The sequence below is a fragment of the Streptomyces showdoensis genome, from assembly GCF_039535475.1.
In the GTDB taxonomy this organism is placed as follows: Bacteria; Actinomycetota; Actinomycetes; order Streptomycetales; family Streptomycetaceae; genus Streptomyces; species Streptomyces showdoensis.
In genome coordinates this window covers 1-56,012 of record NZ_BAAAXG010000023.1, presented here as the reverse complement: position 1 = coordinate 56,012, position 56,012 = coordinate 1, and the positions used below count along the sequence as shown (strand labels likewise).

General features: G+C 73.2%; 44 protein-coding genes and 3 pseudogenes. 13 read left to right on the top strand and 34 right to left on the bottom strand.

The genetic code is table 11. The features are described 5' to 3' along the window. From ABD981_RS11915 to ABD981_RS11880, 9 genes and pseudogenes are all read right to left on the bottom strand, one after another. Positions 1–730: pseudogene (locus tag ABD981_RS11915) on the bottom strand (amidohydrolase family protein); the annotation flags it as partial. Positions 731–867: 137 nt separating this feature from the next. Further along, positions 868–1,824: pseudogene (locus ABD981_RS11910) on the bottom strand (alpha/beta hydrolase). Between the two features lie 82 nt (positions 1,825–1,906). After that, the gene (locus tag ABD981_RS11905) at positions 1,907–2,512 is read right to left on the bottom strand and encodes a Dps family protein (RefSeq protein ID WP_046906143.1); all 606 of its coding nucleotides are present in this window, start codon (positions 2,510–2,512) and stop codon (positions 1,907–1,909) included. Positions 2,513–2,831: 319 nt separating this feature from the next. Beyond that, complete coding sequence (locus tag ABD981_RS11900; protein WP_046906144.1) at positions 2,832–3,365, bottom strand: DoxX family membrane protein; 534 nt, start codon at positions 3,363–3,365, stop codon at positions 2,832–2,834. A gap of 5 nt (positions 3,366–3,370) precedes the next feature. Beyond that, positions 3,371–4,033: a hydrolase gene (locus ABD981_RS11895; RefSeq protein ID WP_046906145.1), complete on the bottom strand. Its 663-nt coding sequence runs from the start codon at positions 4,031–4,033 to the stop codon at positions 3,371–3,373. A 162-nt stretch (positions 4,034–4,195) separates the two neighbouring features. Continuing rightward, positions 4,196–5,101, bottom strand: coding sequence for a tetratricopeptide repeat protein (locus ABD981_RS11890; protein ID WP_345529044.1), 906 nt, complete (start codon positions 5,099–5,101; stop codon positions 4,196–4,198). Positions 5,102–5,813: 712 nt separating this feature from the next. Further along, a pseudogene (locus tag ABD981_RS38885) lies at positions 5,814–6,539 on the bottom strand (helix-turn-helix domain-containing protein); the annotation flags it as partial. A gap of 61 nt (positions 6,540–6,600) precedes the next feature. Continuing rightward, positions 6,601–7,023, bottom strand: a complete 423-nt coding sequence (locus ABD981_RS11885; RefSeq protein ID WP_046906147.1) for an NUDIX domain-containing protein — start codon at positions 7,021–7,023, stop codon at positions 6,601–6,603. Between the two features lie 99 nt (positions 7,024–7,122). Beyond that, a complete protein-coding gene (locus ABD981_RS11880; RefSeq protein ID WP_046906148.1) occupies positions 7,123–7,656 on the bottom strand; it encodes a hypothetical protein in 534 nt (177 codons plus the stop codon). A 150-nt stretch (positions 7,657–7,806) separates the two neighbouring features. Here ABD981_RS11880 and ABD981_RS11875 point away from each other — a divergent pair, with 150 nt between their 5' ends. From ABD981_RS11875 to ABD981_RS11865, 3 genes are all read left to right on the top strand, one after another. After that, positions 7,807–8,277, top strand: coding sequence for a DIP1984 family protein (locus tag ABD981_RS11875; RefSeq protein WP_046906149.1), 471 nt, complete (start codon positions 7,807–7,809; stop codon positions 8,275–8,277). A gap of 311 nt (positions 8,278–8,588) precedes the next feature. After that, positions 8,589–9,143, top strand: a complete 555-nt coding sequence (locus tag ABD981_RS11870; protein ID WP_046906254.1) for a hypothetical protein — start codon at positions 8,589–8,591, stop codon at positions 9,141–9,143. A 97-nt stretch (positions 9,144–9,240) separates the two neighbouring features. Next, entirely contained in the window at positions 9,241–10,098 is an 858-nt protein-coding gene (locus tag ABD981_RS11865) for a hypothetical protein (protein ID WP_046906255.1), read from the top strand. Between the two features lie 21 nt (positions 10,099–10,119). Here the strand turns inward: ABD981_RS11865 and ABD981_RS11860 are convergent, their stop codons facing one another. Continuing rightward, positions 10,120–11,025: an arginase family protein gene (locus ABD981_RS11860; protein ID WP_046906150.1), complete on the bottom strand. Its 906-nt coding sequence runs from the start codon at positions 11,023–11,025 to the stop codon at positions 10,120–10,122. A 169-nt stretch (positions 11,026–11,194) separates the two neighbouring features. On the opposite strand from ABD981_RS11860, the gene ABD981_RS11855 reads away from it, so the two are divergent. Then, positions 11,195–12,082 (top strand): ATP-grasp domain-containing protein, encoded by an 888-nt coding sequence (locus ABD981_RS11855; protein WP_338058626.1) that lies wholly within the window; start codon positions 11,195–11,197, stop codon positions 12,080–12,082. Between the two features lie 193 nt (positions 12,083–12,275). Here ABD981_RS11855 and ABD981_RS11850 read toward each other — a convergent pair whose 3' ends face one another. Both ABD981_RS11850 and ABD981_RS11845 read right to left on the bottom strand, forming a co-directional pair. Then, a complete protein-coding gene (locus tag ABD981_RS11850; protein ID WP_046906151.1) occupies positions 12,276–12,788 on the bottom strand; it encodes a protein-tyrosine phosphatase family protein in 513 nt (170 codons plus the stop codon). Positions 12,789–13,011: 223 nt separating this feature from the next. Then, positions 13,012–13,788 carry a VOC family protein gene (locus ABD981_RS11845; protein WP_240495110.1) on the bottom strand — a complete coding sequence of 259 codons (777 nt, stop codon included), beginning with the start codon at positions 13,786–13,788 and terminating at the stop codon, positions 13,012–13,014. Positions 13,789–14,588: 800 nt separating this feature from the next. On the opposite strand from ABD981_RS11845, the gene ABD981_RS11840 reads away from it, so the two are divergent. Further along, positions 14,589–15,185, top strand: a complete 597-nt coding sequence (locus tag ABD981_RS11840) for a HEAT repeat domain-containing protein (protein WP_046906153.1) — start codon at positions 14,589–14,591, stop codon at positions 15,183–15,185. A 150-nt stretch (positions 15,186–15,335) separates the two neighbouring features. On the opposite strand, the gene ABD981_RS11835 is transcribed toward ABD981_RS11840, so the two are convergent. Next, on the bottom strand, positions 15,336–16,088 hold the full coding sequence (locus tag ABD981_RS11835) for a GNAT family N-acetyltransferase (protein WP_345529039.1): 753 nt from the start codon (positions 16,086–16,088) through the stop codon (positions 15,336–15,338). A gap of 483 nt (positions 16,089–16,571) precedes the next feature. On the opposite strand from ABD981_RS11835, the gene ABD981_RS11830 reads away from it, so the two are divergent. After that, on the top strand, positions 16,572–18,638 hold the full coding sequence (locus tag ABD981_RS11830; RefSeq protein ID WP_131723830.1) for a hypothetical protein: 2,067 nt from the start codon (positions 16,572–16,574) through the stop codon (positions 18,636–18,638). Positions 18,639–18,681: 43 nt separating this feature from the next. On the opposite strand, the gene ABD981_RS11825 is transcribed toward ABD981_RS11830, so the two are convergent. After that, entirely contained in the window at positions 18,682–18,924 is a 243-nt protein-coding gene (locus ABD981_RS11825; protein WP_123954217.1) for a hypothetical protein, read from the bottom strand. Positions 18,925–19,042: 118 nt separating this feature from the next. On the opposite strand from ABD981_RS11825, the gene ABD981_RS11820 reads away from it, so the two are divergent. Next, positions 19,043–19,513, top strand: a complete 471-nt coding sequence (locus tag ABD981_RS11820; RefSeq protein ID WP_046906155.1) for an HIT family protein — start codon at positions 19,043–19,045, stop codon at positions 19,511–19,513. Between the two features lie 139 nt (positions 19,514–19,652). Here ABD981_RS11820 and ABD981_RS11815 read toward each other — a convergent pair whose 3' ends face one another. Together ABD981_RS11815 and ABD981_RS11810 are read right to left on the bottom strand one after the other, a co-directional pair. Continuing rightward, positions 19,653–19,955 carry a hypothetical protein gene (locus tag ABD981_RS11815; RefSeq protein WP_046906156.1) on the bottom strand — a complete coding sequence of 101 codons (303 nt, stop codon included), beginning with the start codon at positions 19,953–19,955 and terminating at the stop codon, positions 19,653–19,655. Positions 19,956–19,963: 8 nt separating this feature from the next. Beyond that, entirely contained in the window at positions 19,964–20,755 is a 792-nt protein-coding gene (locus ABD981_RS11810; protein ID WP_046906157.1) for a hypothetical protein, read from the bottom strand. 120 nt (positions 20,756–20,875) lie between these two features. On the opposite strand from ABD981_RS11810, the gene ABD981_RS11805 reads away from it, so the two are divergent. After that, a complete protein-coding gene (locus ABD981_RS11805; RefSeq protein WP_123954218.1) occupies positions 20,876–21,304 on the top strand; it encodes a DUF4240 domain-containing protein in 429 nt (142 codons plus the stop codon). A 33-nt stretch (positions 21,305–21,337) separates the two neighbouring features. Here ABD981_RS11805 and ABD981_RS11800 read toward each other — a convergent pair whose 3' ends face one another. From ABD981_RS11800 to ABD981_RS11770, 7 genes are all read right to left on the bottom strand, one after another. Continuing rightward, positions 21,338–21,802, bottom strand: coding sequence for a DoxX family protein (locus tag ABD981_RS11800; protein WP_205628111.1), 465 nt, complete (start codon positions 21,800–21,802; stop codon positions 21,338–21,340). 88 nt (positions 21,803–21,890) lie between these two features. Beyond that, complete coding sequence (locus ABD981_RS11795; RefSeq protein ID WP_046906158.1) at positions 21,891–22,325, bottom strand: YdeI/OmpD-associated family protein; 435 nt, start codon at positions 22,323–22,325, stop codon at positions 21,891–21,893. Positions 22,326–22,422: 97 nt separating this feature from the next. Next, positions 22,423–22,836 carry a VOC family protein gene (locus ABD981_RS11790; RefSeq protein WP_046906159.1) on the bottom strand — a complete coding sequence of 138 codons (414 nt, stop codon included), beginning with the start codon at positions 22,834–22,836 and terminating at the stop codon, positions 22,423–22,425. Positions 22,837–22,959: 123 nt separating this feature from the next. Further along, positions 22,960–23,619 carry a VOC family protein gene (locus ABD981_RS11785; protein ID WP_123954234.1) on the bottom strand — a complete coding sequence of 220 codons (660 nt, stop codon included), beginning with the start codon at positions 23,617–23,619 and terminating at the stop codon, positions 22,960–22,962. 5 nt (positions 23,620–23,624) lie between these two features. Then, on the bottom strand, positions 23,625–24,098 hold the full coding sequence (locus tag ABD981_RS11780) for a helix-turn-helix transcriptional regulator (RefSeq protein ID WP_046906161.1): 474 nt from the start codon (positions 24,096–24,098) through the stop codon (positions 23,625–23,627). A gap of 168 nt (positions 24,099–24,266) precedes the next feature. Beyond that, positions 24,267–24,677 (bottom strand): VOC family protein, encoded by a 411-nt coding sequence (locus tag ABD981_RS11775; protein WP_046906162.1) that lies wholly within the window; start codon positions 24,675–24,677, stop codon positions 24,267–24,269. 161 nt (positions 24,678–24,838) lie between these two features. Then, on the bottom strand, positions 24,839–25,420 hold the full coding sequence (locus ABD981_RS11770) for a TetR/AcrR family transcriptional regulator (RefSeq protein WP_046906261.1): 582 nt from the start codon (positions 25,418–25,420) through the stop codon (positions 24,839–24,841). A 97-nt stretch (positions 25,421–25,517) separates the two neighbouring features. Between ABD981_RS11770 and ABD981_RS11765 the strand changes: the two genes are divergently transcribed. The 4 genes from ABD981_RS11765 to ABD981_RS11750 all read left to right on the top strand — a co-directional run bounded on the left by ABD981_RS11765 (position 25,518) and on the right by ABD981_RS11750 (position 28,506). Beyond that, a complete protein-coding gene (locus ABD981_RS11765; protein WP_046906163.1) occupies positions 25,518–25,967 on the top strand; it encodes a VOC family protein in 450 nt (149 codons plus the stop codon). Positions 25,968–26,088: 121 nt separating this feature from the next. Continuing rightward, positions 26,089–26,796 carry an AAA family ATPase gene (locus ABD981_RS11760; protein WP_046906164.1) on the top strand — a complete coding sequence of 236 codons (708 nt, stop codon included), beginning with the start codon at positions 26,089–26,091 and terminating at the stop codon, positions 26,794–26,796. 319 nt (positions 26,797–27,115) lie between these two features. Continuing rightward, complete coding sequence (locus ABD981_RS11755) at positions 27,116–27,928, top strand: thioredoxin family protein (protein ID WP_123954219.1); 813 nt, start codon at positions 27,116–27,118, stop codon at positions 27,926–27,928. Continuing rightward, positions 27,928–28,506, top strand: a complete 579-nt coding sequence (locus ABD981_RS11750) for a protein-disulfide reductase DsbD domain-containing protein (RefSeq protein WP_131723831.1) — start codon at positions 27,928–27,930, stop codon at positions 28,504–28,506. Before ABD981_RS11755 ends, ABD981_RS11750 begins: the two co-directional genes overlap by 1 nt. A 32-nt stretch (positions 28,507–28,538) precedes the next feature. On the opposite strand, the gene ABD981_RS11745 is transcribed toward ABD981_RS11750, so the two are convergent. The 5 genes from ABD981_RS11745 to ABD981_RS11725 form a co-directional block, all read right to left on the bottom strand. Continuing rightward, positions 28,539–30,413 (bottom strand): SWIM zinc finger family protein, encoded by a 1,875-nt coding sequence (locus tag ABD981_RS11745; RefSeq protein WP_046906166.1) that lies wholly within the window; start codon positions 30,411–30,413, stop codon positions 28,539–28,541. Then, positions 30,410–34,411, bottom strand: coding sequence for a vWA domain-containing protein (locus ABD981_RS11740; protein ID WP_046906167.1), 4,002 nt, complete (start codon positions 34,409–34,411; stop codon positions 30,410–30,412). The genes ABD981_RS11745 and ABD981_RS11740 overlap by 4 nt, the downstream gene beginning before the upstream one ends. After that, on the bottom strand, positions 34,408–35,562 hold the full coding sequence (locus tag ABD981_RS11735) for an ATP-binding protein (protein ID WP_046906168.1): 1,155 nt from the start codon (positions 35,560–35,562) through the stop codon (positions 34,408–34,410). The genes ABD981_RS11740 and ABD981_RS11735 overlap by 4 nt, the downstream gene beginning before the upstream one ends. A gap of 189 nt (positions 35,563–35,751) precedes the next feature. Then, positions 35,752–40,668: a hypothetical protein gene (locus ABD981_RS11730; RefSeq protein WP_046906169.1), complete on the bottom strand. Its 4,917-nt coding sequence runs from the start codon at positions 40,666–40,668 to the stop codon at positions 35,752–35,754. Next, a complete protein-coding gene (locus tag ABD981_RS11725) occupies positions 40,665–41,531 on the bottom strand; it encodes a DUF4132 domain-containing protein (protein WP_046906170.1) in 867 nt (288 codons plus the stop codon). Before ABD981_RS11725 ends, ABD981_RS11730 begins: the two co-directional genes overlap by 4 nt. A gap of 261 nt (positions 41,532–41,792) precedes the next feature. Here ABD981_RS11725 and ABD981_RS11720 point away from each other — a divergent pair, with 261 nt between their 5' ends. Beyond that, positions 41,793–43,139 carry a hypothetical protein gene (locus tag ABD981_RS11720; protein ID WP_240495112.1) on the top strand — a complete coding sequence of 449 codons (1,347 nt, stop codon included), beginning with the start codon at positions 41,793–41,795 and terminating at the stop codon, positions 43,137–43,139. Positions 43,140–43,307: 168 nt separating this feature from the next. Here ABD981_RS11720 and ABD981_RS11715 read toward each other — a convergent pair whose 3' ends face one another. From ABD981_RS11715 to ABD981_RS11690, 6 genes are all read right to left on the bottom strand, one after another. Continuing rightward, a complete protein-coding gene (locus ABD981_RS11715; RefSeq protein ID WP_046906171.1) occupies positions 43,308–44,594 on the bottom strand; it encodes an MFS transporter in 1,287 nt (428 codons plus the stop codon). Continuing rightward, positions 44,591–45,130 (bottom strand): ArsR/SmtB family transcription factor, encoded by a 540-nt coding sequence (locus tag ABD981_RS11710; protein WP_046906172.1) that lies wholly within the window; start codon positions 45,128–45,130, stop codon positions 44,591–44,593. The genes ABD981_RS11715 and ABD981_RS11710 overlap by 4 nt, the downstream gene beginning before the upstream one ends. Before the next feature lie 295 nt (positions 45,131–45,425). Then, positions 45,426–47,384, bottom strand: a complete 1,959-nt coding sequence (locus ABD981_RS11705) for a S53 family peptidase (RefSeq protein ID WP_046906173.1) — start codon at positions 47,382–47,384, stop codon at positions 45,426–45,428. A gap of 401 nt (positions 47,385–47,785) precedes the next feature. Next, positions 47,786–48,892, bottom strand: a complete 1,107-nt coding sequence (locus ABD981_RS11700) for an ABC transporter permease (protein WP_382747451.1) — start codon at positions 48,890–48,892, stop codon at positions 47,786–47,788. 251 nt (positions 48,893–49,143) lie between these two features. Continuing rightward, positions 49,144–49,836 carry an ABC transporter ATP-binding protein gene (locus ABD981_RS11695; protein WP_046906265.1) on the bottom strand — a complete coding sequence of 231 codons (693 nt, stop codon included), beginning with the start codon at positions 49,834–49,836 and terminating at the stop codon, positions 49,144–49,146. A gap of 182 nt (positions 49,837–50,018) precedes the next feature. Beyond that, the gene (locus tag ABD981_RS11690; RefSeq protein WP_345529022.1) at positions 50,019–51,365 is read right to left on the bottom strand and encodes a peptidoglycan-binding protein; all 1,347 of its coding nucleotides are present in this window, start codon (positions 51,363–51,365) and stop codon (positions 50,019–50,021) included. Between the last annotated feature and the right edge of the window lie 4,647 nt (positions 51,366–56,012).

The following is a 56,012-nucleotide window of genomic DNA, read 5'->3' as shown; positions in this document are numbered from 1 at the left end:
GACCGCGGAGGTCAGTCCGAAGCGGTTGAGCTCGCGCAGGAAGTGCCGGGTCGACGTGCGCTTGTCGGCCTCGTCGAGGGTCGGCGCCTTGGCGAGGGTCGAGTAGAGGACGAGGGCGCCGGGCGCCGCCAGGAGCACGCCGTTCGGTTCGCCGTCGCGGCCCCGGACGATCTGTCCGCCCGGCGGGTCGGGCGTCTCGCGGGTGAATCCGGCGGCCCGCACGGCGGCCCGGTTCATCAGGGCCGACTGGTAGAGGTGGAGGACGAAGACGGGGGTGTCGGGGGCGGCGGCGTTGAGCTCGGCGACCGTCGGCATCCGGCGCTCGGCGAACTGCTCGGCCGTCCACCCCGCCGACCACGCGGATCCACTGGCCCCTGGGCGTGCGGCCGGCCTGTTCGCGCAGCATGGCCAGGGCGTGGCGGAGGCTGCGCACGCCGTCCCAGCGCAGCTCCAGGACGTAGTTGAGGCCGCCCCGGATGACGTGCAGGTGAGAGTCGTTCAGGCCGGGGACGACCCGGCGGCCCAGCGCGTCGACGACCCTGGTCCGCGGCCCGACGAGCGGGGCGAGGTCGTGGTCGTCGCCGAGGGCCGTGATCCGGCCGTCCCGGATGGCCACGGCGCGGGCCTCGGGACGGGCCGGGTCGCCCGTGAACACCTTCGCGTTGCGGACGATCAGGTCGGCCTGGCCGGGGTCCTGGCGCGGGGCGGGGACGAGGCCGGCGACCGGCATGCTCGGGTACGGGCCCGTGGGGACGGAGACGGGGACGGGTGCGGAGACGGGTGCGGAGACGGGGACGGGTGCGGGCCTCGGCGTGGTCGCGGGAGTGGGAGCCGCCCCGTCCACGGGCACGGGCCTGGACGCCCCGGTCACGCCAGGGCCTTGCGGAGGGCGTCGGCGGCGAGGCCGATGGCGAGTTCCGCGGCGCGCGTCCCGCGCAGCGCGTCGAGCATGACGAAGTCGTGGAGGGTGCCCTGGACGCGCAGCGCCGTGACGGGCACCCCGGCGGCGCGCAGCTTGTCCGCGTACGCCTCGCCCTCGTCCCGCAGGACGTCCGCCTCGGCCGTGATCACCAGCGCCGGCGGCAGCCCGGTGAGCTGGTCGGTGGTGGCGCGCAACGGGGAGGCGGTGATCTGGGCGCGCTCGGCCTCGTCGGTCGTGTACTGGTCCCAGAACCACTTCATGGCGTCGCGGCGCAGGAAGTAGCCCTCGGCGAAGAGGGCGTACGACTCGGTGTCGAAGCGCGCGTCGGTCACCGGGTAGAACAGCACCTGGTGGACGAGGCGGACGTCGCCGCGCTGCTTGGCCATGAGGGTGAGGGCGGCCGTCATGTTCCCGCCGACCCGAGTCGCCCGCGACGGCGATGCGGGTGCCGTCGAGGTCCTTGTGGTGGCCCTCGCGGGCGACCCACTGGGCGACGCTGTAGTTCTGCTCGATGGCGACGGGGTACCGGGCCTCGGGCGACAGGTCGTACTCGGGGAAGACGACCGCCGCCCCCGCGCCGACCGCGAGCTCGCGGACGAGCCGGTCGTGGGTGTGGGCGTTGCCGAAGACCCAGCCGGCGCCGTGGAGGTAGAGGACGACGGGAAGCGGCCCGGTGACCCCCGCGCGGACGGACGATCCGGACGCGTACGTCTCCGGTGGGACCGCCGTGGACGGTGACCCATTCCTCGTCGACGGCGGGCAGGGGCACGCCGTCACCGCTCTGGACGCCGTCGACCGCCTTGCGGCCGTCGGCGACGGGGAGCTGGTAGAGGAACGGCGGCCTGGGCGGTGGCGTCGGCGAAGGCCTGGGCGGCCGGTTCGAGGACCGGAGGGTGCGGCATGAGGGGTTCTCCTTCGTGGGGACGGTACGTACGGGGCGGGGGCTTGGCAGGGAGGGGCCGGGAGGCGGGCGGGCGATGTGCGTCAGCCGCGGACCAGCGGGGTGTCCACGAGGTGCTCGGCCAGGAACCACACCTGGGCCTCGCCGGTGCGGACGACCTGCGAGACGAGCAGGTCGTTGCTGCCCTCGTCGCCCTCGGCGGAGATGCGGGCGGCGGCGTCGCGCGCGTCGACGAGGATCCGCTCGTGGGCGTCGAGGAGCCGCGACAGCATGACGGGGACCGGCTCGACGCCGTTCGGCGGCCGGGGGATGGCGGTCAGCTCGGCGGCGTGGCGGGGGTCGCCGACGGCGACGCCGCCGAGGCTCTGGACCCGCTCGGCCAGCGCGTCGACGAGGGCGAGCTGCGCCTCCGCGTGCTGGTCGAGCATGAGGTGGAGGGAGTGGAAGGTGGCTCCGCGCATGAGCCAGTGGTGCTTCTTGTAGAGGCCGTACAGCATCTGGGTGTCGGCGAGTACGCGGTTGAGCCGCTGGCAGGCGTACATGCGGGTGTCGTGGCCGAGGCCGATCGGCAGCTGCTTGAGCGTGCCGAACGCCTGGACCTCGGCACCCTTCTGGTGCAGCAGCGGCTGACCGCCGCTGGGCGCGTGGCCGGGTCGGGCGGGCGCCGATCCGGTGATCGTGGATTCCATGAGGGGCTCCTGGTCGGGGGCGGTTCGAGGGGACGAAGAGACGTGATCGGTGACGGGGTGCTGGGGTGGCGGAGTGACGGGGTGGCGGAGTGACGGAGTGACGGGGTGGCGGAGTGACGGAGTGACGGGGTGGCGGAGTGACGGAGTGACGGGGTGGCGGAGTGACGGGGTGGCAGGGCGCCGGAGGAACTGCTCACAAGAGGGCCCGGCCCGGCCGTCAGGCCGGGGTCTTCGGGCGGCCGGGGCCGAGGCCCGGAACCAGGGCGCCACGCCCACGCCCACGCCCACGTCCCGGGTCCCGGCGGCCCCGGCCCGGCCCTCACCGTCCGCCGGAAGGTGCCGTCCGAGGCTCCGCGCGCCGCTCCGGCGGGGGCGTCCGGTGCAGGACGAGCCGGGTGAGCAGGCCGCTGCCGATGCCGGCGGCGAGGGCGAGGGCGGCGTACCCGAGCGGGTACGGCGTGAGGCCGAGGACGGCGTCGACGGACCAGGCCCCGGGGCCGGTGGCGGCGAGGGCGGCGGCCGTTCCGATGAGGACGAGGGGGTATTCGTAACCGTCGTTCTGCACCCACAGGCCGTTGTGCCGCTTCACGGTGAGGGCGACGGTCATGACGCCGACGGCCCCGGTCGCGGCGAGCGGGGTCAGCAGTCCGGCCGCGAGCAGCAGGCCGGAGCCGATCTGGCCCCCGCCGGCCGCCAGGGCGGTGAGCGCACCGCCCCGGAAGCCGTCGGCGCGGAACTCCGCCGCGCCGCCTTCGAGGCCCTTGCCGCCGAGGCGTCGGCTGACCTTCTGCACGCCGTGGCCGGCGATGAGCAGCCCCACCAGCAGCCGCAGGATCAGGATGCCGGTGTCCACGGCGGTCAGCCGGCCGCGTGCGCGCCGATGACGCTCTGGGCGTAGACGACCCCGAGGCCGTACGCGCCGGCGTGGGCCTTGACGACCTCGGTGACGGGTCCGTACGTCTCCTGGCGGGCCCAGTCGCGCTGCAGTTCCAGGAGGACCTGGACCCAGGTCACGGGGACGGCGCCGGCGGCGATCATGCGCTGGAGCGCGTGCTCGTGGGCGGCCGGGGTGACGCCGCCGGAGGCGTCGGCGACGACGTACACCTCGTAGCCCTGCTCCAGCGCGGAGAGGGCGGGGAGCACCAGGCAGACCTCGGTCCACAGGCCGGACAGGATGATCTTCTTGCGGCCGGTCGCCTTGACCGCCGCGACGAGCGCCTCGTCCTCCCAGGCGTTCATGGTCGTGCGGTCGATGATCTCGTGCTTGGGGAAGACCGCGGCCAGCTGGGGCAGCAGGGGGCCGGAGAAGGTGTCGGCGGCGACGGTCGTCAGGACGACGGGCACGTCGAAGACCTCCGCCGCCTTGGCGAGCCCGACGGTGCTGTTGATGATGGCGGCCCGGTCGCCGCTGCCGGTGCCGAAGAACATCTGGGGCTGGTGGTCCACGAAGAGCATGACCGCGTTGTCGGGCGTGAGGAGGTCCGCGCTCGGGGCGGCCTGCACCTGGGTGACGTCGAACATGAGGGGTGGTCCCTTCGGAAGGATCGGGGTGTTCCGTTCGGTGCCCGCCGCTCTCGCGGCCGGCACGTCCCGAAGCTACGGCCGGTCCGATCACCCGACTTTCCTCCCCGTGCCCTGGAGTTGGCACGACAGCGCACCGGTGTGCGCTGCCGTGCCGGCCGCTCAGCGGGCGGGCAGGGCGTCCAGCCGTTTCCGTGCGCCGGCGACGATCTCGGCGTCGGCCGCGTCGGCGAGTTCGAGGACCTCGGCGAGGTGGCGGCGGGCCTCCGCGACCTCGCCCAGCTCGATCAGGGCCTCGCCCGTGCCCAGGAGGGCGCTCGCCTGCATGTGCGTCATCCCGAGGGTCCGGAAGCGGTCCAGCGCCTCGCGGTGACGGTCCAGCGCCTCGCTCCACTCACCCGTCTCGGCGTGGTCGAGGCCGAGCGCGTACGTGGTGTGGGCCCGGACCATGTCCGCCAGGTGGGCGCCGACCTCCTTGTCGGGCGCGTCGAGGAACGCGATGACGCGCAGGTTCTCCGTGTGCGCCGCCGCGCCGAGGCCCAGGGCGCGCAGGCAGGACCCGAGGTTGACCATGGCCCCGAGCCAGCCCTCGCGGTCGCCGACTCCCTCGTACAGCTCGACGGAGGCGCGGGCCTTGTCGACGGCTTCCTGGAGTTCGCCCAGCTTCCGGTGGGCGACGGCCGCGTGCGAGAGTGCGGAGGCCTGCTGCGGGACGTCGCCGGCGAGACGCGCGCAGGCGAACCCGTTCCCGGCCTGTTCGATGGCCTCCCGGTAGCGGTGGTCGCACACGATGAGGGCCCAGGCGTGCATGTTGTGGCTGTAGGCGCGCATGCCGGGGTCGTCGAGCGCCGCGGCCGAGCGGCCCGCGAGCTCGTACAGTTCGGACCAGTGGCCCCAGAAGACCCAGAGGTTGCAGAACCACTCCATGGCGTCGCCCGTCTCCACGACGCGCCGGTGCTCGCCCTTCCGCGCGGCGGCGCGCAGGGCCGCGAGCCAGGACGGAGCCTCGCCCTGCAGCCAGGTCCTGGCCTCCTCGGCGTTCTCCAGGGGGGACGAACTCCCGCCCACGCCAGGAGGCCGGGGGCGCACCGTACTTGGGCTTGTACCAGCGTCCGGCGACCACGGCCGTCTCCAGCAGCCAGCCGCGCAGCCGGTCCTCCGCCGCGTCCCGCTCCTCGGGCGTCTCCTCGCGTCCGAGGCGTCCGCGGGCGAACAGCCTGAGCAGGTCGTGGAGTTGGTAGCGACCGCCGGAGGTGGCCTGGAGCAGCCCGGCCTCGACCAGCTCCTCCATCACGTCCTCGGCGTCGAAGACGTCGGCTTCGGCCAGACAGGCGCCGTACGCGGCGGTCATGTCGGGCCCCGGAACCAGGCTCAGCAGGCGCATCATCCGGGCGGCCGCGCCCGTCAGCTCCCGGTAGGACAGCTCGAACGCAGCCTCCACCCGTACGTCGTCGGTGGTGAGGGCGCCCAGCCGGCGTTCCTCGTCGGACAGGCGGCGGGCGAGCCGGTCGACGGTCCAGGCCGATCTGATGTCCAGCCAGTTGCCGGCCACGCGGAGGGCGAGCGGCAGGCGTCCGCACATCTCCGCGACCCTCGCCACGGCCTCGGGTTCCGCGTCGGCCCGCTCCTCGCCGAGGATGCGGCGGAGCAGCTCGACCGACTCGTCCCGGGCCATCTCCTCCAACGGCAGCCGGGCGACGTCCTCCAGCCCCGTCAGCGGGCGCCGGCTGGTCACGAGGACGAGGCTGCTCCCGCCGGAGGGCAGCAACGGGCGCACCTGTCCCTCGTCGCGCGCGTTGTCCAGGACGACGAGATGGCGCCCTTCGCTCAGCAGCGCCCGCAGCAGTCCCGCGTGGCCGGCGGCGCCCTCCTGGCTCAGCCGGCGGTCCGACACCCCGAGGGCCTTGAGCAGCTTGAGCAGGGCCTCCCCCGGGTCGACGGGGCCGTCGACGCCGTGCAGGTCCACCATGAAGCGGCCCTGCGGGAAGTCCTCGGCCAGCTCCTCGACCGCCTGGAGCGCCAGGGTCGTCTTGCCGCACCCGGGCGGACCGGAGATCACCGCCACCGACGCACCGGTGCCGGTGCCTGTGCCGGGGCCGGCGCCTGTCCCGGTGCCAGTACTGGGGGCGGATCCGCTGCCAGATCCGGGTCCGGTGCCTGTGCCGGTCCGCCCGGCGATCGCCTTCAGGCGGGCCAGCTGCGGGGCCCGCCCGGTGAAGTCGCGTACGGGCCGGGGCGGCTCAGCGGCGCCCGCGGCCGCCACCGTACGCGTGGGCCGCCCGGCCCGTCCCGCCGCCAGCAGGACCTCCCGCTCGGCCTCCGCGAGCCCGAGCCCGTCCGCCAGCGCCACGACGGTACGCCGCTGCGGTACGCGACTGCGGCCCCGCTCCATGTCGCCGATGGCCCGGACGCTGACCCCCGACGCCTCGGACAACTCCTCCAGCGTCAGACGGGCCCGCTGTCGCAGCGCACGCAGGACTGCCCCGTAGGGCTCTTCTCCGGACATGACTCCCCTTGATCGTCTCGAACCCGAGGGTATGCCGTGCCTGCGCGTGCCCTGCGGAGAGTCAGGAAGGCATCGAGTCCCGGACCGCGTCGAGGATCGCACCGTGGTCGAAGGCCAGCGGCGGCAGGCTGTCGTACGGCCACCAGACGGCCTTGGCCGCGTCGTCGCCCGCTACGACCTCGGTGTCGGCCGGGACGACGGCCAGGTAGACCACGGTGACGTACCGGCCGCGCGGGTCGCGACCGGGCTCGTCCCACGCGCCGACCTGGAACAGGGCGGCAGGGTCCACCAGGACGCCCGTCTCCTCCCCGAGCTCCCGGGCCGCCGCCTCCTGGCTGCTCTCTCCGGCGTCCACGTGACCACCGGGCAGCGCCCAGAGCCCCTTGAAGGGATCCCGGCCCCGCTCGACGAGCAGGACACGGCCGTCCTCGGTGACGGTCACCACGTCGGCCGTCAGGCGGACGCTCTCGTAGCTCTCGGTCATGTCGTTCCTCTCGAAGGCGTTCGGACGGAGCGGCCGTGCGGGTCGGCCCGCGCGGGGATGGGATCGGGATCGTCCTCGCCGGCCCGGGCCGACCGGGGGTCACCGGCCACTCGCCCCGGCCCTCTCCAGCTCATCGAGCCGGGCGAGGATGCGCCTGGGGAGCTCGGCGGCCGTCAGCCGGAAGGGGGTCCAGCGGTCCCTGGACTCCGGCTTCATCGACGCCGAGAACCGGTACCGTCCCTTGCTGTTCGGCTCCGCCACCATCTCCCCGAAGGCTGTGCTCGGTATCAGCCAGGCCGTCATGATCGCCCCTCGCTCGACGTCCACCGCGACGAACAACACGTCCAGGTCCGCCCGCGGTTGGAACGTCTGCGAGCGCACGAAGGCCATCAGCCTGCCCTGCCGGACCTGCGTTCCGGTGGACATCCTCGCCTTCACCTGCACCGCCAGGGTCGCGGAGCTCCCGCGCCTGTGGAAGACGAGGTCCACGCCCTCGTCGTCCACGAGCGAGGTGGAGACGTTCAGTTCGCCGCCCGTGGCGAGGATGGACGAGGCCGCGACCAGGTACTCGGCGGCCTTCCCCATGCGTGCGGCCGCCGGGCTCTTTTCCAGGTAGTCCTCGTCGTCACTCATGACGGGAATCTACCGAGCGCGGATCCGGGCGACCATCCGTACCCGGGGATCTCACCGAGGCTCCCAGCGGATCGGAATGCCTTGGTGGAAGGCCCCCTTTGCGCCCGTATGCTTGTGCGAGCTCAAGGAGGAAGGCAGGAGGCGACGGCGGTGAAGCTTGCCGAGGCGCTGGCAGAACGTGCGGAGGCGACGCGACGCGTGGAGCAGTTGCGCACACGTGTCGTCGGCAACGCGCGGTACCAGGAGGGGGAGACGCCCTCCGAGGACGCGGCACAGCTGCTGGCCGAGACCGGTGAGGTGCTCGACACCCTCGAAGCCCTGATCCGGCGGATCAACCGGACCAACGCCACGGTGGAGATGGGCCCGGACGGTACGCTCACCGACGCGCTCGCGCGGCGGGACGTCCTGCGGCTGCGCCATTCGGTGGTCACCGCGGCGGCGGACGCGGCAGCGGGCACGGGAGACCGCGGCCACGGCCGTCAGCTCCGGTCCGAGCTGCTGATGCTCTCCGCGCTACCGGTCCCGGAACTCCGAGCGCGGGCGGACGCCCTGGCCAAGGAGATCCGCGAGGTCGACGTACGGATCCAGCGGAAGAACTGGGAAGTCGACCTGCTGGAGTGACCGGACCGACCGGACGGACCGGACCGACCGGTCCGGCAGAGCAGGACGGTGTGGAGCAGGTAGTTGCTCCGGAGGCGTGCACACCCCGAGGGCCGGCGGGTTCTCCGGCCCACCTGTGGTGCGTGAAGAGCAACGCGGGGTTCGATTCCCCATCGACGGTGCAGCTCAGCACGGCGTACAGGTAACGGTGCACAGCGCACGGCACATCACCACGTGCAGATCCGGAGCGGCGAGGGCGGGTTCGGGGTTTTCCACACCACGGACGAGAATGGTCAGGGCCGGCGGCAGTGCGCGAGATCGGGGGGAAGACCGTGAGCCGACCAGTGCTGTTCCTCGACGTAGACGGGCCGCTCAATCCTTATGCGGCCAAGCCGGAGCGGCGTCCCGACGGCTACACCACGATCCGCGTGCCCCGTGACGGCGGGGCTGGGACGGAGGAGGTGAGCCTGTCGTCCCGGCGGCGTCCCCTGCGGGTCTGGCTCCATCCGGAGCACGGGCGAACCCTGCTCGGGCTCGGATACGAGCTGTGCTGGGCCACCACGTGGATGGGCAAGGCCAACCGGTGGATCGCACCGGTCCTCGGCCTTCCGGAGCTTCCCTTCGTGGACTTCGGCGACGCCCTGCTGCGAGAACGCCCTGATGGCGTGCACTGGAAGACCGGTCCGCTGGTCGACCACGCGCGCGGCCGCCCCTTCGCCTGGGTGGACGACGAGCTGAGCGGGCTGGATCAGGCGTACGTGACCGCACATCACCGCGGCCCCGGGCTCCTGCACCACGTCGATCCGCGGATCGGCCTGCGGGAGGACGACTTCCGCACGCTCGCCGGGTTCGCCCGGTCGCCGGCCGCTCCGCGTCCCCCCGCGTGAGCCGCGGGCCCCGGCGTTCCGGAGACCGGGCCGCTGCCCTCGGCTCGCAGCGGCGTTGCGCTCCGCCGACGACCGGCGGGCCGTCTACTGTCGGCGTGTGGACCACCCCGACCAGCGCGCCGAAGGCGCGGGACCGTTCACCACCCGCCTCACCTGGCATCCGCCCGAAGGCGGCACCGCCGTCTGGGATTCCAGGACCGCCCGGCGCCGAGGCCTGATCACCGTCCGTCCACCGGGTGCGCCCGGCCCCCGGCACGCCGGCGCCGACGACACCGTCCTCGCCCGGCTGCGCAGGCTCAACGCGATCGCGGCCACCGCCTTCGTCATCGGCAGAGCCCTCTTCGCCGCCGGCGCGTCCATCGCGCAGTTCGGCTCCGGCGACGCCACCGTCTGTGCTTCGGTCTACTTCGCCGGCGGTCTGTGCTTCAACACGGGCGGCTACATCTCGCTGCTCCAGGTCGTCAACGCCCCGCGCCACGTGCCCGGCGGGCAGGCCGCCCTGGTCGCGCGACGGTGGCGGTGGTGGAGCTACGAGCCGATGCGGGTCGACTGGCTGAGCGCGTTCGTCCTGTTCGCCGGCACGCTGGTGTTCGCCGTCGACCTGCTCGACTCGTTCCTCCAGGGCCTGACCGTCCAGCAGGTCAACCGGCTGATCTGGGCCCCGGACGTGATCGGCTGCATCCTCTTCCTGATCTCCGGCCACCTCGCGTTCGTGGAGATCTGCCACGGCCGGCCGTGCGTCGGACGGCGGAGCCTCGGATGGTGGAGCCTCGGGTGGTGGATCGTCGCCGTGAACCAGCTGGGCTCGGTCCTGTTCATGGTCTCGGCCCTCGCCGCCTACACACGCCCCGCCACCGGCAGCCTGGTCAACGCGGACATCGCCAACTGGGGAACGCTGACCGGCGCCCTCTGCTTCTCCGTGGGCGGCGTCCTCCAGCACGGTGAACGCCCTTGAGCCCGGCCCCTCGTCGTGACGTCAGCCGTCGGCGAGCGCCGTCACGACGAGGTCGGTGAGCAGGGCGCCGGCCGTGCCCTCGGGGTCGAGGTCGGGGTCGTAGATCGTGACGTTGAGCCCGACGCAGCGCGGCGAGCGGACGAGCGGCCGGAGCAGCGCCACCAGCTCGTCCGGCAGCAGGCCGTCGGGGTCGGGGCTGTCGACGGCCGGCATGACGGTGGGGTCGAGCACGTCGGCGTCGAGGTGTACCCAGAAACCGGCCAGGGCGGTGTTCTCCAGACTGACGGCGGTCGCGGACCCGAGCTCGCCGGCGCCCCGTGCGCGGAGTTCGGACACGGTCACGACGGGGACCCTCAGTTCGCGGAGCTGGGTGATCTCGGGGTCGTCCGCGTAGGCGTCCCGGGTGCCGAGCGCGCGTACGTCCTCGTCCCGGAGGTAGGGGCGCAGCCCCTCCAGGTCGGTCAGATCGCTCTGCCCCCGACCCGTCGCCAGCGCCAGCTCCTCACCGCCGGCCGCACCGATCCGGTCCGAGTTGCCGGGGTTGCGGAAGTCGGGAGAGGCGTCGACGGAGGCGAGACCGTAGCGGCCCAGCCGGCGCAGGGCGAGCGCGGCACCCAGCTGGATGGAGCAGTCGCCGCCGAGGACGAGTGTGAAGTCCCCGGCCGAGACATGGCGTTCGATCCGGTCGGCCAGGCGGATCGTGTACGCGGCGAGGGCGGCCGCGTTGAAGACGCCGTCGCCCTCCTGCCAGTCGCCGCGGTCGTACCTGGGCGGTACGACCACCCCGCCCTCGAACGCCCCGAGCCGTCTCATGATGCCGTTCTCGCGCAGCGCCCCGGCCAGTTTGTAGCAGCCGGGAACGGTGCCGGGGGCGGGTGGGCGCAGGCCGAGGTTGGACGGGGCATCGATGATCACGGTGTTCCGCATGCGGTCATCCTCACCACGCCGGCGAGCCGACGCAACGGCCGCACGGACCGCCGCCCCGCACCCGGCCGAACCCTCCGCAGCCGTAGCACCCTTGCCCGCGAGGTCACCGGACGGGATCCCGTCTTAGGCTGCAAGGGTTGAACGAGGGACGACAGGGAGAGTGAGTCGCGTGGCAGCTGCCAGGATCGCGATCGTGACCAGCGAGGCCGGCATGGAATGGGACACCGATCTCCCGTTGCTCGTGGAGGCGTTGCGCGCGAACGGTGTGACGACCTCCGCGGTGGCCTGGGACGCACAGGCCGTGGCCTGGGACGGCTTCGACCTGGCGGTCATCCGGTCGACCTGGGACTACGCGGAACGCGTCGACGAGTACCTGGCCTGGGCCGACCGGACGGACCGCCTCACGAGCCTGTGGAACCCCGCTCCGGTGGTGCGCTGGAGCAGCGACAAGCGCTATCTGTCGGACCTTGCCGAGCAGGGGGTGGCCGTCGTTCCCACCCGCTTCGTCGAACCGGGCACGCCGTACGACGAAGCCGAACTCCTCGGCACCGGAGCGGTGGTGGTCAAGCCCGTGGTATCCGCGGGTGCGCTCGACACCGCACGCTACGAGCCCGACCAGCACGCCGCCGCCAAGCGGCACGTCCGGACGCTTCTGGACCAGGGCCGGGCCGTGATGGTCCAGCCGTACCTGCGACTCGTGGAGGAAGGCGAACGGGCACTGGTCTTCATCTCGGGCACGTTCAGCCACGCCATCCGCAAGGGCCCCGTACTGACCGAGTCCGGAGTGATCGACAACGACCGCGTGCCGCACCCCGACGTCATCCCCTACCAGCCGACCGACGAAGAGATCTCGGCGGCGCTGGCCGCGCTGGCGGCCGTCCCGACTCCGGAGTCACCGCTGTTCGCCCGGGTGGACCTGGTTCTGGACGAGACCAGGAAGCCCGTGGTGATGGAGCTGGAACTGATCGAGCCGAACCTGTTCCTCGGCCTCCAGCCGGACGGCCTGAAGCGCCTCGTCGACGCCATGACGGCCAAGGTCCGGCCGACCGGGTCCTGAGAGCGCACGACACGCACGGGCGGGGCCGAGGACGGTTGAGGTTCTGGCCCTGTCCACCACACCGATCGGCCGGTTCGTGAGGGTGTGAGCGTGGAGTCGGCACTCAGGGCCGACTGCCGGGCTCGTCACGGAAGGGGCTCGACTCCGCGTGATGAGCCCGGATCGCGACTCCGGGTCCGGGTCCGGGTCCGGGTCAGGTGAGTGGGTCGAGGTCGGCGAGGAGCCGGGCGACACCGAGACCGGTGGTGAGGTACTGCTCGAAGACCGGATTGTTCAGAGCCCAAGGAGATCGCTTCCGCCGGATGACCCCGATCGCCGCTTCCGCCTCCTGCCCCAGCTCGATCAGTGCCTGCCCCACGACCAGCCCGGATCGGTTGTAGCCGGCGTTGCACCGGACCAGCACGGAGCGGCCGTCGCGGACCGCCTGGGCGGCGACGAGGGCGAGGTCCTGGACCTTGTGGATCTGCGCGGCGGTGAGCGGGCCGTCGGGGGTGTCGGCGACGTGGTGCTCGACGGCTGGGTCAGGGCCGTGACCGGGTCGGGTGAACAGGCTGATGACCAGGTCGAACTCGCTCCCGACGACTGCGGGCCGGCTCACACCGCTGACATCCCTCCAGTGGTGGCCGCCCATCCACAGTCCTGGTGCCACCTCGTTCCACGGCGCGCCCGGATCGGGCAGGCCCCTGTCCTTCTGTCGTGCCTTCATGTGTACCCCTCCGGGTCCCGGACATCAGCGTCATCCGTCGTTCCACCGGGCCTCGTGCTCGTCGACCGGTGGCGCCGCGACGCCGAGGTGCGGGCTGGAGAACCCATACGATCCCGCCCGCAGCTCCGTCAGCAACCCGACGGCAGGCTCGCCCACGCGGCACGGGGCGGACGGCGAGGGCGGTTCCGCGGCCGTGGCGGGCCGCGGAACCGCCGGTCGACCGTCAGGACGTCGGCGTCTCCCCCGGCCCTGTCTTCGGGGCCGGTTCGGTGCGCCACAGGTGAAGCGCGTCGGCCTCGCCGAGCCCCTCGGTGGCCTGGTGGCGTTGCGCGTCGGTGAGCTCCAGGGAGTTCAGGCGGCGACGCCACTCCTCAAGGCCTTCGGTCTCCTCCAGGGCACTCGCGAGCTCGATCAGGGTGGCGAGCGTCCGGGCCACGTCGAGGGGTGGGGCGGTGTCCCCGTGCCTGCGCAGGGCCGTGATGAGGACCTTGAGGGCCGTGCGGTCGTCGTTCTTGAACTCGCTGAGGATGCGGGCGTTGTCGAGGGCCTTGGCCAGGCCCGCGAGGGTTTTCGACCCGCCGTACTCCAGCTCCGCGGGCTCGTCCCTCTGGATGAAGATGATCGAGTTCCCGGACGGGTCGACCAGGGTGAACCGGCTCGCCCCGGGCCGGAACCGGGTGATCCGCGGCCTGCCCTTGGCCAGGACCTTTCCGTAGGCGGCGCGCATCGCGCGGGTGAACTCCGCGTGGTACGGCGCGACCTCGTCGACCAGGACGAGGCAGGCGCCGGCGTCCTCCTGGCTCGGGTCGACGTTCTTCGGAGGCATCCCGAAGTGCAGCGCGAAGCCGGACCACTCCAGCACCAGGTAGACGTAGGGCCGCGTCTGCTTGTACGTGGCCTCGAACCCGAGCGCCTGGTAGAACTCAAGCGTCTCCTCCACCGACACGCACGGCAGCACCGGCACCGTGGTCTCGTTCGCCCGCACATTCGCCTCTGTCACCCTCGCCACCCCTTCGACTCCTTCTCCCGCTCCCGCGGCAGGCCCCGGAGCACCGAGCCTGCCGCAATTCGGGTCCCGCCGCCCATGAGACTTTTATGTCGCCCTTATGTCTGCAGGCGGAAGGGCTGCGGGCCGGCGGGGGGGCCGGGAACGTGCGTAAGCCCCGGCCAAGAAGCCGGGAGCCAAGCGAAGGGGGCGGAGTGCGCGCGCCCTCGCGTCAGTCCTGGGAGGCCTCGGCGCGTCCGGCTGTGCGGCGGCGGAAGGCTCGTTCTGGGGCGGAGCGGAGGCGGGGCGTCCCCTTCAGCCAGTGGGCTCCCCGCAGGACGGGGCTACGATGCGACGGCCCGCGGCAACGAGCCGTCAACGGAGGCCACGATGTTCGGCTCCGGCCACGGGCGCGGCGAGCGAGCGGGGCAACCCCGCACTCTCCCTGGCCGTGTCGGCCTTCGACTCGGCGATCGCCTCCAACCTGATTCACCGGGGCGCGGACCCGGACCACCGGTTGGCCGACGGAACCACGCCCCGACTGCGGGCCATCGACAGCGGCTCCGTCGGTCTCGCGTACTGCCTGCTCGGCGACGCGGCGCGGCTCGATGAAGCGGCCCGCGTGCACCTGTTGGAACGGGCCCGGCAGTGGCACGAGAAGGGCGCGGTCGCCCGCGCGTGCGCCCTCGAATACCCCGACATGGACCATGCCGCCTGGTGGGAGATCATCTGTACCGTGGCCGAGAGGCAGGACGTGGAGACCTGGGAGGCTGCGGGCTCATCCCGATCCCCTGTACCGCCGCTTCGGCGCGGAGGTGCTGAACCGCCTCTACCTCGGGGACGTCACGTCAGACGCCCCAAGCCCTTTCGAACGACGCGCCCTTGAACTGTTCCTCGACTGGGCCGCGCAAGAGGAACACCCGGACGTCCTCACCGCGGTCCTGCACGGACTCGGCGAACACGAGGATCCGAGGATCGAACCGCTGGGGCTTCGCTTCCTCGCCCACTCCGCTCCCTCGGTGCGTACGGGGGTCATCGCGACACTGAGCACCGTGTACTCGGAGAGGTCCGGGCGGACGACGTTCACCCCCGAGGGGCTGAACGCCCTCCTCGTGCTGGCCCAGGACACCGGCACCTCCGTTCGCCAGGCCGCCGGCTACCAGCTCGCACACAGCCTCAACCCGGATCCCGCCGTGGGGGACACACTGGCCGGTCTGCTCGACGACGAGGATCAGCACACGCGCATCTGGGTCGCATTCGGGCTGGCCGTGCGGGACGATCCGAGGTGCGTCGAAGGCGCCGACAAGGTGGGTCCCGTCGACGACCGCCCCTCTTGGTCCTGGATCCTCGACGCGCCCGCACGGTACGAGGAGCGCCGGAAGGCACGGGGTGGACCGACGAGCGGCGAGTGACGGCCCTGAGTCCCCCCGGGCTCCCAGGCCCCCAGGGCCTCCGCCGCCGTCCGCCGTCCGCCGTCCGCCGTCCGAGGGGCGACATCCCCTCCACGGGACCGCCCGGCGTGAGGAACACGTTCAGCCGCTCCCCCCGATGGCCTCAAGCGGCTACGAACCGCGGGTGAAGCAGTGCAGCCGGTCGACCTCGGTGAAACCGGCCCGGTCGTACAGGCCGTTGGCAGCGGTGCGGTCGCGTTCGGTGTCGCCGGGCGGGGCGTCGTCGTCGACGTAGAGGATCACCTCGCGGGCACCGATCCCGGCCAGCTCGTCGAGGGCCGAGCCGAGCAGCGCCAGGCCCGTGCCTCGCCCGCGGGCGGCCTGGGCCACGCCGATCCACCACAGCACTCCGACGCCGTCGACGGGGCGGCCGATGGTGGCCTCCGCGAGGAGTTCCGCGCCGTCACGGACCTCCAGTCGCCGGCCCGGAGGGTCCTCGCACTCCTCCACGGTGCAGCGCTCGGCGCGCGGGAGTCCCGCGACCGGCAGGTCCGCGCGCATGTAGCGCCACGAGTCGCGACCGGTGAACCCAGCGGCTTCGAGGGCCTTGAGCGTCGCGGGGCGGTGGCGGGCCGGCAGGCCCTCCAGCCCGAGGGTGAGGGCGGAGGCGAACTCGAAGGCGTGCACCGTGCCCGTGCCGAGCCGGTGGAGCGCCCGGGAGATCAGGGCCTCGGCCAGGCCCTCGTCCTCTCGGCAGTGCAGCCACAGGATGAACCCGGACTGGTCCGAAGGGCGCCTTGCGTACGAGACGGCGCCGAGCACCTGGTCCGTCGCGTCACAGATCACCTCCGTGACGGGCGCCTCAAGCTCGTCCCACCATCCGCCGTCGACCGGTGAGCGGCCCGCCAGCGCCTCGGCCAGCATCCCGGCGTGGCCGGCGGCTGGCCGGGCAAGCGATCGGCGCCCACCAGGCCGAGCACCGCCGCCTCGTCTCCGGGGTGGTACGCCCGCACCGAGAGTCCTGCCGCCGAACGGGGAGTCGTGAACGCCACGAGCGCGATCCGCCTTTCATGCCACATGTCCTCCCTGTCCACCCTGCCGCCACTCCCGTCCCGCCCGCCACCACTTTTCTCCCGGCCTCGGCCACCCCTCTCGGACTCAGGCGGTCGGCGCAGCACCACCGGGCACCGACACCGGAGGCCGGGCACCGGAGACCGGGCACCACCGCGATCCGTTCCGTGCCCCCAGCCCCTCGGCTCGGCTCTCACAGGCCCTCGACAGCGATGAGCCCCGTGATGAAAATGGGAGCCCACGTCACGCGATGGGGGCAGCGTGTCACTGTTTCTCCGACGCGACGCCGCTCGGCCGGCGTCGCCGGGCTGGTGGAGGTACCTGACGGCGGTGGGCGTGGGCGCCACGGCCCTGGGGCTGGCCGCCATGTGGACCTCCGGGCCTCTGGCGACGGGCATCGGCGCGGCCAGTACGACGCTGTACACCTTGCTCGCGGAACGTCTTCAACCCCAGCGCACCGCCACGTCCGCCGGCGTGCTGCTGCGGACGCCGGCAGGGCGTCTGCCCAGGGTCGAGCAGCTGAGCCGTCCCGAACTGGCCGGCGTCCATCCGGCGGAGGAGCACGCCGGCCATCGCGGTGCACCGCCGTACGTGCGGCGCGACGCCGAGCCGCTGCTGCGTCAGGCCCTGCGGGGCGGCGGCTTCGTGCTCGTCGTGGGCGAGTCGACCGCCGGCAAGACCCGGCTCGCGTACGAGGTGGTCCGGTCGTCCTTTCCGCGGCACGTGTTCGTGCGCCCCCTGGACCGAGGCGGGCTCGCCGCGGCGGCGGAGGCGGTCCGGCGTGCCCGCCGCGCCGTGTTGTGGCTGGACGACCTCGAGAACTACCTGGGGGCCGACGGGGTGACCAGCGCCCTGCTGAACGGTCTCCTGGAGCGCAGACCGGGCCGCGTCGCCGTCCTGGCGACGATGCGGTCGCAGGAGTTCCGCCGCTACGACGCCCGCGAGGAGAGCCGGCTGACCGGATCGGACCGGGACGCCTGGCGGGTGCAGCGCGATGTCCTGGCCTCGGCCGTGCAGGTCCGCCTGGAACGCCGCTGGTCGACCGCGGAGCAGCAGCGCGCGGCGGCCCACCGAGGGGATCCCCGGATCGACCTCGCGCTGGACAGCTGCGACCGGTTCGGCCTCGCGGAGATCATGGCCGCCGGCCCCGAGCTGCTCGCGGCGTGGCGGAACGCCTGGGCGCCCGGCGCCAATCCCCGCGGCGCGGCCATCGTCGCCGCGGCGGTGGACTGCCGCCGCTCGGGGCTGCGCCGGCCGGCGAGCCGCGACTGGCTCCTGGAGCTGCACCTCCCCTACCTGGCCGAACGCGGCGGGCCCGACCTCCAGCCCGAGCCCTTCGACGAGGCGATGCTGTGGGCGTGCAGGGCCGCCTACGCCACGAGCGGGCTGCTGATGGGGAACTACAGCCAGGGGTACACCGCCTTCGACTACCTCCTGACCGCCCCGGACCTGCCTGCCGTACCGGACCACCTCTGGGACTCGCTGCTCGCCCGGGCGGAGCCGGCCGACGCGTACGACATGGGGCTCGTGGCCCATCAGGCGGGACGGCTGCCGCGAGCTGCCGCGGCTCTGGAGCGGGCCCGCGAGGGCGGGACGGCGGGCGCGGACTTCATGCTGGCGATCGTGGTGGGCGACCGGGGGCGGCCGCGGCAGGCCGCGACGGCGCTCCACGACATCGTCCTGCGCCGACGGTCCGACCTCGGCCCCGGGCACCCCGAGACGCTGGCCGCCGTGCACCAGTGGGCGTTCTTCGTGGGCGAGGCGGGCGAACCGGAGCGCGCCGCCGCCGCCTTCACCCGCCTGGTGGCCGACACCACCGCGGCCCTGGGAGCCGATCACCCCGACACGCTGGCGGCCCGGCACCAGCAGGCGTACTTCGCCGGCGAGGCGGGCGACACGACCACGGCCGTCCGCCGGCTGCAACGGCTCCTTGAGGACCGCGTCCGGCTCGAGGGCACCGATCACCCCCAGGTGCTGGCCGCACGGCGCAGCCTCATCTGGTTCTCCAGCCTCACGGGCGACCCTGCCGACGGCCTGCCGGACAGCGAACGACAGCTGCGCCTGCTCCTCGCGGATGCCGAACGCGTCCTGGGCGCCCAGGACGCGCACACCCTCGCCATACGCAGCACCCAGGCGGCCTTCGCCGCCCGCGCGGGCCGCACGGACGAGGCGATCGCCGAGTTCACCCGGCTCGTGGCCGAACGCAGCCGGCTCCTGGGCGAGGAACACCCCCACGTCATGCACAGCCGCGTCCAGCGCGCCCAGGCGCTACTGGCCGCCAACCACGAAGCCGAGGCGGCCGCGGAACTGTCCCGCATCCTCCACGACGCGCACACGGTCCTCGAACCCACCCACCGCCACGTCGCCCTCGCCCGCACCTTGCTGGCGCGCGCGAGGAGTTGAACCCGGTCCGCACCGACCGACGATGCCCCGGGGAGGGCGTCCTTCACCCCTCCCGCGCCGTCTGCCAAACATGTCCGCGCAGCCCCTGCTCCTCCAGCCAGGAACCGAGAGCGGCGACCTCGTCGGCTCCCATCAGTGCCGGATCGACGGTGGTCCGCAGCTGGTAGTCCGTGCCGGAGTCCAGCAACAGCTCCAGGCTCCTTCTGGCGGGCCCCGCGCTGTTGCGCACGCCCGTGATCGTGTCGTACGCGTCGGAGTCGGGCCGCGCCTTGATGTCGAAGCCCACCCAGTCGAGGAGCCCCTCGGCGAGCAGCGCCCCCAGGGGAGGGCCGTACCAGCCGACCCGGACGACGCTGCCCGAACTCCCCTTCGTGGCTGGTATCCATGGGGCCGTGGATACCTGGATGAACGACCGTTTGGGTGCCGCCGAGCGGGGCGAGAACCCCACCGTGCTGGCCCGCATGAGGACGGGCTGGGCCGTCATCGGCGACGTCCAGCACCTCCCCGGCTACTGCCTCCTGTTGTACGCGGGCCAGGCGGATCACCTGACCGATCTCCCCCGACCGGAGCGAGCCCGCTTCCTGTTCGACCTCTCCCTCCTCGGAGAAGCCGTCGAGGCAGCCTGCCGACGGCACGACTCGGACTTCCGCCGCCTCAACTACGAAGTGCTGGGCAACTCTTGGGAGCACCTCCACGGCCACGTCCACGCCCGCTACGACTGGGAGCCCCCGGCCCTCCGGCACGGCCCCGTCTGGCGCTACGGGAGCGAGCGAACAGACCCGGTCCACCGGCTGGACGCACGACATGACGAACTGCGCGCCGCGATCACCGGCGAGCTCACGAAGCTGTTGCCCGACGCGTACGAAACGAGCTGACCAGCGGCCCGCCGGGCCGACGTCCTCCCTCGGCGCGCAGGCCTCACCACCACAAGCTCGCGAGGCAGGTGTGTCCCGGCGGGCGCGGTCTCGTCCGCCCGGCGCACCGCGACGGGTCGGAGGCGGTGCCGGCCCCGCGTCACTCCCGGAAGATCTGCCATTCCGTTCCGGAAACCTCGTCCCGGGTCGCCAGATGGCCCAGGGGCAGGGCGGGCAGGCTGGCCAGCGACGGATCGCGTTCCAGCAAGTGGGACGCGTGGATCAGCCTCGGCCGTCCGACCCAGCGCGGTTCGGCGCCCGAGAACGCCTGCCAGTCCCCGTCCTCGTCGAGATGCACACGCATGACCGGCCGCCCGCGGAACACGCGCTTGGACACGAACACGTGATCGTCCGGGGCGAGACCCTGAGCCGGGCCACAGCCTTCGTGCAGGCAGCCGTCCACATCGCCTCCTAGCCGACGAGCCCCGGCCCATTGTGCCCCTCGCCCCACACGGCGGGCCACGTCCCCAGCGCTCGGGCCAGCCGGGCGCTCTGGTCGCGCGTGATGCCTCGGGCGAGTCGCGTGTCGCACCGCGGGCTGTGGGGGTCGTCGCAGTACAGGATGCCGGGGAACGGATCCTCGCCGCCCGAGAGCGGGGACGCACCGGCCAGCGTCCATTCGGGTGACTCCCACAGCGGGTGCTCCTCCAGAAGCGCCTCCGCCAGCCCGGGCGCCTCGTCGTCGCCGACGCCTGCCTGGAGCAGCGCGTCCGCGACCAGCCAGGCCGCCTCGGGCGGAAGGTCGGCGTCACCGAGTACGGGCAGGAGGAGCAGCAGGCGGGCGTGATGCGTATGGACGCCCGGGGCATCCAGGTCGGGGGTGGCGGCGATGTGCACGAGCTCCCGCCACGCGAGTCCCGGGCCGGCGTGGTGCCCGTCGACGCTCGCGAGGTGCCCGTGGCGCTCCCACTCCCCGTGGGTCACGAAGTAGTCGGTGCCCGTGTCATCGGCGAGGTTGCGGCCCACGACGACCACGGAGTGACCGGCGCCGAACGGTATCCGGAAGACCGGCCACCGCTCCCCGTCGGTCAGCGCCTCGATCGCCGCGTCCGTGTCCGCCTCGTCGGCGCCGAACCACCCCGGCCGCGGTTCCTCGTCCCCGGTCCGGCAGAGCCACAGCAGGTAGGCGGGCCAGAACCCGGGCAGCGACAGCAGGTCCTCCCGAGTCGTCAGAGGGGCGTCTTCGTATCCGTCGATCAGCACAGGCCCAGACTGACAGCCACCACTGACATCCTCGGCCTCCGCCAGGCGTCCACAGGCTGATCCTCTGCTCCGCAGCCACGACCTGCGGGACTGTCAGACCCCTGCGGCATCCTCGCCCGTATGAACGAAGACGCCTTCTGGCAGCTCATCGAAGACTGCAGACCAACGGAACCCGACCCGGACGCCGACCTCCTTGCGGACACCCTGACCGAGCGGCTCGCGCGGTCACCCTTGTCGCTGGTCATCGGCTTCGCCGAACAACTCTCATGGGCGCTCTACCAGCTGGACCGCACAGAGTACGGACACGACCTGAGCGCGGACGCGTTTCTCTACACACGTGCCGCGGTCGTCGCGGCCGGCCGCACCGAGTTCGACGAGGTCCTCAGAGACGCCGCGGCCTTCACGCCGTACGCCACCGACCTCGTCTGGGCCGAGAGCCTGCTCTCCGCACCGGACCGGGCGTACAGAAGCATCACCGGCGAGGAGTGGGACCGCCGCACGCGGTACTCCTACGAGTCGTACGCGAACACCGAAGGCTGGGCCGACTGAGCGGCCGGTCCCTTCGGGACGGGTCGGTGAAGGTCAGGGAGTCCCTCCACACTGGTGCGCCCTCGCCCTTTCCTCGGAGGGACGCGGGGTTCGGGCCGTCGGGGCGGCGTGGGAGCTCCGTACGAGGTCTCGCCAGTCGGCGGGCCAGTTGGCCAGCGCGAGGATGCCCATGACGAGGAGGTGGGTCGGTGCGGCCCAGCTCTCCACCGTCGGGTCGTGGTGGACGATGTGGGTGGTGACCGCGCCGGTGAGCACGAACATCAGCGTGGTGGCGCCCAGGAAGCGGGTCCGCTTGTCCGGGATCACGAGCAGGACGGCGGCTGCGCCCTCCAGCGCGCCGACCACGAAGCGCATCCAGGACGGGTATCCCCACTCCTCGAACTTCGTGGAGTAGGCCGAGCTGAAGATCGTGTCTCCCGGCCAGCACTTGGTCACGGCACCCAGCGCGAACTCGAGGGCCAGGAACCAGTACAGGACGGTCATGAGTCGCTTGGACATACGTGTTCCCCAGGGGTGGTCGGGCAGGATGAGGCCTCCGCGCGGCGCATGCGGTGCCGGCGGAGCGGAGACTTCGCGTGTTCGGGGTTCAGCCCCGCAGGGTGGCGATGACCTTCTCGATGCGCCGCCGGCGCGTCTCGGGCTTCTTCGCGCTCTCGACGGCGCGTACGTGCTCGCGCTTGCGGCTCTGGGTGAGGTCGTCGTACGCGGCGCGGGCGAGCGGATCGTCGTCCAGGGCTCGGGCGAAGTCCGGGGGCTCGGCGACGACGCGCGGCTCGGTGTCGAGCTCCAGCTCGACCTCGACCTCCTCGCCGATCTCGACGCCCGCGGCCCGGCGGTTGGCGATGCTGAGGCCGAGCAGGTGGCGGCCGCGCAGGATGGCGACCCGGCTCTTCCAGGAATGCCCGTTGACCGTGATCGTCACCGGCGGCCGCGCGCCGCCGCCGAGCGCCGCCACCACCTCGGGCGGGACCTCCAGGCCCCGCATGGGCTCGGGCGGCTCGACCTGGGACCTGAACTTCATGGTCTTCTCCTGTCGTTCTGACTGCTACACGGCGGATGCGGATGCGGATACGGATGCCGATGCGGACGGCCCGCCATCCGGGTCCGCCGCGTCGCGGCTACTCGGCGTAGGGCTGGTCGGGTCCCGAGTCGCTGTAGCCGAGGCTCCAGACGTAGCCTTCCGGGTCGGCGAAGGTGCCGCCGTACCCGCCCCACGGCAGAGCGCCGGCGGGCTTGAGGATCGTGGCACCGGCCTTGTGCGCCTCGGCCATGATCTCCTCGACCCGTGCCTCGCTGCGGACGACGTAGGTGAGCACCAGTCCGCTGAAGCCGCTGCCTTCGGGATCCGTGCCGACCTGGCCGGCGAGGCCCTCGCGGCTGTAGAAGCCGACCGGCGAGGCGCCGTCCGACTCGAAGAACACGGAGACGCCGTAGTCGTTCTCGATCTTCCAGCCGAGGCCCTCGGTGTAGAACTGCTTGGCGCGGTCCAGGTCCCGGACACCGAGGAGGATCGAGCTGACGTGTGCCTTCATGACGTGCTCCTTGCGCTGTGGATGTGATGGGTACGCGGCGGACGTCCGGGCCGCCGCGGCCCGGCCGTCCCGTCGGCGCGGGCGCGCCGGTCGGCCGGTGGTGGGTGGGGCGGCGCCGCCGGGTCAGGACGGCGTGGCCGCGAGGGAGGCGGCGGTCTCCCAGACGAATCCGTCGGGGTCGGTGAAGGAGGCGCCGGTGCCGCCCAGGACGATGCGGTGCGAGCCGCCGCCCTCGACCGGGACGCCGACCTCCTTGGCCAGGCCCCGGTGCTTGTACAGCGCCAGCTTCACCGGGCTGGACGCTGCGGCCGTGAACTCCGCGTACTTGCCGCCGAAGCTCTTCGCCACGCTCAGCCCCCGGCCGACGTAGAACTCCCGGGTCGCCTTCACGTCCTCGACACCCAGCAGCAGGACCATCTCGTCGATCTCCCGGGTGGCCACGCCGTCGTCCTTCTTCGCCGAGGTCGCCAGCTTCCAGATCGTGCCGTCCGGGGCCTGCACGACACCGCCGTAGCCCCACAGCGACTTCGCCGCGGGCTTCACGACCGTCGCACCGGCGGCCACCGCCGCCTCGACGAACGCGTCGACGGTGGAGGGCCCCGACACCGTCAGCGCCAGGGCGAAACCCCGGAAGCCGCTGGTCGGCGCCTGCGAGGCCCGCAGCTGCAGACGGCCGGCCACGCCGAAGGCCGTGTAGAAGCGGTGGGCGGCGTCCAGGTCGGCCACCTCGAGGGCGACGCAGAAGAGGGACACGAGGGACACTGAGGAAGGGGTGGTTGCCATGTCCCTCACGCTAGGGCCCGGCCCACCGCCCGCGCTTCTCGAATCCTGACCAGTCTGGAGACCGCCTTCGCCACGCACGCCGGCATCCCTTCCAGCACGATCGCCGCCCCCGCCGCCTGGCGCCGGAAGGCCCCGGGCGACATGCCGACCAGCTCGGTGAAACGAGTGGTGAACGTGCCCGGCGACGCGCAGCCGACCACGAAGCAGACCTCGGTGACACCGAGGTCGCCCCGCCGCAGCAGGGCCGCCGCCCGCTCGACGCGACGCGTCATCAGGTACGCGTACGGGGACTCGCCGTACGCGGCCCGGAACTGCCGGCTCAGATGCCCGGCGGGCATGTTCGCATCGCGGGCGAGCGCTTCCACGTCGAGCGGTCGCGCGTACTCCCTGTCGATCCGGTCGCGGACGCGGCGCAACCGCGCGAGATCGACCAGGCGCTGTGCCTGGACGCGCGCACGCCGCCATTCCGGCTTGCACATGAGAGCTTTCCCCTCTCTGTCATTCGTCTTCCGGTTGCATCGGCATGCGCGTCATCGGCTGCCCGCGGCGCCCGGGAGCGCCCGCCCCGCAGGCATCCCCGGGTGGACGCTCCGTGCCGCTGCGGCACGGAGCTCCGGCGGACTGAAGTCAGACGGGCCGGGCTCGGTTCAGCTCAGTTCCTGGATGCGGACCAGGTTGCCCGCGGGGTCGCGGAACGCGCAGTCGCGGACGCCGTACGGCTGCTCCGTGGGCTCCTGGACGACCTCGGTGTCGCCGGCCTGGACCTTCTCGAACACGGCGTCGAGGTCAGGCGTGGCCAGCAGGATCCAGCCGTAGGTGCCCTTGGCCATCATCTCGGTGATGGTGCGGCGTTCGTCCTCGGTGATGCCGGGATCGGCGGCGGGCGGCGCCAGGAGGATCGACGTTCCGGGCTGACCGGCCGGGCCGACCGTGATCCACCGCATCTTGCCCTGCCCGACATCGCTGCGGACCTCGAAGCCGAGGACGTCGCGGTAGAAGGCGAGCGACGCGTCCGGGTCGTCGTGCGGGAGGGCGGTCGTGTGAATGGTGATGTCCATGTCGAGCAGGCTAGACGCGCCCCGAGGTGGCCCGCTTCTCGATTCCTGACCGATCTCTCGGCGAGCGGCTGCGTCCCTTCCCGCCGGCCGGACCGACCGCCGACGACCAGAACCCCGCTCCCGACGCGCCCGCCACCAGCCGATCCGTCGCCGCGGGGGCGTCAGGTCGCGACGCGCAGCCCGGCCAGGAGCCGGTCGAGCGCCTGCTCCGCGGCCTGCGGGTCCCCGCCCCGCGCGATCCAGAGCGCGCCCTCGTTCATCGCTCCGGAGAGCAGGCGGGCCAGGGGCTCCACCGGCTGATCGGCGATGATTCCGGCCGAGGCGAGCGCCGCCAGCGCTTCGGCGAGGTGCCGGGCCGAGGACTCCTCGTCCAGGGCCCGCCATTCGTCCCAGCCCAGGACGGTCGGTGCGTCGACCAGCAGGATCCGCCGGACCGCGGGGTCGGTTCCCGCGGCCAGGAAGGCCCGGGAGCCGGCCCGTAGTTGCTCCCAGAGGTCGTCGTACCGCTCGGCCGTGGCCGCGACCCGCTCCCCCAGTTCCTGCTGGACCTCGGCGACGACGGCCCGGAAGAGTCCCGCCTTGCTGTCGAAGTGGTGGTAGGCAGCCCCCTTGGTGACCCCCGCGGCGCGCGCCACCTCGGCCAGCACCACGTGGTGGTACCCGTCGGCGGCGAACCGGCGCCGCCCCTCGGTCAGCAGCGCCCGCCGCGTGGCCGCCCGCTGCTCCGCCCTGTTCACCGCCATCGCGAACACCGCCCTTTCCTTTTCACATACCGGGGGTATGCTAGCGCCATGATTTGCATACCCGGGGTATGCGAAATGGATCCGGAGGGCCTCCGTCATGGCGAACGCACGCGCGACCACCCCCACGGCCGAGCTCGGTGGCTTCTACCCGGTGCTCGCCACCCGCGACGTCGCCGCCTCGCGCGAGTTCTACACGCGCCATCTCGGGTTCGAGGTGACCTTCGAGGCGGACTGGTACGTCAGCCTGCGCCGCCCCGACGCCCCGCACTACGAACTGGCCCTCCTCGACCACACCCACCCGACCGTCCCCGAGGACCACCGGGTCGCGCTCCGTGGCGGCTTGCTGCTGAACTTCGAGGTGGACGACGTGGACGCCGAACACCACCGGCTCGTGACGGAGGCCGGCCTGCCCGAGGCGCTGTCGCTGCGCACGGAGACCTTCGGCCAGCGGCACTTCATCGTCGCCGCCCCCGACGGCGTGCTGATCGACGTCATCACCGTCGTGCCGCCGAGCGAGGAGTTCGCCGCCCTGTACACCGAGGCCTGATTCCCCGTGTCGGACCGACCCACGGACCGGCGCACGGGCTCTCCGGACGGGCAGAGCAGGGGGCGCCGGGATTGGGTGGGTATGGTCGAGATGCCGTGCGCGAGGTGAGAGACTCGGCGGCATGATTATCGAACGCGCATACGCACACACGGGCCCGCGCAACGACGACGAGTGGCCCTGGTCCGTTCCTTGCGTGCGCGATCTCCTCGCTCACGGGGTGCGCTTCACCGCTCCGGTGACGTTCCTCGTCGGGGAGAACGGCTCGGGCAAGTCGACTCTGGTCGAGGCCCTCGCCGAAGGCTTCGGCCTGGACTCCTGGGGTGGTTCGCACAACTGGCGCTACGCGAGTCACCGCCCCAAGTCGCCGCTGGGCGAGAGGGTCCGCTTCGACGCGGCGCCGCGTGGGCGGGCCATGCTGGGCAGCTGGGCGACCCGGAAGGGGTTCTTCCTGCGCGCCGAGACGGCGCTGGACGCCCTGGACCGGGAAGGGTTCACGCCGGACGAGGTCAGCCACGGGGAGGGCTTCCTCGCCGCCTTCCGCGGCACGTTCCACCAGGCCGGGCTGTACGTGCTGGACGAGCCCGAGGCCGCGCTCTCGTTCACGTCCTGCCTGGAGCTGCTCGGGCACATCGACCGGCTGGTGAAGAGCGGCGGGCAGGTGGTCTGCGCGACCCACTCACCGCTGCTGACCGCACTGCCCGGCGCGGACATCATCGAGGTCGGAGAGCACGGGCTGCGCCGGACCACGTGGGACCGGCTGGCCCTGGTCGACCACTGGCGCCGCTACCTCGCCGACCCGCGGTCCTACCTCCGGCACGTCCTCGACTGAGGACGCCCGTCAGGCCGGGCCCGCCGGTCGTGCGCATCGGTGCCGCCGTCGCACCCGACGCTGTGGGCCGGCAAAGGTGAGGCCGGAGCCGAGGGTGAGCAAACGGACGCGTACCGTGCGCGTCACGGGTTCCGGTGGCGGTCCCCAGGGCGCGAACATGATCAGCACCTTAAGCCTGCCTGATGGGCGGCATGAGGACGGTCCTGGAGGCGTTTTCGGCCCCTAGGCTCACGGTCGGTCAGGTCGATCACTGGCCCGCTCCGGCACCGGCCGCTCCCCGGCCCCGGAGATCTCACCGATCAGAAGGGGTTGATTCGCCATGGCCGCACATCGGCGCAAACAACGCTCCGCGGGCCTCCAGGGCCTCGTCCGCGCCTCCGCCGTCACCTTCACGGTCGCCGCCGCTGCCGTCGCCACGGCCTGTGGCGGACCGCGGAGCGACGCCTCGCAGAGCCTGTCCGTGGCCTCGGCCCCGGACGCGCCCACCGACCAGGGCATCAGCGACATGGAGCCCATGGAGGCGCCGACCGCGACCGCCTCCCCCGTCGCCACGGCATCGGCCGCTCCGCCGTCCCGCCCGAGCTCCGGCCCTTCCGCGCCGGTGGCCAAGCACACGGCGGCGGCCAAGGCCGTGCCGCGCCCGGCCACGACGACGGCCGCCGCGAAGCCGGGCAAGCGCGCCGAGCCGGCGATGCGGGCCAAGCCGGTCGCGCAGAAGAGCGCTTCCGCCGCCGGTTCCTCGGGTTTCAGGACCGGCTACCCGACCGGGGGCGACGCCCGAGCGGCGGTCAAGGCCGCTGTCGCCGCGGCCAGGGCCGACGGCAAGAAGGTGCTGATCGACTTCGGCGCCAACTGGTGCGGCAACTGCAAGGCCGCCGACGAGGTCTTCGCCACGAAGGACGTCGGCGCGCTGCTCGACGCCTCGTACCACGTGGTCAAGGTGGACATCGGCGGCGACGACTCCGCCGCCTTCAGCCTTCTGAGCAGCTACTGCTCCGGCGAAGGCGCGTACAAGATGCCCGTCCTCGTCGTCCTCGACGGCAAGGGCAGGCTCCTGACCGAGACGTACTCGACCGGCAACCCCGACCTGACCGACGCCGGCCTCGGCGTGTTCCTGAAGAAGTGGGCCTGATGACCACCCGGCACCCTGCTCCGCGTCTCCCCCGCGCCCTGCGCACACGCCTCGCCCGCGCCGCAGCCGCGCTGCTCGCGGCCACGGCGCTGACCGCCTGCGGACAGCAGGCCGAGTCGCAGCCCCCGGGCGCGGCGACGGAGTTCCACGAGAACGGCGTGACCGTTCGGCTGAGCGTGGCCGGCTGGACGTCCTCCACGGGCACCCTGGTCGCCACGTTCACCCCCGACGACGCCGGGTTCCACCTCTACAGCACCGCGCTCCCCGCCCAGGGCATCGAAGGCGTCGGGCGGCCCACCGCGGTCCGCCCCGCCGGCTCGCTCGCCACCGCCGGTGCGATGACGGTGGACAAGCCCGTCAAGACCATCAAGGTGCCCGGCGTTCGCAGCGCCGTGCCCGTCTACCCCGACGGCCCCGTCACGGTCACCCTGCCGATCCGGGCGACCGCCCCGGGCGAGGCGAAGGTCCTCATCGGCTATGCGAGCTGCAGCTCGACCGAGGGCTGCACGATCCCCGTGGCCGACCGCGCCGTCGTCCTGCGCACGGCCGAGGACGGCCTGTCGTTCGGCGCCTCCTGACGGACCGTCCGCGCCCTCGGGCCCTGCGGTGGTCAGGACCACGACGCGGCCACCAGCGTTCTCTCCGCGGCCGACAGATGGACCGCCGCGGCGAGCCAGGCGCGGGCGTACGCGTCGGCCGAAGGGTCGGTCAGGCGGCCGAAGGGGTCTCGGGGGCGGCGGCCCGCCTCCGTGGTGAGGGCCTGTGCGAGGTGTGCCGCGCCGCCGAGGCCCGCCCGGGTGAGGCGGGTGACCAGTGAGGAGGTGTCCGTACCGCGGCCCGCCTCCGCCACGGCACGGCGGCCGCCCGCGACGCCCGTCTCCAACAAGCGCCGCACCCTCCACAGGGGCGCGTCCGCCAAGGGGTCGGGGCCGATGGCGAGCGGGTCGGCAGGCGCCTCCCCGATCGGCTCGCGAGGGAAGTGTTCGCCCTGCAGCCGGTCATAGCCCAGGTCCGCGTGGCCCTTCCACTCGTCCGGCAGCCGCAGGGTCGCCGTCGCCTCCGGCACCGGTCCGACGGCCAACGGCCGCAACGTGGCCGCCCGGTCCAGGTCGGGACGTCCCAACACGCGGAGCACGAGGCCGGGGTGCTCGGCGATCCGGCGCAGGTTGGCCGCGTGCGGCAGCTCCGGATGGGGGTGAGCGGGGCGGAGCCGCAGCAGCGGTCCGTCGGCGGCGACCCGGACGAGGACGAAGTCGCCCACCGCACCGATCACCTCCACGTCGCAGCCCAGCAGACGCGTCGCCGTCCTTCCCCGCTCGGCGGACTGTGTGGCGTCGTCGGCCAGCGCGGCGGCCATCGCCTCCCGCACCGGGCGCGCGAAGAGGGCGGCGGCGGGGTCCTCGGACCAGTCCGCCCCGCGCAGCGGCGTCGCGCTGACTCCGCGTCCCGCCCCGAGGCGCCCGTCCGCCGATACGGTCGCGCCGACGATCCGCAGCCCCCCGCGCGCCAGCCCGGCATGGTCGAGTACGGCACCCCCGAGCGCCACGGACGCCGAGCCCGCGCCCTTCACCCGGGCCAGGCCGCCCGGACGGACGTCGGAGACCGTGTACGCCTCGCCGTCCGAACCGACCAGGTGCGTCGTCACGCCGCCGTACCCGGTCGCGGACAGCACCGGCTCCCGGCACAGGCCGTACACCCGCAGGCTGCCGCCCTGTTCGTACGCCCGCCGCGCGGAACCCGCCGCGCCGGCGTCGGCCGACCCCGAGGAGAGCAGCGCGGCGGCGGCCAGCAGCTCACGGAACCCGTCCGCGAGGTCGCCGAGGCGCTGTCCCCCGCTCCGTTCCCGGGCGGCCCTCAGGCCCCGGACGACGCGCAGCGCGGCGGCCTCGGCCCGCGGCAGCGCCGCCAGCCGCGCGGTGTGCGCGGCGCGGAGCAGCTCGGCCTGCACCACCGCGCCGCCCGCGGTGACGCCGGCCGACAGTGCTTCGGCGGCGGCGGTCCACAGCGCCGTGGCGGCGCGGACCTGTGCCGGGGTGAGAGTGGCGGAGGCGGTCTCGGCGAGGGGCGAACCCGGCGAGGGCAGCCCAGGCGCCGGGGCCTCCGCCGTGGAGTCCGTGCCCGGGCCGTCGTCCGCGAGCGGGTCGGCCCCGTCGGTGTTCGACGGCTCGCCCTCCGCCGCGTCCTCCTGGCCCTCGGCCAACGGGGCCGCGCCCAGGACGGCTGCCCGGTGCAGGCAGCGCGGGGACAGCAGGCAGGAGCACACGGCCTGTTCGGCTCCGGTCACCACGCCCGACGGGCCCGGGCGCAGGGTGACCTTGGTGTCCTCGCCGAAGTGCACCTCGACCGTTCCGCCGGTCGCGGTGGTGGACTGGCCGCCGCAGCTCGCGATCGCCGCGTCGAGCTTCTTGCGCAGGCGGGCGCTGAGCTGCTCGACGGCGTCGGCGAGGACGTCGGGGGCGACGGGTGGCAGGAGTTCGGTGCTCAACGGGGTTCTCCACGGAGGCGGTCGCCCACCCAGCGGGCGAGGGTCAGCGGGCTGAGGGCGGCCACCGGCATTCCGGCCGCGACGAGTTGGCGCGCCACCGCCACCGAGTAGCGCGGCGTGCCGGTGTCGTCGAGTGCCGCGCAGCCGAGCAGGTGGGCGCCGGAGGACGCCAGGGCACGTACCTCGCCCAGCAGTCCTCCGATCGGCGCGCCCTCCTCGAAGTCGCTCACCACGACGACGAGCGTGCGGCTCGGCACGGTGATCAGCGAGCGGGCGTGCGCGAGGCCGGCCGCGATGTGCGTACCGCCGCCGACCCGGACCTCGAGGAGCAGCGACAGCGGGTCCTCGACCCGGTCCGTCAGGTCGATGACCTTCGTGGAGAAGGCCAGGAAGTGCGTGGACAAGGTCGGCACCCCGCCCAGCACGGCGGCCGTCAGCGCCGACCAGATCACCGAGGCCTCCATCGAGCCGGAGACGTCCACGACGAGGATCAGGCGCCAGTCGGCCTCCTTGCTCGCCCGCGTGCTGAACACCGGGCGCTCCGGTACGACGACCAGCCGGCCGTCCTCCGCGCGCCGCGTGTGGGCGAGGTTGGCCCGCAGGGTACGGGGGAGGTCGAGGCGGCCTCCCGGACGCCGGGTGGGGCGCGGGGTGGCCAGTCCGGAGAGCGCCGGGCGCAGGCGGGTGGCCAGCTCCCGCGCGAGTTCGTCGACGAGCCGCTTCACCAGGGGACGCAGCCGGGCGAGCTGGGCCTCGGGCATGCCGCCGGCCAACGACAGCACCGAACCGAGCAGCTCCACCGACGGGCGTACCGCGGCCGGATCGAGCTGCGCGAGCACGTCCGTGCGTCCGGCGTCGGCGGCCTCGGCGAGGACCTCCTCGCGTACGTCCGAGCCGAACAGGGCCTCCAGCTCCTCCGCCCACTCCCGGGCCGTCGGGAAGGACGCCTCCTGTCCCCCTCCCCCGCCTGCGGCGCCGCCGTCCAGGTCCTGCGCGCCCTCGCCGCGTCCCCGGCCGTAGAGCTCGTCCAGGGCGTGGGCGTATCGGCGCGCGTCGCCGGTGAGCCGTTCCTTGTGGCGGCCGAGCAGGAGCCGCCAGCGGTCGGCACGGCCCAGCCGCCGGTCCGCGTCGGCTGCTCCGGAGCCTGCGCCTGCGGATCCGATTCCTGTGCCGGTGCCGGTGTCTGTGCCGGTGCCGGTGTCTGCGGCGTCCTCGTCCGGTGACCTGGTGCCCGGGCCTTCACCAGCGGGCGCCGCGGCGGGTGCGGGACGCTCGGCCGACTCCGGGAGCGCCGCAGGACCTGCACCGTCGGGAGTGCCCGTCCCCGACAGGCCCAGGGCCTTCAGCGCGGCCGATCCGGCCGCGTCGGCCGCCGCCCACAGGGCGAGCAGTTCGGCGGGGGCGTCGAGCGACAGGTCGAGCCGGTCGCCGAGCCGTTCCGTCACGGTGGTGAGCAGCCGGTCGCGCGCTGCCGGTGTCAGGGTGTCGAACCCGCCCCGCAGGGCCGGGAGCCGGTCGAGGAACTCCTGGTCGGCCAGCGCGTCGACCCGGTCCATGAGCGGGCCCAGCGCGTCCGGTGAGGCCTGGAGCAGGGGTCCGGCGGCCGTGAGCAGCCCGGAGAGGCGCTTCGTCAGCGCCCGGCGCGAGTCGGGGGCCGTGGCCCCGTCGATCCAACCGGCGGTGCGCTCGCCCAGCCCGGCCGCGTCGTCCAGGTCGAGGAGCACGCGCACGGCGAGGGCGGCGCCCTGGATGAGCGGAGCGCCGTCGGCGGCCAGCCCGGCGAGGGCCCGGTCCAGCCGGAGGCCCAGGTGGCGTGCGGCCGTCCGGTCCGCCAGCGCCACCAGCGCCCCGGCGTCGGCGGCGCTGTCGCTCCCGGCGAGGCCGGGCAGGGAGCGGACGGCTGCCTCCAGCAGTTCCTCCGTCAGCGCGCCCGCCGTCGCACGGGCCTCCGGCTCCGTGCCGGGAAAGTGGCCGCGCCGCAACCCCTCCAGCAGGTCCAGGGCCTGGAGGAGTTCGGGCAGGTCCGCGCTGTCGGGCAGCACCGTGGACGCCTCGTGCAGACGCACCTCGACCAGTTCGGGCAGGTCGCAACGCGCCGCCGCGGCCAGGCCGGTGAGGATCTGCTCCGGAGTGGGGCCGCCCTCGGCGGCCTCGCGGCGCGCGGTCGCGGCGAGCGTGCCCGCGGCGGCCTGGGCCGCCGTCACCCCGCGTACTCCCGCCAGGTCGAGCCGGGCGGGCACGGACGGCGTCCACGCCACGCGCCACTTGGTGCCGAGCGCCGTGCCGTCACCCGTGCTCGCGACGGCGAGGGGTTCGCCGTACGACGCGCCGATCACCCGCAGGCGCTGGAGCAGCACCTCGCGGCGCGCGTCCAGAGGCGACCGGAGCGGGTCCAGGCGCAGGTCGCGGCGGTCGGGATCGTCGGGGCGGGGCAGCCGGACGTCCGCGAGCTCGGCCTCGACGGAGGGTCCGAGCCCGGACCGGGGCGCGTGCGGGCTGATCCGGCCGCGCGCCGTGCCGACGAGCACCGCTTCCAGCGCGCGGGCCAAGGCGCGGCCCCGGCCGAGGGGTTCGCCCTGGCCGAGGACGGTCGTGACGGCCTCCAGCAGCTCGCCCCGTCCGGGTGCGGGCAGTCCGCGCAGGGTGGCCAGGTCGCAGGCCAGGCGCAGTGCCTCGGCGGCCTCGCCGGTGCCCGCGGTGTGTCCGGCGCGCCGCAGCTCCCGGCACAGGCCGGTCAGCGCGTCGGCGGCCGCCGCCCGGAGGCGGTCCGGATCGCCGGCCGCGGTGAGCACGGCCTGCTGCCACAGCGGGTCGCGGATTCCGGCGGGGTAACCGGAGCGGGAGTCGAGCAGGTCGAAGGAGTACGGGACGAGTGAGGTCACCGGCGAGGCCCCGCCCTCGGCCGAACCCTTGCGCCGCGCCTTCCCGCCGTCTCCGGTCGTGGCGGCTGCGTCGCAGTCCCCGGGAAGGCCCGCCGCCGTGCCGCCGGACCCGCCCGGCGTGTTCGTGGGCGACGCGCCCTCCGCCTCCGGCCCCGCTCCCTGCGTGCGGTCGCCCGCGTCGCCCTCCGCCTCCGCGGACGGGAGGAGCGCCGGGGCGTGGAAGGCGCCGATCACGGCCGCCACCCGGCGCCCGCCGGCCGACGCGGAGGCGATCACCCGGCGCATCCGCTCCTCCCGCGCCAGGTCGGTGGCGGGCACGGCCGCGTCGGCGCGCAGGGCCCAGCCCACGCCCAGCGCGGCCCGGCGCACCGCGTCCGGGGTGCACCCGGGGGCCAGCACCTCGACCGCGCGGTCCCACAGGTCGTCACCGTCGCGGCCGGTTCCCGCGGCGACGAGCGCCTGGGCGTAGGAACCCCGCGCGCGGTCGCCAGGACCGGTGGCGGGTGCGGCCGTGGTCTGGGCGCGCGGGGACGTCTCCGGCGTGACCGTGGGCTCGCCGCGCGCGGCCGTCCCCGGCGTCCCCGCGGACTCGGCGCCGCCTGCGCCCGCGGCCGTGTCCCGCTTCCTCGCGGTCCCCGCCGAGCCGTCCGCCTCCGTCGGGGCGCCGGCCTGCGCGGGGACGTCACCGTCCGGGCGCACGGCTCCGTCGCCGTCGCCGTCCTCGACCGGCCGGCTCCCCGGCCCGCCGGCCCCCGCGGACCAGCCGGGATCACCGAGGGGGAGGTCGCAGCACAGCACCTCCACACCTCGGCGCCTGGCCCAGCGGACCGCGGCGAGTTCCGGCGAGAAGTCCGCGAAGGGATAGAACGACAGCGCGCCGCCCTCTCCCGCGCCGGCCAGCGCGACCGGGGCCACGGTCTCGGGGTCCGCCAGGTGCTCCAGCCAGGGCTCGAAGTCCGCCGGCAGCTCGACGCAGACCACCTCGGCCCCCGCCTCCTCCAGCAGGGCGGGGACGACCGCGGCGAGGGCGGGACTGTGGTGGCGTACTCCCAGGAGGTACGGCGTGCGGGACGCGGCCAGCGCGTCCACTGCCGCCCGGGGATCGACGAAGGTCACCGCAGGCTCCCGCGCAGGTCCCAGAGGCGGCGCCACATCGCCGAGCCGTTCTCGGCGCGGCGGCGCACCGGGCCGTCCCAGTAGCCCAGCAGCCGCGCGTGGTCGGCCGGGTCGTCCTTGCGGACCACCCCCAGCAGGTGGCCCGGCAGCAGGTCCAGCACGTCTCCGCCGGGCAGGTAGGCCGCCGCGACTCCCAACGAAGCCGCCACCTGTACGGCCTCGGCGGTGGACATGACCGTGCCCGGGCGCTCCACGTCCCAGCCCTCGGTGGAGCGGCCGGAGCGCAGGTCGCGGAAGACGGTGACGAGGGCGTCGAGGACGGCGTCGTCGACGGCGAAGGCCGCGCCCGCCCGCTGGACGGCGGCGACGGCCTGGCGGCGGATCAGGACCGCCTCCGCGTCGGCGTCGGCGATCGGGTCCACGGTCTCGAAGTTGAAGCGGCGCTTGAGCGCGGCCGACATCTCGGAGACGCCCCGGTCCCGCAGGTTGGCGGTCGCGATGACGGTGAAGCCGGGCGCGGCGCGGACGACCGCGTCCTCGGTGGCGGTGAGTTCGGGCACGGTGATCCGGCGGTCGGACAGGAGGGAGACGAGGGCGTCCTGGACCTCGGGCAGGCAGCGGGTGATCTCCTCGACCCGCACCACCCGGCCGGCCCGCATGGCGGCGAGGACCGGAGAGTCCACCAGCGCCTGCGGGGTGGGGCCCTGGGCGAGCAGGAGGGCGTAGTTCCAGCCGTAGCGGAAGGCGTCCTCGGTGGTGCCGGCCGTGCCCTGCACGGTGAGGGCGCTGCTCCCGCTGACGGCGGCGGCGAGCAGCTCCGAGAGCATCGACTTGGCCGTTCCGGGCTCGCCGGTGAGCAGCAGTCCCCGCTCTCCCGCGAGGGTGACCACACAGCGCTCGACGAGGGCGCGTTCGCCGACGAACTTGGGGGCGATCGTCAGCTTCGACGGCAGGTCCGGGTGGCGCTCGGGCAGGGACAGTTCCGCGCCGTCGCTGCCGCAGACGAACGTGACGACCGCGCGCGGGGTGAGCGCCCAGCCGGGAGGTCGCGGGCCGCGGTCCTGGGCGGCGAGGAAGGCGAGCTCGGTGGCGTGGCGTTCCTCGGCCGGCTGCCCCTGCCGGACGGGGGCTGTCTGATCGGTGACGGTCATTCGGGATCCTTCTTCAACGGTCGAAACGCTTACGTGGTGCGGGCGGGCGGGCAGACGTGCGGACGCGAGAGGTCGCGCGGGTGCTCGCAGGGTGGGGGCCGGTTCGGGACCGGTCGGGGCCGGCGTGGCGCGCCCGGGGCGGGTGCGCCACGCCGTGCCGACCAGGGGCCGCCGGTCGGCGGCGGGGCCTCAGCGGCGCCTCCTCGTCCGCCGGACCTTCAGCTCCTCGAACCGGGGGACGTCGCCGTCGAGGATCCGCTGCCAGGCGCGGGCGAACAGCTCCGCGGCCGGTTCGGTCGGCACGAGGGAGCCCAGGACCGGCCGGGTGCCGGCGGTGACCCCGTACATCGGGAGCTTCCACTGCTCCACCGGGAGGACGGGCGCGGTCTGCTCCGTCCAGGCGCCCGGCAGGAACAGCGAGCGTCCGGCCCGGGCCCGTACCGCCGTCATCACCAGGTCGGTGTCGGCCAGTTCGGCTCGCGCCGCCTTGAGGCGGGCGGGCTTCCAGCCGGTCCACCGCGCGGTGTTGCGGTCGGTCGGGTCGGGCAGGGCCAGCAGCATCAGGTACAGCGTCGCCGCGTCGGCGCTCAGCGAGCGGGTCCCGGCGACCTCGGCCACCAGCGCGGGCACCGAACGCGAGGGGTCCTGCGGCCACCACAGGCCCTCGCCGTCCGGCTCGCCCGCCGCGGGTGCGCCCGGGTCGGCCAGCAGCCGCGCGAACGCGGGGTCGTGGGCGCGCCGCAGGGCCGTCTCGACGTCCGTCGGCCGCTGGTCGTCGCCGCGCAGCGCCACGAGGTACGGGTCGGAGCCGGTGGAGTCCAGCAGGGCGGGCCGTACGGCGGGCTGCGGCTGGCCGTCCTGGGTGGCCATGAGCACCGCCCCGTACCGCTCGTGGTCCGGTGCCGTCTCCGTCGGGGCGCCCGCCACCTTCCGGAAGTCCGCGAGGCTCGTGTAGTGGCCCACGGGGAGGAGGAGTCCGGGTGCCGCGAGCCGCTGCCGCACGGCGGTCAGGGCGCTGGGCAGCGCCGCCCGGACCGGGTCGCCGGCGGGGAGCCGGTGGGCCAGCCAGGCGGTCAGGTCCATCGCACCGGTCAGCACCTCCGCGTCGAACGGCGCCTTGGCCGGGGTCACGGTGGCCGCGTGGTCGCCTTCGATGTGCCACGGCACGTCGGCGCCGAGTTCCGGGGAGCCGTCCGGGTCGAGCAGTGCGGGGAGCGCCCGGTGCGCGGGCCAGCCGCCGCGGGTGGTGCGGGCGGCCTCCGCCGCCAGCCAGTCGGGCACCTGCCGGCGCCGTCCCACCTTCGCGTTCCACACGGCGGCCGCCGAGGCCGCGTCGGGGCCTTCGGTCCACAGCCGGGCCGGGTCCTCGGGCAGGAGCGCGGCGAGCACCGCGCGGCGCACCTCGACCCTGAGCGCGCGCAGCTCGTCGCGCGCGCCCGCGGCCTCGGCGACCTTCAGACCGAGCGTCTTGCGCAGCCCGGCCGGCAGGAAGTTCCTCTCCCAGTTGGCCACGCCGGGCATGCCCGCGAGAACGATCCGGGCGAGCGCCCCGGACACGCCCGTGAGGCGGCTGAACTCCTCGGCGGCCTCCGGCAGGAACGGCGCCTCGGCACGCGAGCGCGCCTCCCGGAGGAAGTCGGCGAGCCACGTGGCGCCGCGGACCCGGTCGCCCACCGGGGCGGCACCTCGCACGGTGTAGGGGCCGGGCACCTCGAAGCGTCCGCTCGGGTCGTGGAGCAGCGCGCCGAACTCGCGTCCGTCGGTGACGCTCTCGGTGTGCTCGGTGATGCCGAGCGCGGCGCCGCCGCCCAGGGGCAGCACGCTGCGGTGGGAGACGTTGCGTCCCTGCCCGTCCGGGGTGTGCAGGTGGGGCGGCGTCAGGTGCACGAGGACCTTGCGCCAGTGGCCGGTCGACGTCGCCGTCGAGGCGATCCCCAGGGCGTCGACCAGGTCGAGGACGCCGAGGAGGGCGGCCCGGTGCTCGGGGTCGCTCCCGGGTGCGACGGCCCGGTAGGCGATCGCGGCGGGCTCGTCCAGGAGGGAGACGAAGGGCAGTCCGGTGTAGGGCAGCGACGGCACGTCGAAGTGCAGCCGCCCCGGCGGCGCCTGGGCGGCGGTGTCGGCCCGTACGGTCGCCAGCGCCTCCAGGTAGCGGTGGGTCACGTCCTCGTCCGAGCCGTAGCGGGAGTAGCCGGAGCCGACGATGCCCTGGAGGGCCCTGCCGATCAGCTGGTCGCTGGGTCCCTGGACTCGTGTCTCGACGGCCCCGGTCGTCGGGTCGAGGCGGGCGGCCACGTCGTCCAGGGCCTTCTGCTGCCGGACCGCGAAGCGCAGCACCTTCACCACGCCGGCGATCAGCTCGGGGGCCGAGAGCCGCGGCAGTGCGGCGCTGACGAGCCCGGGCAGGTCGGCCGCCCGTTCCGCCCGCATGGCCGCCTTCAGCAGGACGCCGGCGGTCTCCGCGTCGACGCCGCGCAGTGCCGCCGATCCCTCCGGGTCACGCGCGCGCAGCAGGTACAGGTACGCCAGCGGCGGCAGGGCCTTCCCCGCGGTCCCGTACAGCTCGTCGCGGTGGTCGAAGCGGGCCGTGGTGGTGACCACGCCCTCCGGGTCGCTGAGCGACAGTTCGCGCCACTGCTGGGTCAGCGCACGGGGCCGGTCGTCGCCGGGGAACGTCAGCAGGCCGACCGGCCTGTCGGCGCTCTTCGGAACGGTGACGGACCGTCCGGTGGCGTCCTCGCCGTGGTGGCTGCCGTCCGGCAGCCGCACGACGCGCCAGCCGAGGAGTCCGCCCTCGGACGGTCCCTGGGCCGAGCCCTCCACCGCCGGGGCGGGGCGCAGCCAGGACGAGGCGGCGGCCAGCTCGGCGCCGGGGGCGTGCCCCAGCAGTGCGTCGGCGAGGAAGCCGGGCTGTGAACGGCGTCCGTGGGCGCCGCCCACCGGGTCGTACTCGAGCCAGCCGCCCTTGTCCTCGCCGTCGCCGTTCTCCCACACCCAGTACGAGGTGCCGTCGGAGATCAGCGAGCGCTCCGCCGGCAGCTTCGTGTCGCCGGCGTGGAGGACGCCGCCGCCGGTGGTGCGGCCGCCGCCGGGCAGCGGCAGGCTGGGGTGCTGCGAGCGCATGGCCCACTGGTCGGCGCCGACGAGGTCGAAGACCGTGTCGGGCGCGGTGTGCCAGTAGCCCTGCGGTCCGCGCTGTCCGTACGTGCTCCAGAACACCAGCAGCGCACCGTCCACGTAGTGGAAGCCCGTCCGCCACACGTTGGCGGAGGGCACGCCGCGGAGGTCGTGCACGAGGACGGTGGATTCGGCGTCGATGACGCGGACCTGGGTCGCGTTGGCCACGATCAGGTACGGCCAGGCCTCGGCGACGGTCAGGCCCTCGGTGCTGTTCCGTCCGGGGGCCAGCTCGGTGAGCGCCTCCTCCCAGGCGGGCCAGCCGAGCTCCTCCCACAGGCCGCCGCGCAGGGTGCGGGCCACGGTCTCCCCGAGGTCGGCGGCGGCCGCGGCCGCGACCTCCTGCGGGGCGAGCGCGAGTGCCTCGGAGGGCAGCCAGGAGAGCCGCTCGATGGCGTTCGGCAGTCCGGGCAGTCCGGCCGCCACGGAGGCCCGGGCGACGTCCCGCATCCACTCGGCGAGCATCGGACGCCCACCGGTCGAGGCGGCGAGCCGGCGCATCACGTCGGTGCCGGTGGACGGGCTGTTGTAGCCGTCCGCCGCGCGCCGGAAGGCGGGGCGGAAGCGGGGGTCGGCGGCGAGCGCGGCCAGGTCCCGCCGCTCCTCGCCGCGTGCCCAGTCCGACAGGTTCAGGGCCTGGCCCCGCCGGTTGCGGGCCTCCTGGTCCTCGGGGTCGGCGATGGCGATGTCCAGCGAGAGCAGGAGGTCCAGCAGGTCCACGTCCTCGACGCCGATCCGCAGGAACCGCTCGCCCTCGGGCCGGGCGGCCAGGTCGGCACGGAGCCGGCCGGCCGCCCGCCGCACCAGTTCGAGGAGCGCGGGGGGCGTGGGGCGCGGCCCCCAGCCGCGGTGCCGGCTGGTGTGGAAGCGCTCCAGCCAGCCCGCGGCGCCGTCGGAGCACTGCTCCTCCGGCGGCAGGTCCGCGTCGACGAGTCCGGCGTCGGCGCCGGAGTCCGCGAGGATGCCGAGCCACAGCTCGGTCATCTCCCCGCTGTCCCCGGGCGGGGTCATCGTCAGCAGCGTGCCGCGCACGGACGGGACGCGCCGGGCCAGGGCGACGAGCGCGCCGCGGTGCGACTTCCACCAGCCGGCCGCGGCCCGCAGCGTCGCCGGGAGCGGCAGGATCTCGGCGAGGTAGTCCTGCTCGGCCTCGTTCCCCGGCAGGGCGGCGGCCCGGGCCAGCCTCTTCAGCTCCGTCGCGGCCTGGGCCGAGGGCGCGAGCCCGCCCGCCGTCCGGCGCACGCACAGCCGCCGGAACCGCTCGTACGCCTCGACGGGCGCGAGCCGTGCCGACAGTTCCTTGCCGTAGCCGGTGAGCACCTTGACCGGCAGGGCGCCGGCCAGGGCGAACTCCAGGAACACGGCGTCGAGCCGGTCCTCGTCGACGGTCAGCCCGTGCTGCGCCTCGCTCGTGCGGGCACGGCCGAAGAGCTGACCGGCGTACGTGGGGTTCTCGACACCGAGGAAGACCCGCGCGGCCTGCTCGTAGAAGACGGGGAGGAAGTGCGGGACGGCCGAGGCGAGCCGGCCGGCCAGCTCGTGGCAGGCGTCCAGGGCTGCCTTGGGCTTGGTCCTGGCCTGCCGCGCGAGCCGGTCCAGCTCCGGCACGACGGCGAGGGCGTGGTGTCCGTCCTCCGGGTGGTGCACCAGCACCCACTCGGGGAAGCCGAGCTCCTGGCGCCGGCCGAGACCGACCACCGTCGGCTCGCCCTCCGGTTCGAAGCCGAGGAAGCCGGCGGCGAGGTCCTCGGCGGGGCCGAGTTCGGCCGCGGCCAGCCGTACGACGACGCGGTCCTCCGCGAACACCGCGTGGCGGTAGGCGCGTGCGGTCAGCTCGACCGCCGAGGGGCCCGCGTCCTTCGCGTCGGCCGGGAGCACCGCTCCCGCCGCGAGCAGCTCCTTGTTGTCGTCGATGTCCGTGCCGGTCACGCGTTCCCACCCTCTTCGATCGTGCGGCCGGCGTACAGCGCCGCGGCCATGCGCATCCCCTCGGACCAGGCCACCGGTCCGACCTCGCTCAGCCGCACCGCGCGGCCGTCCTCGTCGTGCCAGCTCAGTCCGCCGGTCTCCGACTCCCCGTCCCAGTACGGCTCGCCGATCCACACCGACGCCTCCGTGCTGCGGCCCCCGTCGCGCACCTTGCAGGTGGCGTAGCCGCCGGACACCCGGTAGCCGAGGTTCGTGGCGCGGGCGGCGAGGCCGAACCGGGAGGCGAACTTCCCGCCCGCGTAGTCCCGTACCTCGGTGGCGGTCTCGGGCTGCCCGGCGCCGGGCCCGTCCGGCCGCTCCCAGGTGGCCCGGTGGATCTGCTCCACGTTCTGGGTGATGCCGAGGTCGGCGGCGAAGTCCCGTACGTCGTCCAGGTCCGGGAGGAGGACGGGGTGGGGCAGCGTCACCGTGCGGGGTGCCAGCCGGACGGTCTCGCCGTCGAGGTCGACCACCTTGAGCTCCCCGTCGGCGGTGACGTCCCGCAGGAAGCCGACCTCGTCGGGGTCGTCGCCGACGACGGCCATGTCCCGCAGGGCCGCCTGCCACGCCTCGTCCCGCCACACCCGCGCGATCAGCTCGGTCGGCACCGGGAGCGAGGACACCATCCACGCGTCCACCTGCGCCACGCACGAGGCGGCGTGCCGGTCCAGCCACTCGGCGAGCCGCCGCAGCCGGTCCACCTCGGCACTGTCGCGCAACGCCTTCGGCAGTGCCTTCAACTGCTTCCCCCCGACGCGCCGTGCGACCACACGCCCGTCCTCGAGGGTGATCTCGTACCCCTCACCCGCTGCCAGCCACGCCATCAGCCGTGCCCCTCCGCCTGTCCGTCAGATGTCTCGGCGCAGCCCGAAAAAGGGGGTTCGAAACCCCTGAGCTGCGGCATGTGGAGGAGACTAACGAGGGGCACTGACAACGGGTGTTCGAGGCTGGGTCGGGCGCTGCCGGCGCGTGCCGGGTCGAGCCCGGCCGGGGCGCGTCGGGGCGCGTCGGGGCCCGTCCGGGCCGGGCAGGCACGTGGCTGGGCGGCCGCTCCGCGGTCGGCCATGCGAGGGGCCGCGGCGTTCGTGAGGGCGGGCTTCATCGCCCCGGTCGTCCCGCACCACGCGCCCACGGCCCGGGCGCTGGGTGACGTGCTGGTGCGGTCCCATCAGCCCGGGCACGTCCACAGCTTCCTGCCCAACCCGGTGGACCTCGCGAAGGACCGCGTGCCCGATGCCCGTATCTGGCAGCCTTGCGGGGCACCGCACCATCTGGGAGGGGACCCCGCTGTGACCGAACTGCTGCCCGGCTCCGCCGCCGACGCCACCGCCGATGACGCCGACGACGCCGCGTACGACGCAGCCGACCGAGAAGCCGTCGAGCAGGAGCGGGAGAGGCTGCGGGAGTTCGTCAAAGGGCTGAGCGCGGACGAGATCAAGTCGGGCGGCTGGTTCACGAAGCTCTGCGCGCAGGCGCTGCGGTCGTACACGGGGAAGGCCACCTGGGAGTACTTCCAGGAGAAGTACAAGGGCGTGCCCGCGGACGGCGTCGTCGGGCAGCAGATCAAGCTGGCGGCGAAGAGCGCCATGATCGAGGGCGGGATCACCTCCAGCCTCTACACCGGGACGATCGCCGCGACGATCGGGTCGCTGGGCGGCGCGAGCCCCGCCGCGGTGCCGGCCGGGGTGGTCACGTTCATGGTGGATCTGACGTTCATCACGCAGTTGCAGCTGCGCCTGGCTCACGACATCGCGGTGATCTACCGGATTCCCCTGGACGTGGACGATCCGGAGGACATGATGAAGCTCGTCCGGGTGGCCTTCGGGATCAAGGCCGGGGAGACCGCCCGCGGCAGCCTGAAGTTCGTACCCGCCCTGGTCCGGCAGGTCATCAAGAAGATCTACTCCGGTCCGGTCCTGGCCGCCGCGAAGAGCCTTCCGATCATCGGGAAGCACCTCCTGCAGCGCAACATCATCAAGTTCGGCATCCCCGGCGTCGGGATCCCCCTCACCATCCTCGTGAACCGCTACACGACCGTGGCCGCCGGGCGTCACGCCCAGTCCGTGTTCCGGGGCGAGGCGGAAGTGATCGAACTCGCCGACACCCTGGTCCGCCGCACCCGGCATCCGCGGCTGATGCTGTGGGTCGCCTGGCTCGTCATCAACGCCGACGGCAAGATCGCCGACACCGAGAGCCTGCTGTTCCGGCAGCTGACGCGGCTCGCGCGGGAGCGGCATCAGGTGGACGACGAGCGGCTCGCCCACGTGGTCACCATCGACCCGGCCGACGTGTGGGAGCGCATCGACGCCGAGTCCGGGGATCTCTCCGACGTCGTCGACGCCGCCGAACGGGTCGCCACGGTCGACGGGGATCTCAACGCGCAGGAGAAAGCTCTCATCGCCGAGCTGCGGTACCGCTGCGAGCGCCGCTGACCCCGGGGCCGGGCGGACCGGGCCGAGCCGGCCGAGCCGGGCAGGGCGGGCAGGGCGGGGCGGGGCCGGCCGATCCGGGCGTGGCCATCCGAACCGAGCAGCGGCGAGCCGAGCGCGGCCGGCCGATCCGGGCTCTGCGCCGGTTCCACGTCCTCGCCTCGTGGAGCCCTAACGGGCGTGCTCCTGAACGGGATCCGGGGACTCCGCGCCGTCCGCTTCAGCGGTGCGGGCGGCTGCTTGCCGCGCCGCCTCGACGCGGCGGTTGCTCGTCATCGTGGACGTGACGACGGTCATGACGAGCAGGAGGCCGGCGGCGGTGTAGAGCGGGGTGCGGACGTCGTACGCGGTGGCCAGCCAGCCGCTGAGGACCGCGCCGAACGGGGCGGCGCACATGCCGACCATCCGGGAGGTGGAGGTGACCCGGCCCATGAGGTGGGCGGGGACGATCGCCTGGCGGAGTGAGGGGGCGAGCACCATGGTGGCGCCCACGCCCGCTCCGCAGACGGCGAGCGCGAGGCCGGCCACGTACGGGTTCGAGGCCGTGGCGAGGCCGAGGATGGCGAGTCCCTCGACGGCGGCCGTGCAGGTGAGGGCGGCGCCGGTGCCCAGTCGCCGGCCGAGGAAGGAGGCGATGCCCGCGCCGAACAGGCCGCCGGTGGCCTCCGCCGTGAGGAGCAGGCCGAAGCCGAAGGTGCCGATGCCGAGGCGGTCGTGGGCGAAGAGGGCCAGCACGGTCTCCATGGCGACGAAGGCGATGTTCCCGACCGCCGGGCGCAGCGCGAGTCCGAGCAGCACCTGGTCCCGGAGTACGTACGAGGCGCCGGCCCGGGCCTGTCGCAGCAGCGACTCGCGGGCCTGCGGCACGGGGCGGGGCATGGCGGGGAGCGATCGCACGAGGAGCGCGGAGAAGGCGAAGGAGACCGCGTCGGCGAGCAGCGGGACCGTCCGTCCGAGAGCGAGGAGGGCGCTGCCCGCGGGCGGCCCGGCGAAGCCGGACGCGGCGGTCTGGGTGCCGCGCAGGCGGGCGTTGGCGCGCTCCAGGAGCGCGGGGTCGCGGCCGAGCAGGTCCGGGAGGTAGGCCGTGGCGGCCGTGTCGAAGAAGAGTCCGCCGAGGCCGAGGAGGAAGGCGACGACCGCGAGCAGGGGAATGCTGAGCAGGTCGAGCGCGGCCGCTGCCGCCGGGACCGCGAGCAGAACCGCGCGCGCCGCGTCCGTCACCCACATCGTGCGCCGGCGGTCCCAGCGGTCCACCAGCGCACCGCCGAGCAGACCGAAGAGCAGCCACGGCAGCGTTCCGGCGGCCGTGACGACGGCGAGAGCCATCGGATCCCGCGTGAGCGTCAGGGCAAGCAACGGCAGTGCGGCGTGCATGACGCCGTCGCCGAGCGAGGAGACCGTCTGCGCGGTCCAGAGGCGTCCGAACCCGGTCGGGAGCTTCTTCACGTCCGAGGTCACTTGGCGTCCTCCTCGGCGCGCGGGCCCGTTCCCGGGTGGAAGAGTGCGAAGACGAACGAGGCGTCCGGCAGCGAGGGGTCGGACAGCTTCCGGTACTCGTCCGCGAGCGCCTGCAGCCGTTCGCCCAGCTCCGTGAACTGCTCCTCGGTGAGGCGCAGGTGGGCCATTCCCACGTGGCGCTCGGCGTCCGCCGGAGCCGCCTCCAGGTCGGCGACCGCGTGCCGCATCAGCATGTCCGGGGCTCCCTCGCCCGGGTCCGGCAGCTCGATCGTCCGTGCGGCCATCGCGTAGTACCGCTCGGTGACGCCGCGCACCTTGCGCGTGCGCACCACCTTCACCAGGCCGGCGCGCTCCAGCAGCCGTACGTGGTAGCTGGAGCTGCCTTTGGCGAGGCCGATCCGCTCGGCGATCTGGGTGATGGTCGCGGGCTCGAAGCGGAGCACGGCCATGATGCGGTGCCGCGTCAGGTTGGAGACGGCGCGTAGTTGTTCGTCGGTGGTGACGTGGAACGTCTCGGGAAGATCATCGGTTGGCATGGCCCAATGGTCAACACTTCTTGACCATTGCGCAAGGGGTTTCGCCCCGGCTTCCGCGAGGATTTTCCGGACGCGCGGCCTCCGCTCCCGCGCGCTCCTTCGGCGGGACATGACGAAGGGGCCGGTGCGGGTGAGGTGACCCCACCCGCACCGGCCCCTCGGCCCCTCGGCCCCTCGGCCCCTCGGTCGCTCAGCCGCTCGGCCGCTCGGCCGCTCGGCCGCTACGTCAGCGCCGTCAGCGCCGTCAGCGCCGTCAGCGCCGGAACCTCAACGCCGCAACGTCAACGCCGGAACGTCAACGCCGGAACGGGAAGCGGTAGGAGTCCACGTAGCCCGGCGCCGGGGAGCCGACGCCGGTGACCATGTCGTACCCCCGCACCGCGCTCAGGGAGCTGTCCTTGCCGAGGCTGCGCACCGAGGTGACCAGGCCGTCGGTGGCGTCCGTGCCGTTCGCGAAGTCGTTGCGGGCCACGGCCAGGTCGCGGTCCGCGCCCAGCGGGTGGTCCGTGACGTCGTGGAAGAGCGGGGAGCCGTACCGGGCGTAGATGCCGGGGTTGGCGAAGCCGATCGGCAGGTTCCGGGCCTGCTGCGCCAGCGCCTGGAGGCCCGCGACGACCGGGGCGGCCAGCGAGGTGCCGCCGATGCGGTACTCGTCGTACGAGACCGAGCCGTCGGGCCAGGTCTGCGTCTGGCCGACCAGGAAGCCCGTGTTGGGATCGCCGACGGCCGCGATGTCGGGGACGGTCCGCATGCGGTCGGCGCCAGCCGCCTTGGCGAGCGCGTCGGGCACGACGCCGCGCTGGTAGGCGGGCTGGCGGACCGTCGCGCTGGTGCCGCCGCCCGCTCCGCTGGTGTACGCGCCGGGGAAGCCGGTCCAGCCGGAGCCGTCCGCGGCGAGGGACGCCTTCAGGGTGCCCCAGCCGGTCTCGAAGCGGTAGGCGTCGTTCTTGCCGACGGCGAGCGAGGTGCCACCGACGGCCGTGACCCAGGCCGAGTTGGCCGGGGTGTCGACCTGCTTGGTCCCGGTGTTGGCGACCTCGTCGCCGTTGTCGCCGGAGGAGAAGTAGAAGCCGATGCCCTCGACCGCGCCGAGCTTGAAGGTCCGGTCGTAGGCGGCCGCGATCTCCGGGGTCTCGTTGGCCTCGATGTCGCCCCAGGAGTTGGAGACGATGTCGGCGAGCCGCTTGTCGACGATCTTGTCGAGGGCGTCGAGCAGGTCCGGGTCGTTGCAGGACGCGCCCGCGACGTAGACCACGTCGGCGTCCGGCGCGACCGCGTGCACGGCCTCGACGTCGAGGGTCTCCTCTCCGTACCAGCCGGAGGCGTCGCACTCCTCGGTGTGCGTGTACTCGGCCGGCGTGACCTGGCGGAGCTGTCCGGCGCGGTACGCCTTGTCGCCGTGGCGCCCGGCGTACGTCCGCGCGTCGGCCGCGATGGTCGGGCTGGCGTAGGCGTCGGTGATGGCCACGGTGACGCCCCTGCCGGTGCGGGCGCCGGCGCCGTAGGCGGCGCGCAGCTGCCTGCCGGTGTAGCCCCTGACCGCGTACGGGACCTTGGCGCCGTACGCGTCCGGGAGCGAGGTGGCGATGTTCGACCCGTAGTACGTCGAGAAGGGGCCCGCGTTGCGGAATCCGGCGCCCGGGCCGGGCAGGGCGTCCTGGTGGGTGGCGCGGTGCGGGGCGTTGTCCAGGCCGGTGACCGTCAGCACCGCCTTGGCGACGGCGCCGGGCGCGGAGGGGGTGGAGGTGGGGGCGTGGTAGGTGGCCGAGCCCTTGCGGTAGTCGTGCAGCCGGGTCGCGAACGCCTTCTCGGCGGCGGCCACGTCACCCGAGACGGCTATGTAGTGCTCGTTGGTGCCGGTGACGGCGAGGCCGGCCCCCTGGAGCCACCGCGTGACGGCCTCGACCTGCTGCGGTGCCGCGCCGAAGCGGCGGCGTGCCTGGTCGGGCGTCAGGTAGGCGCCGTAGCGGGGTGACGCCGGGTCGGAGACCGCCTCGGCGTACGCGGTGAGGCCCTGCGGGTCCCGTCCGGCCAGGTAGACGCGGGCGTCGACCCGCGCGGACGGGGCGGTGCCACCCTCGTCCGCCGAGGCGGTGGCCCAACCGGGCCGGGCCCCCTCCAGGGCCACCCTGCCGCCGGGCACCGGCGTCGCGGCCTGTGCCGTCGGCATCCCGACGGCGAGTGCGCCGGCGAGCAGCGGCAGGGCCGCCGCGATGCCCAGTGATGTGCGCCGTGTCGTACGGCTGCTTCCCATGTCGTCCCCTGTGGTGAGGCGGTCGCGTGCCGCGCGTGGGCACGGCGGGTACGGCCGACACTCTTGTCAGGATCAGTTCACGTCGGGGGTAGGGAGTGATCAAAAGAGGCCAAAGAGCTCTCTACGAAATGGAATTGACTGGTCGCCATGTTCCGGCACGCCGGCGCCTTTTCGCCATCGGGTGCTCTGGCGGATGACCCGGCGGATGACCTCGCGGTGACCCGGCAGATGACCTCGCGGTGACCCGGCAGATGACCTCGCGGTGACCCGGCAGATGACCTCGCGGTGACCCGGCGGGCGACCCGAACCCGTCCTCGGCGGGGGTCCTCGTCGCCGGGGCCGGGGGCCGGGCGCCTTGCCGCCCGGCCCCCGCCGCGTGCCCCGCTCCCCTGCGCCGCTCCCTAACCGGCCGCCAGCGCCAGCGTCGGCGACAGGCGGGAGGCCCGGACGGCCGGGTAGAGGCCCGCCACGGTGCCGATCGCGAGCGTGGCCGCGAAGCCGCCCGCGGCCGACCAGGGCGGGACCACCCAGGGCAGTCCGCCGGCAGTGGCGTACGCCGCCACGGCGGCCGCTCCGAGCGCCACCCCGGCCAGGCCGCCGAGCCCCGAGAGCATCAGGGACTCGGTCACGAACTGGATCCGGATCTGGCCCCTGGTCGCGCCCAGCGAGCGGCGCAGACCGATCTCGTGGCGTCGTTCGAGCACTGAGATGATCATGGTGTTGGCGACGCCGACACCGCCCACCAGCAGGGCGATGCCGCCCAGCCCCAGCAGCAGCGTGGAGAACGCGCCCTCGGTGGCGGCCTTCGCCTTGAGGGCCGAGGACGGGTCGCCGACCGACACGTTCTGCGGGTTCTGCGGGTCGATCGTCGGAGCCAGCAACCGCTGGACCTCCCGTACCGCCGCGTCCGTGGAACGCTCGTACACCGCCGTCGGATGCCCGTCGAAGCCGAGCAGCCGCTGGGCCGCGTCCCAGCCGACCAGTGCCGAACGCTCGATCTCCGGGGCGAGCGGCAGCGGGTCGAGGATGCCGACGACCGTGAAGTAGCGGTCGTCGATCCAGACCTGTCGCCCGGGCCGGTCGATGCCCAGGCGCTCCGCGGCGACGTGTCCCAGGACCACGGCCGGATAGCGCCCGTTCGCGGCGTTGAGCCAAGTGCCCGAGGCCGTGCGGCCGCGCAGCACGTCGAGCAGCTCCTCGGTCGCGGCCTTCACCGCGATGCCTCCGGTCTCGGCCTCCGGGATCTTCTCGGAGCGGCGCACCGAGCGCGCGAGGTCACCGGTCGCGCCGGCCTTCTCGACCCCCTCGATGCGCGAGACCGTGCCCACCGCGTCCTTGGGCAGCTTGACCTCCTGCCCGCTGAACATCCCCTCGCCCGCCTTGGCGACCAGCATGTTCGTGCCGAGCGCGTCGAGCTGCCGCAGCAACTGGGCCTGGCTGGAAGCCGAGATGCCCACCACCGCGATCATCGTCGCGATCCCGATGGCGATACCCAGCGCGGAGAGCACCACGCGGACGGGGCGGCTGCGCAGCCCGGCCGAGCCGACGTGCAGGACGTCACGGGGCCCGAGACGGGCGGCCCTCAGAACACTCCGGCGCGCGGACCGCGAGCCGGACGCGGAACCGGGGCCGGCTGCGGATGGGGTGCCGGGCGCGGATCGGGAGCCGGGCGCGGACCCGGACTCGTGCGTGGCCCCGGACTCTGGCGCGGCCCGGGAGTCGGCTGCGGGCCGGGAGCCGGTTGCGGGTGTCCCGCGCCTCATCGGGCCATGACCTTTCCGTGCGCCGTGTCCGCGACGACCCTGCCGTCACGGATCCGGACCTGCCGCGGCAGCCGTGCCGCGATCTCGGTGTCGTGCGTGATGACCGCGATCGTCGCGCCCTCCTCGTTCAGCGTGTGCAGCAGCTCCATCACCGCCTCGCCGGACGCCGAGTCCAGCGCCCCGGTCGGCTCGTCCGCGAGCAGCAGCGCGGGCTCGCCCACGACGGCGCGCGCGATGGCCACGCGCTGCTTCTGCCCGCCGGAGAGCTCGTGCGGGCGGTGCCGTACGCGGTCGGCGAGGCCCACCCGGGCCAGGGCGTCCGCGGCCATCCGGCGGCGGCGCGCGCGCGGCAGACCGGAGTAGAGCAGCCCTTCGGCGACGTTGTCGAGGGCGGCGACGCCCGGCACCAGGTGGAAGGCCTGGAAGACGAAGCCGATGTGACGGGCCCGCAGCGCCGAGAGCCTGCGGTCGGTGAGCGCCGCGATGTCGTGCCCGGCGATCGCGACGGTCCCGGAGGTGGGCCGGTCGAGGGTCCCGACGATGTGCAGCAGGGTCGACTTGCCGGAGCCCGACGGACCGACGATCCCGACCAGCTCGCCCTCGCCGACGGCGAGATCGATCCCGTCGAGGGCGCGGACGCCGCCGGCGTACTCCTTGACGACGCCCTTCAGGTCGACGACCGACTTCAGCGGGTGGTGGGTGCGGGGGTGGGGGTGGGGGTGACTGGTTCGGGTGTACCCGTCGGGGGCCTCGGCGGCCCGCGTGTCGACATGCGCGGCAGGGCCGTGCGACTCGACGTTCAGCCCGTCGTTCAGCCCGTCGTTCAGCCCGTCGTTCAGCCCGTCGTTCAGCTCGACGTTCAGCTTCTCGCTCACGCCTTCGGCACCCCGACCTTCATGCCTTCGCGCAGCCCCTCGCCGCTGACCTCGACCCGGCCCTGGCCGAACATGCCGAGCTCGACCCGGACGTCGCGCGTCCCGCCGCCTTCCACGACCTGCACGCCGAAGCCGCCGTCGGGGAGCGCGAGCAGCGCGTTGACGGGGACGGACAGGACGTCCTGCCGGGTGCGGCCGGTGAGCTCGACCGTGACCGGCGACTGGTCGACGCCCTTGACCCCGGCCGGTTCGTCGAAGGAGACGGTGATCTCGATCTTCGGGGTCCTGTCCTGCGGGTCCGTGCCCTCCGACGCCGTCTTGCCCACCGCGGACACCTTGCCCGGCAGTTCGGTGCCGTCGGGCAGCCGGACCTTCACGCGGGTGCCGGCCTTCGCCGAGTCGGCCTCGGCGACGGGCAGTTCGAAGCGGACCACGCGTTCCGATCCGGTGACGGTGAGCACCGGGCTGCCGGGAGTGATCCGGTCCCCGGGCGCGAGCCGCCCCTCGCCGGAGCCGCCTCCGCTCCCGCCGCCGGAGCCGCCTGCCGATCCGGCGCCCGCGTCCTTGACGCGTACCGCGCTGCCCGCGAAGGCGATCCGGTCCGGTCCGACCGTGCCGGTCTGCTTCATGTCGTGGGACTTCTGCCAGCGTTTGACGGCGGCGGCGGTCTTCGCCGTGAACTCCTCGTCGACGTCGAAACCGGTGAAGCCGAGCGCGGCCAGGTTCTCCTCCAGCTGCCGTACGTCCTTGCCCTTGTCGCCGGTCTTGAGCGTCCGGTACATGGGCTCGTCGCCGTACATCAGCCGGACCGGCTCGCCGTCCACCTCGTAGAGGCGTCCGTCCCGCTCGACGACCGAGCCGGTCGGGGCGACCCAGGTGAGGGTGCCGCCCGCGCCGCCCGCGTTGATCTTCCGCTCGCCGAGGTGGCCGAGGGTGCCGTCCTTCTGGGAGCTGTCGCTGAGGTCGCCGCGGGTGACCGGGGCGGTGGCGGGCGGCAGACCGCGGGAGTCGGCGGCTCCGGGCTCCGGGCCGGCGTCCCGGTCCGCGGTGAGGGCGGTGGCGGCGGCTCCGGCGCCCGCGACGGCCACGATCGTCGCGAGGGCGACGAGCAGCCGGCGGCGGCCGAGCGGGCGCTCGCCCTCGCCGTGCGCCCCTGCCTCTGCCCCGGCCCCCGCCCCCGTGCGCGGTGGTCGCCCCTCCTGCCCCCGCTCATCGGGCGGCGCTTCGCAGGCCTTGGCGGCCTTCTCGAACTTCTGCTTCTCCGCCCCCTGCGGGATGGGCAGGGCCTGCTGGGCGCCGCCGTCGAACTTGGGGTCGGGCATGTTGAAGCCGTTCTCCCGCATGCAGCGGGCGTAGGCGAGGGCCTTGGCCTTGTCGGCCTGCGTCGGCTCCTGCCGAAGCCGGCACCCCGGCCTGTCCTTGCAGGCCTTGAACGCCTGACTCCATCTTCTCCTTGGACATGCCGTCGCCTCCGATGGTGAGCCCGCACGCCCCTTCATCTCCAAGCCCAGGCATTGGGCTCGGGCATCAGTCGAGCCCCTGCTCGCGCCAGGCACTTGCGGTGTTTCGAGAGTTCCTCGGTCGGCTTCTTTGCGCTCCCTTCCTCGCAGGCTCACTGCTCAGCCCCTTCAATTCACAGGGTTGCCCGGTGTCTGGAAGGCGGAGGTGCTCAGAGCTAGTAGGCGCGGGGCGTGTCGAGCTAGGGGCGAAGTGGCCGCGGCTCTAGGGTATGGGTCATGGCGCGGCGGCGGCGCGACAACTGGTCAGTAGGGCGCATTCGCGATCGTCATGCGTGAGACATGCCGTCGACGGGATGTTTCGCTTCTTCTCAGCGGTTTCGTTTGAGCACCGACGAAGATGGTCCCCTTTCGGATAGCACAGGGGGACATGCGCGTATCTTACTGTGAGGTACGAGGCGTTCCTTCGCCGAGAATGGATCGCTGCGAGAGGGGCTGCGCCGATGACGTCGCTCGGTCCCTTGGTTAGCTCGCGCGGCGCGACGGTGCCTTCGAGCGGGCGGTCTGAGGTATTAGGCTCCACAGCTCGGGGATGTACTGATGCCGTGCTCGTCCTTGCGACGTGCGGCCTTACGGCGATTGCCGGGGGATAGCTACGGCAGTAGGACGAGTGTATGGCTGTCAGCCGGGCGTGGGGTCGTAAGGGGCAGGCGCGCCTATGAGCGGGAGCGGTGGGACGTCGTCGTAGGGTGGGGGTGCTGATTGGGCTGCTTACTTCGCGTCCCGGCAGCGTGTTTACGGGGAGGCGAGAAAAACGCGGTGCAGGGCCTCTGGCCATTCTGTATCCCGGCGCCGGACAGATCATCGACCTGACCTAGCGTACTATCGCTAGACGACGAGCTCCTCGGCACGGCGAGAATAGCTGGCTCGCAGAACAGGGGGCCGCTGGCGTTCGTCCAGGGCCGGCGCTGCCGGCTCCGTCGCTCGAAGCGTGAGCCGGGTCGGGATCGCGTCGCTTTGGAGCATAACAACCGCCCTGCCGCCCAGGTCCTAGCCGGGCTATCGCCGGTCTCGGCGACCTGCTATCCTGTTCGCGTCATAGGTAGATTGGCCGTACCTGCAGAGGCGGCTGGGGGCTAGCTGGCGGAGGTGTCGGCAGGTTGGTGAAGCGGTGTGCGAGGACTGATTGAGCTTAGGGTCTAGGGTAGGAGGCACACAGGCTATCATATCATGCGCACCTAACGTCCTGTTTACGGGGTCATAGCGAACCTGAAGGCTAGTTAGCTGCGGGCGTCAAGGCTGGGCGAGAGGCCCGTGGCGCCGTGGTTGGAGGACGGTCGCTGCGGAGTCGCTACCATGGGATCAGGTCGTCTATGATGGCCTGCGTCGTCTGTCGGCGGGCGCTCTTCACGCGCTGGGGGCTGGAGCGCGACCGGCCTCACCGGCGCTCTGGGTCGTCAGCGGCGCGAATCTGTCTCGTGCTCGGCGCGGCGCCGCTGCTTGAGGGCACTTACGCGTCGTGTACGGGTGCTTCGTGTGCATGGATGGCTGTACGATCGTGCGGATCAAGGGCAGGCGACGGGGTGGCCGTCACCACCGCCGTACTAGGCGGCGCCATCGGCATGGAGGCACCTAGCGGATGGCTCCTGGGGAATAAAAAAAAAAAAGAAAAAAAAAAAAAACAGCCTGCTTTATAGTAGACAGTTCCGCTAGTGTTCCAGGCGGCGCGACATTACGGCCTCTCTGCGGCCTGTCTATATCGAGGGAGGGGTTAAAAGTGAAATCCACAGGCAGCTGGACCCTGAGGGGCGCCCATATTCTCTCAGGGCCGCTTATTTCCCGACCACCTGCGGGCCTTCACGCGCAGGGTCCTGGCGACCCCTAGGGGTCCACCAAGCCGGCGTTCCCGCGTGAGCCCCGGTCTTTTACGGACCCATGCCAGCAAGATACTCTCGCGAAAATGCACACCGCGGACGTCTAGCGAACGGCGGCTCGTAGTCCGCCGCGCGTCTGTATCTTGGTGGCTGCGCTCCTTCAGCGGTTCTCCCGTGGTCGTCCTCGCTGCTACGCGGTCTCTGCGTCGCGCTCGCGTTGGGGCCTCGGGTGTGGCGGGCCTTGGGAGGGCTGGCTTCGACCGGGGGCGGTCATGGGCGTGCCGTGATTGCACCGTGAGCACGGCCCGCCTGGGCTGTGTCGGCCGGGCCTTAACCTCCACGAGAGGATGCTTGCCTGTGTTCCTGGACGAGCGGGCTTGCTGCCGTGGGGCGAGGGCTCAAGAGGCGGGCTCAGGCCGACACCTCGTAACGAGGCTTATGACTCGAGTGCGGATGGACGCATGGCTCGTCTCCGCGCAGTGGGGCAGCCGCTTCGAATTAGGCGCGGTGGACCGCGAAGCGCGTCCCACAGAAGGAGCTGCGCTACTACCCAGGTGGTCCGTAGCAAGCGCGCAGGACGGCAGGAGATCGTAGCATGTGGGCGCGGGGACGCCTGCTGGGTCGCCGCATGAGCTGGTGGTACGGGGGAGCGGATGGCCGCTCGATAGTCTGCTCGAGGGTCGCGCGACTAGTGCAGCGAGCGCAATCATGCTTGAGGGCTGCTCTCTGGGCTGGCCAGCCGCCGGGATCGAAACCAGGGCTCGCAGGAGCGCGCGGCCGGGGAGCGGCCGTTGAACGAGGTGCTGCTTGCCGGGAGTTTATACGGCGGGTCGTCGGCTTGCTTGGAGGGGCGAGGCGGCCCATATGCGGGAGTGGACCGTCGTACGTAACGCCAGCCGTCAGCGGTCGCCCTCGGCGCTATGCGGGCCTGCGAAGGGGACGGGCCGGTCTGCATCGGCTGGGAACATAAAAAGCCTGCTGGGGCTACATACCTGTTGTGCGAACGGGGTGCGGGCGCAGGAAAGAAACAACACGTGCCCGAGGGCGGGCCTGTGGTGGAGTTCACGTGACGCGGCATCGGGAGTGCGTGACGGGTCGTCTATCGGGTGTTAAGTAACATCGCGGTCGCGCAGCGGTCTTGCCAGCCGCGAGACCGATCTCTACGGTCTCTTCGAACTGCTGTTCCGGTACTCGCTCAGCCAGCCGCGCTACTCCGACTTTCATAGGTTCGCCTCGGGGGCGACCGAGGGTCGTTGACCGGCGTCTACTCGGATCTGTCGATGCTTGGACGTTCCATGCGCCTTCGTGGCGCCACGGGGGGCGGAGGCGTCGGATGACGGCGAACAAGGCTTTCGGGGCGGGCGGCGTCTGACAGGTTCCGGTTATGCTGTCGGCTATCCGGGCGGTGCGGAGCAGAACGCGGACCGAGGGTGGACTAATGTCTCGTAGTCGGGGATGGGTGGGGTGTATTGCAGCACGTGCAGCGATGTCCGTATCGGCGCCGCTGGTACGAACGCCGGTGATCGCCAGCGCGCCTGCCTACGCTCCTGGGCATGGGAGTGCATGTCGCCTGCCATGTGCGCATATCGCGTTACATGACGGTCGGCTCCTTGTATGTGCCTAGAGGAATGGGCGATCCTTGCGAGGTAACCCCGGGGGTGCCGCTGGCTTTGCCTACGGAAGCTGGGGGGCCCGCAATGCCAGCGTCGTGGCAGACCGTTGCGCTGCCATCTTCTTAGTCGGCGGCGGCGGCACCCCCGGCTTCGTTTTCGCTCTCCTACGTGACGCTGCTGCGGGTTTACGGGGAGTGGCCCTCGGGCGGGGTCGGCCACACTGTGCCGGCGCGCCGGGAGTTCGGCCGGGAGGTCGATAGGCTGGCCCTGGGGGTAGCATGTACGGCGGTTGCTCGTCGGCGGGCATGTAGCGCTTACGGGATGCGAGTAGGCTTTCGGGCTGGTGAGTCGGGGTGGGTGGCTCGGTTTTCCGTTCGGGCGGGGGCCGTTCGCTTAACGTGCATTCGCTCTGGGCGCGGCGCTAGGGCTGCCTGGAAGAGGCGGTCGCGTCGTGCGGGAAAGCCGGCGGTGCTAGGTGGTCTCTTGGGGCGCATCAGCTCGTGCTGATCGCGGGGACGCGAGGGCTTTCACGGGGTGTGGACTGGTTAGCGCGGGGCATGTATCGCTTCTGTTCTGCAACGTACGTCGCGCGAGTTGACGAGCCTGGGCGCGCTGCAATCTGGCTGGTAGCTTTTCTGGACGCGGACGGGTTGACCGGCGGTACCATCGAAGCAGCGAGCCTAGGGCGCTGCTCGTGGCCCGGCTGCCATGGGGCCGGTCTAGCGACCCATGGAGTGCGCCATGCGCTCGACTGTACCTGTGGCGCGAGCAACTGTGTCAAGGCCGCATACGCGGCCGCTATCGTGCGTTGGGGGAGTCATGGATCCCGGGTGGGCGATGTCGGTGGCTGTCTGGCGGGCACCTACCTTGTAACGAGTTGAGAGCGGCCCTGCGCGTCTCCAGCACCTGCAGGTGGTTGGTGCACGGCTGGTTGGGACGAGCTGCCTGGACTGTCATTCAGTCTCGCGCCGTGTGGCTACTTCGACGCTCGCTGCTCTACGTGGGCGCAGTGTCGCCCGTATCTGCTGTGGGCATATTAACGGCTC

What these genes read in the sequence shown, in the direction of transcription:
- ABD981_RS11905 (WP_046906143.1), bottom strand. Translation starts at nt 2,512, where the DNA reads ATGGAATCCACGATCACCGGATCGGCGCCCGCCCGACCCGGCCACGCG.
- ABD981_RS11895 (WP_046906145.1), bottom strand. Translation starts at nt 4,033, where the DNA reads ATGTTCGACGTCACCCAGGTGCAGGCCGCCCCGAGCGCGGACCTCCTC.
- ABD981_RS11885 (WP_046906147.1), bottom strand. Translation starts at nt 7,023, where the DNA reads ATGACCGAGAGCTACGAGAGCGTCCGCCTGACGGCCGACGTGGTGACC.
- ABD981_RS11880 (WP_046906148.1), bottom strand. Translation starts at nt 7,656, where the DNA reads ATGAGTGACGACGAGGACTACCTGGAAAAGAGCCCGGCGGCCGCACGC.
- ABD981_RS11860 (WP_046906150.1), bottom strand. Translation starts at nt 11,025, where the DNA reads ATGCGGAACACCGTGATCATCGATGCCCCGTCCAACCTCGGCCTGCGC.
- ABD981_RS11850 (WP_046906151.1), bottom strand. Translation starts at nt 12,788, where the DNA reads ATGAAGGCACGACAGAAGGACAGGGGCCTGCCCGATCCGGGCGCGCCG.
- ABD981_RS11835 (WP_345529039.1), bottom strand. Translation starts at nt 16,088, where the DNA reads ATGCTGGCCGAGGCGCTGGCGGGCCGCTCACCGGTCGACGGCGGATGG.
- ABD981_RS11820 (WP_046906155.1), top strand. Translation starts at nt 19,043, where the DNA reads ATGAACGACCGTTTGGGTGCCGCCGAGCGGGGCGAGAACCCCACCGTG.
- ABD981_RS11805 (WP_123954218.1), top strand. Translation starts at nt 20,876, where the DNA reads ATGAACGAAGACGCCTTCTGGCAGCTCATCGAAGACTGCAGACCAACG.
- ABD981_RS11800 (WP_205628111.1), bottom strand. Translation starts at nt 21,802, where the DNA reads ATGTCCAAGCGACTCATGACCGTCCTGTACTGGTTCCTGGCCCTCGAG.
- ABD981_RS11795 (WP_046906158.1), bottom strand. Translation starts at nt 22,325, where the DNA reads ATGAAGTTCAGGTCCCAGGTCGAGCCGCCCGAGCCCATGCGGGGCCTG.
- ABD981_RS11790 (WP_046906159.1), bottom strand. Translation starts at nt 22,836, where the DNA reads ATGAAGGCACACGTCAGCTCGATCCTCCTCGGTGTCCGGGACCTGGAC.
- ABD981_RS11785 (WP_123954234.1), bottom strand. Translation starts at nt 23,619, where the DNA reads ATGGCAACCACCCCTTCCTCAGTGTCCCTCGTGTCCCTCTTCTGCGTC.
- ABD981_RS11780 (WP_046906161.1), bottom strand. Translation starts at nt 24,098, where the DNA reads ATGTGCAAGCCGGAATGGCGGCGTGCGCGCGTCCAGGCACAGCGCCTG.
- ABD981_RS11775 (WP_046906162.1), bottom strand. Translation starts at nt 24,677, where the DNA reads ATGGACATCACCATTCACACGACCGCCCTCCCGCACGACGACCCGGAC.
- ABD981_RS11770 (WP_046906261.1), bottom strand. Translation starts at nt 25,420, where the DNA reads ATGGCGGTGAACAGGGCGGAGCAGCGGGCGGCCACGCGGCGGGCGCTG.
- ABD981_RS11765 (WP_046906163.1), top strand. Translation starts at nt 25,518, where the DNA reads ATGGCGAACGCACGCGCGACCACCCCCACGGCCGAGCTCGGTGGCTTC.
- ABD981_RS11760 (WP_046906164.1), top strand. Translation starts at nt 26,089, where the DNA reads ATGATTATCGAACGCGCATACGCACACACGGGCCCGCGCAACGACGAC.
- ABD981_RS11755 (WP_123954219.1), top strand. Translation starts at nt 27,116, where the DNA reads ATGGCCGCACATCGGCGCAAACAACGCTCCGCGGGCCTCCAGGGCCTC.
- ABD981_RS11750 (WP_131723831.1), top strand. Translation starts at nt 27,928, where the DNA reads ATGACCACCCGGCACCCTGCTCCGCGTCTCCCCCGCGCCCTGCGCACA.
- ABD981_RS11735 (WP_046906168.1), bottom strand. Translation starts at nt 35,562, where the DNA reads ATGACCGTCACCGATCAGACAGCCCCCGTCCGGCAGGGGCAGCCGGCC.
- ABD981_RS11725 (WP_046906170.1), bottom strand. Translation starts at nt 41,531, where the DNA reads ATGGCGTGGCTGGCAGCGGGTGAGGGGTACGAGATCACCCTCGAGGAC.
- ABD981_RS11710 (WP_046906172.1), bottom strand. Translation starts at nt 45,130, where the DNA reads ATGCCAACCGATGATCTTCCCGAGACGTTCCACGTCACCACCGACGAA.
- ABD981_RS11705 (WP_046906173.1), bottom strand. Translation starts at nt 47,384, where the DNA reads ATGGGAAGCAGCCGTACGACACGGCGCACATCACTGGGCATCGCGGCG.
- ABD981_RS11690 (WP_345529022.1), bottom strand. Translation starts at nt 51,365, where the DNA reads ATGCGGGAGAACGGCTTCAACATGCCCGACCCCAAGTTCGACGGCGGC.